The sequence below is a fragment of the Citrobacter sp. RHBSTW-00570 genome, from assembly GCF_013739755.1.
Lineage (GTDB): Bacteria > Pseudomonadota > Gammaproteobacteria > Enterobacterales > Enterobacteriaceae > Citrobacter > Citrobacter braakii.
The window spans coordinates 114,051-171,721 of record NZ_CP056400.1 but is presented as its reverse complement, the minus strand read 5'-3'; the positions used below and the strand labels follow the sequence as shown (position 1 = coordinate 171,721).

General features: G+C 52.1%; 55 protein-coding genes and 9 pseudogenes (1 of these 64 only partly in view). 12 read left to right on the top strand and 52 right to left on the bottom strand.

The features are described 5' to 3' along the window. The 26 genes from traI to traM form a co-directional block, all read right to left on the bottom strand. A protein-coding gene (gene traI / locus HV237_RS25080; protein ID WP_047715673.1) for a conjugative transfer relaxase/helicase TraI crosses the window boundary here: on the bottom strand, positions 1-718 show its 5' portion. It extends 4,586 nt beyond the left edge of the window; the window shows 718 of its 5,304 coding nt (coding positions 1-718); the start codon lies at positions 716-718; its stop codon lies beyond the left edge, outside the window. Continuing rightward, positions 718-2,952 carry a type IV conjugative transfer system coupling protein TraD gene (gene traD / locus HV237_RS25075; RefSeq protein ID WP_047715674.1) on the bottom strand — a complete coding sequence of 745 codons (2,235 nt, stop codon included), beginning with the start codon at positions 2,950-2,952 and terminating at the stop codon, positions 718-720. Before traD ends, traI begins: the two co-directional genes overlap by 1 nt. A 150-nt stretch (positions 2,953-3,102) precedes the next feature. After that, positions 3,103-3,840 carry a conjugal transfer complement resistance protein TraT gene (traT, locus tag HV237_RS25070; RefSeq protein WP_047715675.1) on the bottom strand — a complete coding sequence of 246 codons (738 nt, stop codon included), beginning with the start codon at positions 3,838-3,840 and terminating at the stop codon, positions 3,103-3,105. A 175-nt stretch (positions 3,841-4,015) separates the two neighbouring features. Then, positions 4,016-4,576 carry a hypothetical protein gene (locus HV237_RS25065; RefSeq protein WP_047715676.1) on the bottom strand — a complete coding sequence of 187 codons (561 nt, stop codon included), beginning with the start codon at positions 4,574-4,576 and terminating at the stop codon, positions 4,016-4,018. Positions 4,577-4,587: 11 nt separating this feature from the next. After that, complete coding sequence (gene traG / locus HV237_RS25060) at positions 4,588-7,485, bottom strand: conjugal transfer mating-pair stabilization protein TraG (RefSeq protein ID WP_047715678.1); 2,898 nt, start codon at positions 7,483-7,485, stop codon at positions 4,588-4,590. Between the two features lies 1 nt (position 7,486). Further along, positions 7,487-8,848 (bottom strand): conjugal transfer pilus assembly protein TraH, encoded by a 1,362-nt coding sequence (gene traH / locus HV237_RS25055; RefSeq protein WP_032430807.1) that lies wholly within the window; start codon positions 8,846-8,848, stop codon positions 7,487-7,489. Beyond that, a complete protein-coding gene (gene trbB, locus HV237_RS25050; RefSeq protein WP_032430808.1) occupies positions 8,848-9,459 on the bottom strand; it encodes a type-F conjugative transfer system pilin assembly thiol-disulfide isomerase TrbB in 612 nt (203 codons plus the stop codon). The genes traH and trbB overlap by 1 nt, the downstream gene beginning before the upstream one ends. A 25-nt stretch (positions 9,460-9,484) precedes the next feature. Continuing rightward, positions 9,485-10,264 carry a type-F conjugative transfer system pilin assembly protein TraF gene (traF, locus tag HV237_RS25045; protein ID WP_071446640.1) on the bottom strand — a complete coding sequence of 260 codons (780 nt, stop codon included), beginning with the start codon at positions 10,262-10,264 and terminating at the stop codon, positions 9,485-9,487. Next, positions 10,261-12,114, bottom strand: coding sequence for a type-F conjugative transfer system mating-pair stabilization protein TraN (gene traN, locus HV237_RS25040; RefSeq protein WP_032430810.1), 1,854 nt, complete (start codon positions 12,112-12,114; stop codon positions 10,261-10,263). The genes traF and traN overlap by 4 nt, the downstream gene beginning before the upstream one ends. After that, entirely contained in the window at positions 12,111-12,725 is a 615-nt protein-coding gene (trbC, locus tag HV237_RS25035) for a type-F conjugative transfer system pilin assembly protein TrbC (protein ID WP_032430811.1), read from the bottom strand. The genes traN and trbC overlap by 4 nt, the downstream gene beginning before the upstream one ends. After that, positions 12,722-13,090 carry a hypothetical protein gene (locus HV237_RS25030; RefSeq protein WP_032430812.1) on the bottom strand — a complete coding sequence of 123 codons (369 nt, stop codon included), beginning with the start codon at positions 13,088-13,090 and terminating at the stop codon, positions 12,722-12,724. Before HV237_RS25030 ends, trbC begins: the two co-directional genes overlap by 4 nt. Before the next feature lie 10 nt (positions 13,091-13,100). Next, a complete protein-coding gene (gene traU / locus HV237_RS25025) occupies positions 13,101-14,096 on the bottom strand; it encodes a conjugal transfer pilus assembly protein TraU (protein ID WP_032430813.1) in 996 nt (331 codons plus the stop codon). Further along, positions 14,093-14,728: a type-F conjugative transfer system protein TraW gene (gene traW / locus HV237_RS25020; RefSeq protein ID WP_032430814.1), complete on the bottom strand. Its 636-nt coding sequence runs from the start codon at positions 14,726-14,728 to the stop codon at positions 14,093-14,095. The genes traU and traW overlap by 4 nt, the downstream gene beginning before the upstream one ends. After that, positions 14,728-15,192: a type-F conjugative transfer system protein TrbI gene (gene trbI, locus HV237_RS25015; protein WP_032430815.1), complete on the bottom strand. Its 465-nt coding sequence runs from the start codon at positions 15,190-15,192 to the stop codon at positions 14,728-14,730. The genes traW and trbI overlap by 1 nt, the downstream gene beginning before the upstream one ends. Then, positions 15,189-17,780: a type IV secretion system protein TraC gene (traC, locus tag HV237_RS25010; protein WP_032430816.1), complete on the bottom strand. Its 2,592-nt coding sequence runs from the start codon at positions 17,778-17,780 to the stop codon at positions 15,189-15,191. The genes trbI and traC overlap by 4 nt, the downstream gene beginning before the upstream one ends. A 10-nt stretch (positions 17,781-17,790) precedes the next feature. Next, positions 17,791-18,390, bottom strand: coding sequence for a type IV conjugative transfer system lipoprotein TraV (gene traV / locus HV237_RS25005; RefSeq protein WP_047715683.1), 600 nt, complete (start codon positions 18,388-18,390; stop codon positions 17,791-17,793). A 17-nt stretch (positions 18,391-18,407) separates the two neighbouring features. Then, positions 18,408-18,860: a hypothetical protein gene (locus HV237_RS25000; protein WP_032430818.1), complete on the bottom strand. Its 453-nt coding sequence runs from the start codon at positions 18,858-18,860 to the stop codon at positions 18,408-18,410. Between the two features lie 12 nt (positions 18,861-18,872). Further along, positions 18,873-18,959 carry a hypothetical protein gene (locus tag HV237_RS26285; RefSeq protein ID WP_223290847.1) on the bottom strand — a complete coding sequence of 29 codons (87 nt, stop codon included), beginning with the start codon at positions 18,957-18,959 and terminating at the stop codon, positions 18,873-18,875. A 242-nt stretch (positions 18,960-19,201) separates the two neighbouring features. Next, complete coding sequence (gene traB, locus HV237_RS24990) at positions 19,202-20,563, bottom strand: F-type conjugal transfer pilus assembly protein TraB (RefSeq protein ID WP_032430819.1); 1,362 nt, start codon at positions 20,561-20,563, stop codon at positions 19,202-19,204. Then, on the bottom strand, positions 20,550-21,290 hold the full coding sequence (gene traK, locus HV237_RS24985) for a type-F conjugative transfer system secretin TraK (RefSeq protein ID WP_032430820.1): 741 nt from the start codon (positions 21,288-21,290) through the stop codon (positions 20,550-20,552). The genes traB and traK overlap by 14 nt, the downstream gene beginning before the upstream one ends. Further along, complete coding sequence (gene traE / locus HV237_RS24980) at positions 21,280-21,843, bottom strand: type IV conjugative transfer system protein TraE (RefSeq protein ID WP_032430821.1); 564 nt, start codon at positions 21,841-21,843, stop codon at positions 21,280-21,282. Before traE ends, traK begins: the two co-directional genes overlap by 11 nt. Before the next feature lie 19 nt (positions 21,844-21,862). Next, a complete protein-coding gene (gene traL, locus HV237_RS24975) occupies positions 21,863-22,168 on the bottom strand; it encodes a type IV conjugative transfer system protein TraL (protein WP_000398849.1) in 306 nt (101 codons plus the stop codon). Between the two features lies 1 nt (position 22,169). Next, positions 22,170-22,529 carry a type IV conjugative transfer system pilin TraA gene (gene traA, locus HV237_RS24970; protein ID WP_032430822.1) on the bottom strand — a complete coding sequence of 120 codons (360 nt, stop codon included), beginning with the start codon at positions 22,527-22,529 and terminating at the stop codon, positions 22,170-22,172. Between the two features lie 117 nt (positions 22,530-22,646). Beyond that, positions 22,647-22,880 (bottom strand): TraY domain-containing protein, encoded by a 234-nt coding sequence (locus tag HV237_RS24965; RefSeq protein WP_032430823.1) that lies wholly within the window; start codon positions 22,878-22,880, stop codon positions 22,647-22,649. Between the two features lie 205 nt (positions 22,881-23,085). Then, positions 23,086-23,535, bottom strand: coding sequence for a helix-turn-helix domain-containing protein (locus HV237_RS24960; protein WP_020833561.1), 450 nt, complete (start codon positions 23,533-23,535; stop codon positions 23,086-23,088). A 296-nt stretch (positions 23,536-23,831) separates the two neighbouring features. Continuing rightward, a complete protein-coding gene (gene traM, locus HV237_RS24955) occupies positions 23,832-24,215 on the bottom strand; it encodes a conjugal transfer relaxosome DNA-binding protein TraM (protein WP_015062650.1) in 384 nt (127 codons plus the stop codon). Between the two features lie 468 nt (positions 24,216-24,683). Here traM and HV237_RS24950 point away from each other — a divergent pair, with 468 nt between their 5' ends. After that, positions 24,684-25,139: a transglycosylase SLT domain-containing protein gene (locus HV237_RS24950; protein ID WP_032430824.1), complete on the top strand. Its 456-nt coding sequence runs from the start codon at positions 24,684-24,686 to the stop codon at positions 25,137-25,139. Between the two features lie 10 nt (positions 25,140-25,149). Here HV237_RS24950 and HV237_RS24945 read toward each other — a convergent pair. The 13 genes and pseudogenes from HV237_RS24945 to HV237_RS26380 form a co-directional block, all read right to left on the bottom strand. Further along, positions 25,150-25,736 (bottom strand): annotated as a pseudogene (locus tag HV237_RS24945) (antirestriction protein). A gap of 590 nt (positions 25,737-26,326) precedes the next feature. Continuing rightward, on the bottom strand, positions 26,327-27,160 hold the full coding sequence (locus tag HV237_RS24940) for an N-6 DNA methylase (protein WP_032430826.1): 834 nt from the start codon (positions 27,158-27,160) through the stop codon (positions 26,327-26,329). 46 nt (positions 27,161-27,206) lie between these two features. Then, positions 27,207-27,353, bottom strand: coding sequence for a hypothetical protein (locus HV237_RS24935; RefSeq protein WP_001159045.1), 147 nt, complete (start codon positions 27,351-27,353; stop codon positions 27,207-27,209). Between the two features lie 94 nt (positions 27,354-27,447). Then, the gene (locus HV237_RS24930; protein ID WP_032430827.1) at positions 27,448-27,795 is read right to left on the bottom strand and encodes a hypothetical protein; all 348 of its coding nucleotides are present in this window, start codon (positions 27,793-27,795) and stop codon (positions 27,448-27,450) included. Between the two features lie 56 nt (positions 27,796-27,851). Then, positions 27,852-28,259 carry an ammonia monooxygenase gene (locus HV237_RS24925; RefSeq protein WP_223290845.1) on the bottom strand — a complete coding sequence of 136 codons (408 nt, stop codon included), beginning with the start codon at positions 28,257-28,259 and terminating at the stop codon, positions 27,852-27,854. A gap of 722 nt (positions 28,260-28,981) precedes the next feature. Next, positions 28,982-29,356 carry a hypothetical protein gene (locus tag HV237_RS24920; RefSeq protein WP_020833566.1) on the bottom strand — a complete coding sequence of 125 codons (375 nt, stop codon included), beginning with the start codon at positions 29,354-29,356 and terminating at the stop codon, positions 28,982-28,984. Between the two features lie 353 nt (positions 29,357-29,709). Then, the gene (locus HV237_RS24915) at positions 29,710-30,063 is read right to left on the bottom strand and encodes a hypothetical protein (RefSeq protein ID WP_020833567.1); all 354 of its coding nucleotides are present in this window, start codon (positions 30,061-30,063) and stop codon (positions 29,710-29,712) included. Next, positions 30,060-30,788 carry a plasmid SOS inhibition protein A gene (locus HV237_RS24910; RefSeq protein ID WP_032430829.1) on the bottom strand — a complete coding sequence of 243 codons (729 nt, stop codon included), beginning with the start codon at positions 30,786-30,788 and terminating at the stop codon, positions 30,060-30,062. Before HV237_RS24910 ends, HV237_RS24915 begins: the two co-directional genes overlap by 4 nt. Next, entirely contained in the window at positions 30,785-31,219 is a 435-nt protein-coding gene (psiB, locus tag HV237_RS24905; protein ID WP_086538015.1) for a conjugation system SOS inhibitor PsiB, read from the bottom strand. The genes HV237_RS24910 and psiB overlap by 4 nt, the downstream gene beginning before the upstream one ends. Positions 31,220-31,259: 40 nt before the next feature. Next, positions 31,260-33,293 (bottom strand): annotated as a pseudogene (locus HV237_RS24900) (ParB/RepB/Spo0J family partition protein). Positions 33,294-33,363: 70 nt separating this feature from the next. Beyond that, complete coding sequence (locus HV237_RS24895; RefSeq protein WP_032430848.1) at positions 33,364-33,606, bottom strand: DUF905 domain-containing protein; 243 nt, start codon at positions 33,604-33,606, stop codon at positions 33,364-33,366. A gap of 52 nt (positions 33,607-33,658) precedes the next feature. Then, on the bottom strand, positions 33,659-34,213 hold the full coding sequence (locus HV237_RS24890; protein WP_020842505.1) for a single-stranded DNA-binding protein: 555 nt from the start codon (positions 34,211-34,213) through the stop codon (positions 33,659-33,661). Positions 34,214-34,241: 28 nt separating this feature from the next. Further along, positions 34,242-34,355, bottom strand: a complete 114-nt coding sequence (locus HV237_RS26380; RefSeq protein ID WP_113771583.1) for a single-stranded DNA-binding protein — start codon at positions 34,353-34,355, stop codon at positions 34,242-34,244. A gap of 139 nt (positions 34,356-34,494) precedes the next feature. On the opposite strand from HV237_RS26380, the pseudogene HV237_RS26375 reads away from it, so the two are divergent. Beyond that, positions 34,495-34,639 (top strand): annotated as a pseudogene (locus tag HV237_RS26375) (hypothetical protein); the annotation flags it as partial. Positions 34,640-34,887: 248 nt separating this feature from the next. On the opposite strand, the gene HV237_RS24880 reads toward HV237_RS26375, so the two are convergent. From HV237_RS24880 to HV237_RS24845, 8 genes are all read right to left on the bottom strand, one after another. After that, positions 34,888-35,205, bottom strand: a complete 318-nt coding sequence (locus tag HV237_RS24880) for a hypothetical protein (RefSeq protein ID WP_032430831.1) — start codon at positions 35,203-35,205, stop codon at positions 34,888-34,890. A 34-nt stretch (positions 35,206-35,239) separates the two neighbouring features. Next, entirely contained in the window at positions 35,240-35,494 is a 255-nt protein-coding gene (locus HV237_RS24875) for a DNA polymerase III subunit theta (protein ID WP_072200699.1), read from the bottom strand. A gap of 191 nt (positions 35,495-35,685) precedes the next feature. Continuing rightward, entirely contained in the window at positions 35,686-35,877 is a 192-nt protein-coding gene (locus HV237_RS24870; protein WP_022652248.1) for a hypothetical protein, read from the bottom strand. Positions 35,878-35,919: 42 nt separating this feature from the next. Continuing rightward, on the bottom strand, positions 35,920-36,426 hold the full coding sequence (locus HV237_RS24865; RefSeq protein ID WP_015062672.1) for an antirestriction protein ArdA: 507 nt from the start codon (positions 36,424-36,426) through the stop codon (positions 35,920-35,922). Between the two features lie 406 nt (positions 36,427-36,832). Then, the gene (locus tag HV237_RS24860) at positions 36,833-37,612 is read right to left on the bottom strand and encodes a hypothetical protein (RefSeq protein WP_032430832.1); all 780 of its coding nucleotides are present in this window, start codon (positions 37,610-37,612) and stop codon (positions 36,833-36,835) included. A gap of 53 nt (positions 37,613-37,665) precedes the next feature. Continuing rightward, positions 37,666-38,085 (bottom strand): DUF1380 family protein, encoded by a 420-nt coding sequence (locus HV237_RS24855; protein WP_094169336.1) that lies wholly within the window; start codon positions 38,083-38,085, stop codon positions 37,666-37,668. Positions 38,086-38,095: 10 nt separating this feature from the next. Continuing rightward, positions 38,096-38,317 (bottom strand): hypothetical protein, encoded by a 222-nt coding sequence (locus HV237_RS24850; protein WP_022652245.1) that lies wholly within the window; start codon positions 38,315-38,317, stop codon positions 38,096-38,098. Then, positions 38,317-38,994: a DNA methylase gene (locus HV237_RS24845; protein ID WP_022652244.1), complete on the bottom strand. Its 678-nt coding sequence runs from the start codon at positions 38,992-38,994 to the stop codon at positions 38,317-38,319. The genes HV237_RS24850 and HV237_RS24845 overlap by 1 nt, the downstream gene beginning before the upstream one ends. Positions 38,995-39,353: 359 nt before the next feature. On the opposite strand from HV237_RS24845, the gene HV237_RS24840 reads away from it, so the two are divergent. From HV237_RS24840 to HV237_RS24815, 6 genes and pseudogenes are all read left to right on the top strand, one after another. Next, positions 39,354-40,025, top strand: a complete 672-nt coding sequence (locus HV237_RS24840; RefSeq protein ID WP_022652243.1) for an SOS response-associated peptidase family protein — start codon at positions 39,354-39,356, stop codon at positions 40,023-40,025. A gap of 179 nt (positions 40,026-40,204) precedes the next feature. Beyond that, positions 40,205-40,627 carry a translesion error-prone DNA polymerase V autoproteolytic subunit gene (gene umuD, locus HV237_RS24835; RefSeq protein WP_022652242.1) on the top strand — a complete coding sequence of 141 codons (423 nt, stop codon included), beginning with the start codon at positions 40,205-40,207 and terminating at the stop codon, positions 40,625-40,627. After that, positions 40,627-40,854, top strand: a pseudogene (locus HV237_RS24830) (DNA polymerase V subunit UmuC); the annotation flags it as partial. The gene umuD and the pseudogene HV237_RS24830, both read left to right, overlap by 1 nt. A gap of 73 nt (positions 40,855-40,927) precedes the next feature. Then, positions 40,928-41,932, top strand: a pseudogene (locus HV237_RS24825) (tyrosine-type recombinase/integrase). Continuing rightward, positions 41,916-44,041 (top strand): annotated as a pseudogene (locus tag HV237_RS24820) (tyrosine-type recombinase/integrase). Before HV237_RS24825 ends, HV237_RS24820 begins: the two co-directional pseudogenes overlap by 17 nt. Positions 44,042-44,189: 148 nt before the next feature. Beyond that, complete coding sequence (locus HV237_RS24815) at positions 44,190-45,404, top strand: type II site-specific deoxyribonuclease (RefSeq protein WP_176443283.1); 1,215 nt, start codon at positions 44,190-44,192, stop codon at positions 45,402-45,404. 33 nt (positions 45,405-45,437) lie between these two features. On the opposite strand, the gene HV237_RS24810 is transcribed toward HV237_RS24815, so the two are convergent. After that, positions 45,438-46,871: a DNA cytosine methyltransferase gene (locus HV237_RS24810; protein ID WP_022652237.1), complete on the bottom strand. Its 1,434-nt coding sequence runs from the start codon at positions 46,869-46,871 to the stop codon at positions 45,438-45,440. 303 nt (positions 46,872-47,174) lie between these two features. Continuing rightward, positions 47,175-49,313: a hypothetical protein gene (locus tag HV237_RS24805; RefSeq protein ID WP_022652236.1), complete on the bottom strand. Its 2,139-nt coding sequence runs from the start codon at positions 49,311-49,313 to the stop codon at positions 47,175-47,177. 253 nt (positions 49,314-49,566) lie between these two features. Between HV237_RS24805 and umuC the strand changes: the two are divergent. Beyond that, a pseudogene (gene umuC, locus HV237_RS24800) lies at positions 49,567-50,609 on the top strand (translesion error-prone DNA polymerase V subunit UmuC); the annotation flags it as partial. Between the two features lie 732 nt (positions 50,610-51,341). On the opposite strand, the gene HV237_RS24795 reads toward umuC, so the two are convergent. Both HV237_RS24795 and sopA read right to left on the bottom strand, forming a co-directional pair. Then, on the bottom strand, positions 51,342-52,307 hold the full coding sequence (locus HV237_RS24795; protein WP_094169339.1) for a ParB/RepB/Spo0J family plasmid partition protein: 966 nt from the start codon (positions 52,305-52,307) through the stop codon (positions 51,342-51,344). Further along, positions 52,307-53,473 (bottom strand): plasmid-partitioning protein SopA, encoded by a 1,167-nt coding sequence (gene sopA, locus HV237_RS24790; protein ID WP_022652317.1) that lies wholly within the window; start codon positions 53,471-53,473, stop codon positions 52,307-52,309. The genes HV237_RS24795 and sopA overlap by 1 nt, the downstream gene beginning before the upstream one ends. Before the next feature lie 370 nt (positions 53,474-53,843). Between sopA and HV237_RS24785 the strand changes: the two are divergent. Next, positions 53,844-54,086, top strand: a pseudogene (locus HV237_RS24785) (transposase); the annotation flags it as partial. A 230-nt stretch (positions 54,087-54,316) separates the two neighbouring features. Beyond that, entirely contained in the window at positions 54,317-55,657 is a 1,341-nt protein-coding gene (locus HV237_RS24780) for an IS110 family transposase (RefSeq protein WP_008786676.1), read from the top strand. A 32-nt stretch (positions 55,658-55,689) separates the two neighbouring features. Here the strand turns inward: HV237_RS24780 and HV237_RS24775 are convergent, their stop codons facing one another. Next, a complete protein-coding gene (locus HV237_RS24775; protein WP_022652315.1) occupies positions 55,690-56,841 on the bottom strand; it encodes an IS30-like element IS30 family transposase in 1,152 nt (383 codons plus the stop codon). Between the two features lie 64 nt (positions 56,842-56,905). Here HV237_RS24775 and HV237_RS24770 point away from each other — a divergent pair. Then, positions 56,906-57,334, top strand: a pseudogene (locus tag HV237_RS24770) (IS3 family transposase); the annotation flags it as partial. Positions 57,335-57,671 lie beyond the last annotated feature (337 nt).

Genomic DNA, 57,671 nt, shown 5'->3' with positions numbered 1-57,671 from the left:
CCCGAATTGCCTGACTGCGCGAGGAAAAGATGTCCACCGGCACATCCTTCAGCTCCCACAGGCCATGTTTACCCGCCGCCACCGTTTCGAATCCCATCGACTCAATATCTTCACGTAAGGCAGAACGGTACAGGTTTCCCAGCGCTATCTTGGTGGCGTACAGATTCTCAGAAAAGCCAGTTTTCATCCGGGTATCGCTGGCCAGCGACCGCCATTTTTCATCGGCGAATGTCGCATTAAAGACCAGGGCGTGGGTGTGCACCTGCGGGTCCAGGTCCCGGGAGGTGTCATGGTTATACAACGCAGCCACCATACTGCCAGTCAGCACCGTTTCCGTTTTTCCCTCCTGCGTGATGCGGGCGCTGACCAGTTGCTCCACCTCCTTCATCACCACCGCCACGGCCCGGTTATGCGCCTCAATAAAACGTCGGTCTTCCCCGACCAGCGCCATGACGGACACACTTTTGGGGGCGGAGAACGTCAGGTCATAACCACTGCGGTGTTTGTTGACACCATCCACCATCCGGGACAGGTCACTGCCATCAGGCAGTCTGCCCTGGCGGACCGCATCCATATCGGCGCTGGCCACCTCCCCCTTCAGGCCCAGCTTCTCCGCGCCTTCCCCCATCCAGCGGGAATCCAGTGAACCGCTGGCATAGTAGTTGTCTTCGTGGCTGTAATAGCCCGCATCACCCTTGATGGAAGAAATGGAGAGCATCAGTATTCCCTCCCGTCATCCATCTCATGCGTTTTTACTGTCGCATGGTTGATATTGACTTCTTCCCTGCGGGTCATATCGCGAGTCTGGTGTGAGGTCTGAGCCCATGCCTCATACGCTGCGAAATCCACAACCTCACCGTCGCTGTTCAGGCCCGGGGGAATATCCTGTGGTAAATCCTGTTCGATATCACGCTCAGTCCCTCCGGTCGAGGCTGGGCCACCTTCAGCGGAAGCCGTGTTTTCGGTATCTGCATCGCCGGAAGCCCCCTCTGTCTGCAATGGCCACGTCGCAGGAGGCGTATTCGCTTCCGCGAGGACAGCAGCCACCAGGTCGGCGGAAGGGGGAGGGGTATTCGAAAGATTACCCTCCGGTATAAACGCACCGCCCGGAACAGCCTGAATTAACGACTCTCCCTCGAACAATCCGGCAAACTTGTGCCGTTCTTCTTCACTACGGCGCCGAATTTCATCCTCAAGCGTCTGATCAAGACTCGTCTGTACGTCACGCAGCAACAGGGCATCTGCCACTTTGGGTATTGCCTCATAGCTCATGGAGAGTTTTACAACGGGATAGTCACCGGGCAGGGTGACATAACACTGCAGATCGTTAAGTTTCTGGACGTCTGAATAGGTCACCACCGTGACACACTCTTCCTCCTTGCCGAAGGAAATCCCGTCACGGACCTGCTCATGGCCGAAGCTGGTCTGTTCATTGAATTTTTTACGCCGGGTTTCCCCCAGATCTTTTTCCACAAACTGCGCAATTTCCGCACTCGGGGAACGAAAGAAGAATTTGGTGTTCAGCAGGTCAAACAGCCCCGCAGCGGCTTTAGGACCATAGATTTCTTCCATCTGGGCGATGTTCTGAAAACCCAGCACAAAACAACCGCCAAATTTACGGGCTTCTGAAATAATCCTCGGTAATGAGGACAATTTATGCAGCGACGCCAGTTCGTCATAGAAGAACCAGACACGCCGCTGCCGGTTCGGCCCCATAGCGAGAAGACTGGTGGCGGCAATGCTGAGCCACAGTGAAATAAGCGGCTTGAGAGACTCATGGTTCTGTTCATCGGAGGTAATAAAAAGCCAGCCATTCTTCGATTTATCGGTCTGGCCTTTCATCCATTCCCGGATGGTAAACTTCTCCCGTCCCGGACGGTCGATGCCCTGCAGGTAGCGCAGCGCTTTAACGTAGTTTGTCAGCACGCTCCGGATAGAGATGGCTGTCTTCTCAATTTTTCCGTCAACCAGAGTGGAGGCTGGCGTACCGGCCAGGAAAGCCCGCAGCTGGTCCAGCTTTATGGCCAGCAGTGTGCGCAGGAATTTGTTGTAGCTGCGATCTTCGTCCTTACGCATGCGCTCAGCACCTTCCGCGAAGATGGTGCGCGCACTGCCCTGCCAGAAAGGATCTTCACCGCTACTGGCCGGGATCAGGGTCGTACTGGCATTCTCCAGTTCGGCGATAGAGCGGCATTCCTCCCACAAATCCCAGTTCGGGCAACGGGAATCCAGCGCATTAAGTACTTTATCCCGGGATTCGTCGTAGAAGTCCTCAACGAACGTACAGCCTTTGTCGTAGATAATGACCAGATCGCCCCTGTCACGAAGCTGTTTTAAAATCTTGCGCATCAGGGTGGATTTACCGGTTGATACCGTGCCATGCATAGCCATATTCTGAATCTCAGAATCCAGCTTTAGCGGCAGGTCATCGATACGAATATCGGATGCTTCCCCGCGTTTTTTCATCATCCGGGCAACTTCTTTTGGCGATTCGCAGAGTACCCGGCCCCCGATAATTTCATCCTCACTCTGTTTACGGCCAGCACGCCCGAGATACCAGTACACGGCCAGCGTGGCCAGAAAGGCGATCAGCAGCGCGGCACATCCTGCAATAACCAGTTCCTGTTTCAGCAGTTGGCCGCAGTACATGGTGTAACTGTCACTCAACACCTGCCTGGCGCTGTACTGCAGGTTATGTTCGTAATAACGGATGGTATAGACAGGCTGACTGACCATTTTTTCAGTAAAAGGCGACATTACCCGGACAAACCAATAAATAATGCCGTTGGTCAGATTCTGAATACTCATACGCATCAGCAGTACGGCAATACCAAATAATACCGTTCCCATAATAACGTAATAAGAAATCAGGTTATTTATTTGCAGGAACATTTTCAGGCGCATAAAAGCGACCTGACCGCCCTGCGTTAAGTCGCGAGGATTCAGGCTCATTATATTTTCCCGGAAGCAGGTAACCAGCAGACATGCCGGATACAGGTCTGTCTGCATGCGCTAACAGATTATTTAATGTAATTAAATAGTGTGATGTATTTCAGGAAATGAGATTTAAAACAGGGTGACCCGGCGGCCACCCTGAGTGTATTACAGAATATTGGCGACAGATTTCGCCAGCTGATCTTCGAGGACAGGTTTTGCTTCTTCGAATTTCAGGTTAACTTTATTGGCAGATGACACGATACGGGTCTGGTATTTATGCTGATTACCTGTCTGCCTGCTGGTCTGCACTTTATATCCGGAAGTACCCTGTTTCAGGGCGGCGACATTATCGGTCTGCACGCTTGCGGTGGTTTTTTCTGAAATCTGAATATCCGTCACCATCGTATAGTTGATATCTTCCACCATCGCGTCAGCGGCCATTCCCACCAGGCCCGCCGCCAGGCCAACACCTAATGTCGCGCCGGCAGAACTGGAGTTATAACCGGTGATCCCCGCACCTAATGCAGCGCCCGCTATCGCGCCTTCGTAGCCCTGGCTCAGGAACCCCTGGGCGGTACGCAGGTCCATTTTATCGGCTTTCAGGACATTGGCCTGAATCCAGTAGTGTGCGCTGTCCGGCGATGACGTGATGGTATAGCCCTTATCCTGAACAGCTTTGGTCACTTTCGCCTGCAGGCCGGACATGTCTTTGTCAGAGGTATTTTTTATCTGGAGATACACGGTTTTCTGTGAGGACGGCTCCAGCCAGATGGTTTCACTCATCTGAGTTTTGACTTCGGGGTTACGTTTCTTAATCGCTGTGCTCATCGCGCCACACCCAGAGAGCACGAGGACAGAGGATAAAACGGCAGTCATTGCCATCAGATTAACGTTATGTTTCATATAGTTTTTCTCATTTCCATATAAGTCGCATGTTATATGCAATACCCGGAGGTACTTATTGTTATTACTCCACACATTCAATGTGTGTATAGTTAATGTACAGGCAGAAGCACAACCACATCAACACTATGGTTGTACTTTGCGAATTTTCAGAATGCGTCACAAAATCAGACGCTTATTTTGGGGAGGCAGAAAGCAACTCTTTCACTTTTGACAAACTGCTAACCACCGCAGGAGTCATATATCTAGAAAGAGATGTTTGTAGCGTCAGCATGCTAATTAAATACGTTACAAACCATGAGAATCCCAGTCCAGCTACAAACCGCTCCCCCGATGACAGTAAAATACATCCAACAATAGCATTCACTGCCAGGAGAAATAGACTATAAGAGTTAATTTTTCGCTCAACCAATTTTAACAAAACCGATTGTTCTGTGATTTCGCTGCCTAAAGAAAGTTTTAGGCTAACAAGATTGTATGTTGACATTAAAAAAACAAGACTAAAAAAAGCATTAGACCCCAGAGACAGCACAAATGTATCAAAATAATGATACTCACTAACATTTGAATTTATAAAAATATCAGAAACAATAAACAGCAACTGAAATACATAAACAATCACCAACTTATAAAAAATAACCTTCAGAATTTGGCGGTTTGATGGAATCTCATAGTCTAGCTGTTTAAACTTATCCAGAATGTATGCAGCATCCTTTTCCAGTTCTGAACGTTTCATTATCCCTCCTGTCAATCCTGGTCAAACTTTTTTTGCAGGTTATCTTTGATATCATTCAATTCCTTTCTCTCTACACCATTATCACCGATCCAATCATTTTGCCTTTTTTCTTCAGCACTCTTGGCATCATTAAAGTTTTTATTACCCTGTTCATGCTCACTCTGCAAGCGATTGTATTCTTCCTTCGGTGTATTGCCGGATGAGATCACAGTATTTTTTTCACTATTTACCTGAGATTCAGCGTGACGGCGTCTGTCAGCCACATCACTGCTGACATCATCCTGCAGTCTCACGCCGCCAGCATTTGCCCGGTTTTCCATTTGTGTCTGTTGCGTATCATATTCACTCTGCAGATTACCGCCACCAGAGGAAGCTCCCACACTTCCCATCCCCTCACCGGTACGGCCCCTGTTCTGCTCAAACTCCTGCAGCAATTGCGGCTTCATGCGGTCTTCCACAAATGCCTGCGTCAGTCTGTCACGCTCGGCACGGACTTCCGGGCTGGCCGCGTCAGAAAGCAACTGGTCAGCTTCACCCGGACGCTTACTGGTGACATACCCGACAAACTCCTGCGAGTAGTTCTGGTTAATACTGGCACTGTTGTTCTCTGCATAGCTGGCCAGCTGTGAGTATTCATGGCTGCGGGTAACCGCATCATTATACTGCGATGCCTGGCTTTTCAGGCTGGAGAAGGTGGACGACAACTGGTTCGCCAACGAGGCCGAGGCATTGTCCGTATGGCTGCCGCTGTCGGTGACGCGGCTGGAGGTCACCACGTCCATTGCATCGCGGAAATCCTTAAGCTCCTGAGCACTGAACCCTTTGCTGGTCCCCCCCTGCTGGGTCAGATCGGAACTGGTGCCGTGGGAGGAACCGCTCCGCCCCGTATATTCTCCCTTCAGATGCGCCTCTGCACCGACGGAAACGCCTGTAGCAAATTCAGCGATTTTACCTGCAAACTGACGCTCAGAATTTAGTTTCCCGCTCACACTGGCCCCGGCGCCAAAACTCATATCCTGACTCTTCGTTGCCGCTGCCCGAATCCCTTCCGCCAGAGTAGTATTTTCATCCCGGGCATAGCGGGAACCAATAGATTGAATGGTGTTCAGCGCTTTGGTCAGATTGCTGCTGGCAGAGGCATCGCTGCCTGTCACCGTGGTGTCGCTGTTTCCCCTCTGCTGGCTCCACTGACTCATCTGCGAGGTGGCCAAGCTGGAGGTCTGTGACAGACTGTTGCTGAGGCTCTGCGCTTCGCTCAGGGCATCACGTTGCTGCTGCTGCCAGCTGCTGGATGCAGTTTTACCCAGCGCAATATCGACCGGTAATTTTGAAATTGCTTCCGTGGTGTTGTAGACCGACTGCCCGGATGACGTCAGGGTTTTCGTCGCCCCGCTCTCAAGCTGGTTAGTCATATGACCTTCACGATGGCTGTAGTTGGTATCCCACTTGTTACCCTGTACATTCCCGGTCGTCATATTGTTATACGACCAGTTGCCGTCAATGGCCTGCGAGGAAGACTGTGTGGAGGCAGACTGAAGGGTCTGTCCCAGATAGTTCCCCGCCTGCGACACTACCCTGCCCAGTCCCATCACCAGTCCGTAAGCAATAAACGGGATGGACAATGCCAGCCAGCCTGCTGTGGTCCCGATATCTGAGTAGGTATTCTGTACCTGGTCAAAGGTGGCCAGCGTCACCGGCGTGCCGTTGAGTTTTCCCTGCAGGTAGAAGTTCATCGCATGGTTCAGTATGGAGAACAGAATCGGCCACATCTGCAGATAGGCAATGGTGTAGATATAACCTTTGATAATGGTCCAGGACAGGGAACTCACCACAGCCAGAACAATCAGTACCGGGAACAGCGCCATCGTCATGCCCAGCAGAACGCTGTGCATCACCGGCAGCGTGTTGGCAGCGATGGACGCACTGGTCGCCTGAGACAGGCGCATTTTTGCCATCGATGTCTGCGTTGCGGTGTTCACCAGTCCTGCCGTATCGCCATTCTGCGCTGAAAAGCTCTCCAGACCACTGCGCAGGCCATTCATCACCACGTTCTTGCGGATGATTTCGGTGGAGGTCATGGAATTGCCGTGAAAATAGTTATAGCTGTCGCCCAGCATTTCGGTGAACAGTGCCGCACTGGCACCGTTTGTCGGCCCGAACACCTGGTTCGTGAAACCGTGCATCCGGTTAAGCACCTGCTGGAGAAACGGAAACATATTCCGGCCACTGATATCATTCGAATCAGTGTTTATTTTGGTTGAGGCCTGCTCACAGGTCAGAAAATTGCGGTTTTTGTCATACAGACCACGCAGCGGACTGGGTTTACTGAATATCAGCGCGTATGGGTCTGTAGAATTCATCAGGTCGCCAATGCTGTACTTGTTGTTCAGCATAATGTCACCCACCACGCAGTTGTGGACGTAATCAGAGAACATGCGCTGAATTTCCGGCTCAGAGAACCGGAAATCACTGCTCCCCGCCGCCAGCTGCGCGCCAAACAGCATCCCGGTTTTGCTGTACGTCAGCGCGTCCGGACGGGCAAACACAAAATCGTAAACCTGTGCCATTCCGGCACCAATACGGGTTATCAGGCTGGCAGGGGCTGCAAGGCCGGTAGGGACATTATCCACCTGATAGATGGCCGCTGGCTCAGACAGGTCAATAATCTGCACGTTCCGTTTGTCCCCGACCAGAACGGCAATCACCAGGACATAAAACCCGGCCCATTTGACCAGGTCCATAATATTGCGTGTCCGGATATAGGTTGCCGCCCCGACAATCACCGATACGGCGGTGGCCATAGCAATCAGTGAGTCTCCGGCCCTGCTGTTAAAAAATGCCGCCACGCCATTGAGCGAATCCTGAAACCATGCCCCGCCGGCAACGGTGTAAATCGTATCAACGGCCATATTAATTCACCCTGCTGAACTGGTAGTTACCCAGCACACGGTCGCTCATCTTTGAGGAGACCTGCTGGCGGATAAAGCGGATTTGCTGTTGTGCGGAGATAAGGGCATCTTCCTTAATCTGTACCTCCATACGCAGCGAGTTAAGTGCCTGTCTGGCATCGGACAGGCCATTTTTCAGCTCCTTCATATTGGCGCCAGGGTAATCTTTGGTGGCAAGCGATCCGTTTACCACCTTCATCACAGCTTCCAGATACTGCAGATAGATATCGACCGCGATGTAATCCGTCAGTTGAGCAAACAGGGACTGTGAGACGCTCAGTGACGACTGGTCCACAATCCAGGAAAGAATGGGGATGGAGGTACTGTTGATGAACTGCTTCTCTTTTTCCGTCAGTGGCGTGTCGGTGATGGCCTTGTTCTCGATGCTGGTCAGCATGTCCTGCACCATCTTAATAAGCGACTTGTCTGCGGAAATCGTCACGTTATTGAGGGTCGGGGACAGGCATTTATTCTGGTTATCGCAGACGTATACTTTCGCACTACCGCCGCTCATCATCGCTGTCAGCAGGCTCCTGTCGGATGCCATCGAAGACAGAATTCGCACTTCCCCGGAACTGCCGAAAATCACCGAGCCACTGATGCTCATGGCAAACTGACGCAACTCTGCATTGCTGCTGAGCGAGCTGTTGCCGAGCGCATCCCACATCAGGTTAATATCCTTCAGGACCTGGTCCTTTTCCGCGCCGGTGGCTTTGTCTGCGACGGAGCCGTATTTCCCGCCGGAGGTGCAGCCCTGACGGGATGCCACCCAGTCCGAGAATACGCTTTTCTGCCCACCAACAGACTGGCAGACGTTCTGCTGACTCTCACCCCACAGCGATGCCACGCTGTCGACCATCGCCTTTGCCGCCTGACAGCTGGACATATTGAACCGGTTAATATCAGCGGCCATCTTCTGCAGGAAGTCTTTCGCGGCCTTCAGTTCCGGTACGGTGGTTTCCAGCGCAAGGTCAAAGAAGTAGCCCGCCGCGTTGGCCATCGTCTGTTTCACAAACGCCATAATCTGGTCGGAGTTTATGAAAGAGAACGCGCCCAGATATACATCGATCCCGCCACACCCTGCGTTAATGGACGGCAGACTGATGGAAACCAGTTGAATGTTCTTGTTACCAGTACGCGCATAAAACGAGCCTCCGGAGACATAACGTGCAGCCTGCCCCTGCCAGGCTTTTGCCGAGGTGGTATTGCTGGCATAACTCATGTCATTAAAGAATGAATTCATGTCATCCTGCAGCCCGGCATGCGCCGTTCCTGCACTGTACAGGCCCAGCGCAAAGGCCAGGCAGAGCGGTTTCAGTCGCATTATTTTTGTCCCTGCGCGTTGAGTGGAATGCTTTTCCGTGACTGCCGATCCAGTGCCATACGCAGCACCTCATCGAGCCGGCTGCGAAACTCACCAGTCTCTGCGGCCCCCTGCAGCAGCGGCCAGGTTTCCATCGTGTTGACGTTGGTCAGAAAGGTGGTTGGCGTGGCCACCGGCAGGCCACTCTGGAAATATTCCACCATCACATCCGGCGTTGCTGGCAGAACATCGGGGAATTCGGCATCCCCCTTCCCGTCAAGGCTGATGGGAAAAACGTCAAGACCGGTTTGCTGAGAAAAGGCTTTAAGGACCGGCGCAAACTGGCGGCAGTACTGGCAGGTCGACTGCATGAACAGCACCACCTTCCAGTCCTGCAGGTTAACTTTCCGCCCGTCACTCAGCGTATACCAGACAGGTGACGTATCCTGAGCGGCACGGTCTGTTGTCGGTGTAGCCCTGTTCTCCGGCAGTCTGAGAGCGTCCATCGCAGGGGCGCTGTGGCCCGTTTTTCCGGCTTCAAGAGCACGAATATCATCCAGTGTTCCGGCCTGCAGACAGCCGGCAAGCATCGCCGCCATCAGGATGGCGGTCCGCAATGCAGTAATAAGCATGGGTTACCTCAAAAGACAGGTGTTATCAGTAGTCAGGTGCAAAGTGGGTAAGGACGCTGACCATCTGGCGATCCAGGTCGTCGTGGCTCATAAACCCCCACGCAAGGGGTTGCCACTGGTGAGTTTTCGGGTCGACCAGAAACGTGGCCGGGAAGTGGGTGACACGCATTTTTTCGGCCTGTCCGCTGTCAGGGCTACTTTGCGGAAGCTGGTCGCTGAGTTTACCGTCCACGCTGACGGCCATCAGGCTGATCCCCCGCTCTTCACAGAAAGCCCGTATCACCCCGGCCATCAGGTTGTCGACGGCATTGTTGCCCCGGTAGAAAAAGAACAGGCCATAACGCTGCGCCACCTGGTTGATAACCGCATTCTGGACTTTCTTCTCTTCAGTCAGGCGGGCTTCCACCGTGCCGTTGTAATGGCTGCGCTTCACGTTGTAATCCAGCTCCGGATACTTCAGCCGGGCCAGTTTCGCCGTCTGGGTGAAGTCCGTTGCCCGGTCAGTCCAGAAGTTCTGCAGTGTCATAAAGCGGCGGAAGTTCTCCGCAGATGGATACAGAATGGCGGTGTCCAGCGCTTCACGGGTAGCCTGCTGGAGCACCTTTTTCTGCTCTGATGGTGTCATGCTGGCCAGACGTTCCCGTAGTGTCGGCGGCGACGCCGGTTCGGGTTCGGCCTCTTCAGCATTGGGGTTGTACCACTGCCATCCCTCTTCCCGGGCATACTCAGGTGCCAATACATCCTCGGGAGCAGCATGCAGTGATGCTGCCATCATCAGGGCAAGCGCACCGGCAATACATCTCATGGCGCGTTCTCCTGCATTTTTTCGGCAATGATGTCCTGCGCCTTTTTCAGTAATGCCTGGTCTTCCGGGATTTCACTACCGGCATTAAGATCATCATAGAAATCGCTGAAGTTCATCACGCCAAAGTCGAGTCGCTGCAGTTCATCCACCGTGATACTCCGGCAGTCCGGTGACTTGCCTTTACCGAACCCCACGCCCAGCTGGTCACGACGCCCCTGCTCCTGGACGATACGCGCCAGTTTGGAATCAAACACGCAGTAACCACGTTTTTTCTCGAGACACACGCCCAGCACTTTCTTGCTGCAGTATTCCCCGACATACACCGTCAGCTTTTTATCCTTCGCTTTGCCGAGCGCCTTTTCCTCGCTGCTGCAGCTCGACAGGCCCACATCCTGGCCCCAGCCGGAGTCCTTGCAACAGTTATTGAAGCCCACCGCCATCTTCTTGCAATGCTGCGCTTCGCCGGTAAAGGCGCGGACGTCCACACCATTTAGCGCGGCCACATCCTCGCCAGCGGCGGCCACTGCCGCGAGCGCCGAGACGGCCTGACCGAACATGTTGCTGGTTCCTGTCTGCGCCTGGGCGCAGCTGCCGTCCTTGCAGAAAAATTCCCCGCCGCAAATCTGGCCGTTACCCTCCTTTTTACGTTCACAGGAGTAGGTAACCTGCTGGCTGACGCAGAAGCCGTCGACCGTATCGGCACACTCGCTGCGGGTCACCGTGCAGGCCGAATTCTTTATGAACTCCCCACAGGTGCCTTCCGTCTCCGTCTGGGTCAGGTATGTGTCCTGCCATTTCCAGCAGTCCTGATGAATACTGTAGGTTTTACAGTCTACAACGACAGTCCGTGTTTCCCCCGGTTCCACACACTGTGAGCCGGTCATGGCCCCTTCGGTCTTACTAAACGGGCAGCTTTCAGACCACTCTACCCGTGGCACCCACTCTTTCTCGCTGACTTTGACATACAGAGTCAGCGTGAACGTCGACTTCCCACTGGCCAGCGATTGATAAACCTGCCAGTCCCCGTTACCACCGCCGATACAGTTGCCGTTAGCTGTGCAGCCGGAGCCCGTCAGCACCTGACCTTCAGTAATGTTCAAACCGGGAGCACCACTTAATGTGAAAGTATCTGTCTTGCCCGGCAGCGTCATAACGTTAAAAACAGAGTTCATGAACGTATAGCGGGAGTTAAGGAAATAAAAACTGGCATACACTTTCAGTTGTGCATTCATCACTACGCCCGTAACCGGAGAGGTCACGCTGAATACCAGTTGCTTTCCGTTCTGGCTGTAGCGGAACTGCCCCGGAGAAATCGTCACATACCGGTAAACCTCGGTGTTTTTCCAGTCCCCGGTAATGGTCGCAGTGCGTGTACAGTACTGCTCAATTTTCGTATCCCGCAGGCACTGGTGAGTGGTGATTTCCGTAAAACTCGCTGGCTGGTCTACGCAACCATCAAACCCGCCGCCGGTGATGGTCTCCGCCTTGTCTTTCATCGCCAGTCCCTCTGAGATAAACGGCGCATCCATTGAGGGCTTGTTATCCGGCGGCGTGTTCAGAATGGATTCGGTGATGGTTTTCCCGGCCTCAGTCGTATTCAGCGCCGTAGAACCGGGAGAGGTCATATCCACACCGGACGACGTGACGCCCCCGTAATAGCCGCTTTCAGCTGGCGAGTCGGTATAGCCGGGGATCACTTCCCCCGGCTTAAACCCCTGTATGGCGCTGGCCCCCTGCCCTTTGCTGGCGTTACCCTGCTGCATGCCCTGATTAAACTGGTCATTGGCGACAAGCGGCGCGACCAGACAGAACGATGTCATCGCCATCAGTAAAGGAAGATAGTGTTTCATTGCACCTCCCCACCCAGCAGGTTCCGGGCCGTGTCAGCACAGTCCCCCTCCTCCGCCACCCGCTTCAGGGCCTGATGTAAGGTCAGGTCCCCCTGAAGCCGGTCAACTGTATCGCCCTGGTTGCCGCAGGCGACAATCAGTACCGGTACGGCGGTAATGTTGTACTTACGAAAGGTGGTCGGGTCTATCTGCACGCCTCCGGTATTGCTCTCTTTTACCAGACCAGCTACAGCATTCGCCGTGGCCCGCATGTCGCCGTTCACCATCCCCCGGATAACCACCGGAATATTGAGTTCCGCCGCATCCTTCACGCGCTGCTTCAGTTCATCTGGTGGCATCGAGAAGGACACAAACACCAGGGCCACATCCACCGGGCGTTCCCCGGGTTGCATAGCCTGACGGAACTGTGAAGCCTGTGAGTCCAGAAAAGCCTGATCCTGTGGTGCCACCGGGCGTGGCTGTTGAAGAAACTCCGGCGTCTGCAGGGCACGAAAACGCTGGCGGTCCAGCTGCAACTGGTCGTGAATAAACTGGCGGTTCTCAGTATGATCGCTGGCCATCCCGGCCCCGCAGGTCAGAAGCAGGGCTAGCGATATCAGTACGCGTTTCATTGTTTTTCTCCCTGTGACTTGCCGCGCACCATTCCATAAGCATGATCTGCAGAGCGAGTTTTCAGCATCTCCTCCCACATCAGCCGCTCCCGGTCGGGCATCCGTCGTGTCAGGAACGGCAGCAGGGCACTTACCCACCGGTCAATAAACGCCAGGCGCTCCAGCGTCAGCCACACCTCTTCACTACCCGGCGTGGATACCGCCATCGCCGCTTCACGACACTCCAGAATGCACTTGTACGGTGTGCCATGTTTCTCCATCGCCCCGTTCAGCTCTGCAAGTTGCCGCTCCAGCAGGTCCGCCCGGGAGTCGGCCTGTTCGTAGCGGTCGAGCAGAAAGTCATACTTTTTTTTACTCACGATCATGCTTTGCTCCTTACAGGAATACGCAATTACGTTTGCGCCAGAAGAGGTAGCCGAAGTTACGCCGGTCATTGGGCATGTTTTTGCCGGTTTCCCAGCGGGTCACGCTGCGGCCCAGCGGATGACACTGGCCTGCATCGGGGTATTTATTAACCAGGTGATACCGCCAGCGGCTTTTAGGGATGATCGGGGACGGATATTCAAAACACACGGAGGTGTTTTCACCGATACTGTTCATCACCATGCCCTGACGGTGCAGTTTGAACGCCATACGCTCACTGAGCAGTAAAGAGGTCTGCAGCGGGCTGAATTCGTTAGAGACATAGCCGTTAAACGGATACATGCTGCCCTGGCTACCGGCACACCAGAACAGGGCATCAATGGGTTTCCCCACCAGACTCGCCACGGCGTCTGCCGCACAGGCCCCCTGCGCAATAACGTTGCCAAAGAGAATGGCTTCGGGCTGGATGATCATGCTCAGCGAACTGCTGTCCCACATCGGGTCCAGCTCGGACAGATAGCCAATATCCAGGTCGCCGCCCTGAAGGCAGCCCATCGAGGTGATAATGTTGAGCCAGTAGGTGAGCGGATATTTGTACCAGTGGACATGGTAGAACGCGCCGGGATTTGCGCGGTTTTCCTGTCCTCCGGTCCCGCTGCCGACGTTACCGATATTGATATTGAACCCGCCCAGATTCACCATGCAGTACGGTGAACGCGTCACGTCCGTCAGCGCCATCGGCTCCCAGTAGCCAATGGCCAGCCCCACCCGATACAGAATGCCCATCGGGCAGAACTGGATGGGCATCGACGGGTTCGGCGTGTCCGGCTGGCGACCTTTGACTACCGGCACATTGCCGATGGTCACCGGAAAGATGCACTCCCAGCAGACATCGGTGATCGGGTTAACAAAATTCCCCTCACATTCTGCTGAAGCCGCCTGTGCCGTGCCGCTCATCCCGGTCAGACACAGCAACATCAGCCCCAGCCCGGCCAGATAACGTTTCATGGCTTCACCTCCGGCGCATCCAGGGCGAACGTGTCCACGCGCAGACGGCGGCGATCTTCTGCCAGCGTAACCCGGGCCGGGATAGCTTTCAGCTTAAACTTCCGGCAGAGTGAGCCGTCCTGATCAAAATAGATACGGGTATTGAGGGCGTTCGTGGCCTCACGGACATCCCCGTTAACCAGAATGACGCGGTACGTCAGTGTCCCGGGCTTCTGTGCCTTCATCCATGCCAGCTGCTGCGGGTTATCTGCATCAATAAAATAGAGCGTATCGGTGAACGGCACCGTATCCAGCGGGTTAATCACCTGTCCTTTACGGGCGAACACCCGCCCCTGATGGTCTTTCAGATCTTCACTGACCGTCAGGGACGGATCGATATAGTGCGTGGTGTTCTCCTGCGCCAGTGTCAGTCCTTCAACCGGCCTGGGACGTAGCGTGTTTTCAATGACACGCTGTTTGAATGCTTCCTGCTCACGGGCCATCTCTCCACTGGCCTCCATTGCCTTCAGGCGTGTCTGGATGGTAGTGAGCATGTCCTGCTCAGCAATGGGATACATTTCCCCCCATGTCCCCAGATTTTTTGCCTGTGCTACGCCGGAAATCAGCAACAGTGCCAGCAGCCCCTTTTTCATCAGTTGCCGCCTCCCGCCGCCATTCGGTGTGCCACCCCGGTCTGAATCTCATCAGTGATGTCGCCCGCCCCGCTGACCACAGCTGGCGTCACCAGGATGAGTGCATCATGGCGACGCTGCCAGTCCTGCAGCTCCGCATTGAGGCTGGTCATAAATCGTTCGGTAAGAGCCTTAGTCTGAGCCTCATCCAGTGACTGAGCGCTGGCCTGTTCAGTGAACTGATCCAGCGTTTTTTTCATATCAAAGGACACCACCGTCGGCGTACGCCAGCTAATCAGCAGCGTCGTTACTGCCGCGTTGATACACACAATGGTGGCAGCGACCAGTAACAGATTGAGCAGGCAACGACGGCGACGTTGCTCCCGCCTGTGTCCTCCCGTTGTGATGTTTATCCCCTTCCTGACGTTATCGGAAGTGAGAGTGGATTCAGACTGAGCAGGGGTAAGTTTTTGAACAGTGGTCATGCAGCCTCCGCGAGCGCTTCCAGTTCGCGCATCTCATCAGGAAAGTTACGTTGTGCCAGCTGGTATACAGCGTCATGGATATCCATGTCCTGTTCCCGGCACTGGCGGATAAACTCGAAGTCATCACCCTTTGAACTGAACATCGCGCGACTGAGCGGATCGACAAAGAGACGATGGAAACTGCAGGTATCGTTGATGCGCAGCATAAAGGAGGAGAACCACTGGTCTTTGGCATCACCGAACTTGCCGATAACACTGCGCTCCAGCTCGCTGAACTGGTTGGGACGGTTCTGGTTATACTGCTTAAACTCAGAGGCATCCTGTTTGAGGATCACCTTGAAGGCAGAGTTACCCCAGGCCGCTTTTGCAGCTCCGGAAGCATCATCGGCGTCAAAGTCTTTGATGTTCTGGCTGATGGTGATGAACGCGCCACGGTGGCGGCGTACAGTACGGTAGCCGGTTTCAATGAACTGACCGACCTTCTCATTTTTAAAGTTGAGCAGCTTCCAGCCTTCGTCGATGGTGCAGCATTTCTTCAGGCTGCGCGGCGTGCGGTACATTTTGTCTTCGATGTAGATGATGAGGGAAAACATCACCGCAACCAGCAGATCAGGCTTATCCTGCAGGCCACCCAGCTCCAGGACGATAAAGCGGGCATCATCAGTCAGTGACGGCTCGTCGCTGTTGAAGTATTCGCCGTAAATTCCCCAGGAGCAGTACTTACCGAGCAGTTCGATAATTTCATCCAGTCGGTTGGTGATACCCGGCGAGTTCTGGTATTTATCATCCTCACGGATGGCCGTCAGCTTCTGGACGACGTGGTCAATTCGGGCTTTTTCCTTGTGTGCTTCCCAGGCTTCCTGTACCCCGCGCAGCAGCAGGCTGTGATGGACTTCATCCAGCGTACCGTTAGGGCTTGCCAGCACAGCCAACTGGTCACGAATCCGTTCCCCTGATTCATTGATACTGGATATGTTGGCAAACGGATTGAATTTGAGTGACTTACCGTCAAGGTACGTGCCACCCACGTTCTCACAGAACGATTTGTAGCCGTCTCCCATGTCAAACACCCAGGCAATACCGCCGGAGTCCAGCACGCTGCGCAGGATAGGCTGTACCAGACCGGTCTTGCCTGCCCCCGAGGTGCCGGTGACCGCCATGTTGTAGTTGGTGTTACCCATTCCGTCCCCGTAGATATCGAGGAACGCCAGCTGGTTGCGGTAGGACGGCGTCAACAATCCTCCCTGACACAGCCTGTTGTCGGCTACCACAGGCAGCAGATTCACGGCCTGGATACTTTCGGCCCGGCACGTGGCCCCGCCCATTTTGATGTCTTCCCAGAGCCCTTCCGCATGAATGAAGGGGATCATCGCTATCCAGTTACGGAACTGCATATAGGTCGGGGAAAACAGATCGATGCCATTCTTCTTGAAGGTATTAATGACCTGCTGTTCGCAGACCAGCGCATCCTCATCCGTATCCGGACAGAACGTGGTGACGTTATAGTAATAGCGGACAATACAGGTCTGGTTGCTGTTAAGATGCTCGCGGATTTCCTTCCATTCTTTAGCCTGTTTTGCCACGCCGGGAAACAGGGTCGCATAGGGAGAGTTTGCTTTTTTATCCCGGTCGAGATATTTGCGCGTGGCTTCCCCCTGCGTCGCCACCTGGTCTTCGGCCTCCATCACCATCGTGATGACGAACGGGCTGGCGATGGTCAGGTCCGGGCTGAGCAGGTTGGATAGGTTATCCCCCCCCATCCACAGCATGAACATATCCGGGTTGTTCTCCAGCATGAAGTTCATAGCCCGCGTGGAGGTTACGCTGCCCTGACGGTCGGCAAGACTAATGAGAACATCATCCGGACGCACATCGATACCGATACGCTGGTCAACACAGCGCTGATGCAGCTCATCAAATTTGCCGACACGAACCTCATCCGGGTACAACTGATCATGACGGGCATTCAGCATCCCGTGAACCAGCGTAGCCAGCTCCTGGTCATCGGCCGCCTGCGTGTAAATTTTTGCCGCGTCCAGAGAGGAACGCAGCACTTTCAGGGTATGAGCGACTTCCGTCATCACGGCCGCCGTCCGCTTCTTCGCCTTCACGCAGTAAGAAATATACAGACGATAATCACGCAGGGTCAGCGGCAGGCCGGTCGGGCTGTTGAACTGCTGCTGCGCAGCGCGCTGATAATATGCCCGGGTGATACGGTTAAATTTGTCAGCATGCCTCCCCTGCCAGCGGAACTCAGACAGGCCTCGGTCAAGCTGATCACCGATCAGCTTGCTGGATACCAGGTGGAATGATATCGGCGTCTTACGCGGTAGCTTGCTTTTGATGAGATCTTCCAGCACATACACAATTTGTTCGTTAGCGCCGATAAGGGGCTCTGCACGTAGCAGAAAACCCACCGTACTGCGGTTCACAAACAGCCCACTGTCACGGTCATAATCACGGTATGGCAGGACGCTGGTAAGCTGCGGAAAGTCCAGACTGGCTAGGTTGCGCGTCATCTCCGACGCGCCATCCGGCATCCGGAAAGCGTTCTGCAGATTTTCCAGTACGTTCAGAAATTTTTTCACCCGAAACTCCTTAATTTACCCGGGCCGGAAGAACCCAGTCGGCAGGACTGACCACAAAGGACACCCGACCGGGCTGATGGAAGGCGTTATCGCTATCCACCCAGGGCGCAATCCAGACCGTGGCTATCTGGTCCTGGCTGCGTTGTGGGTGCACGGAGCCTGGATTGTCACAACGCACGCTCTGGCATGAGGGTGCCGGAGTGACTGCGGACACATTTGTGCGTGAAACAGGTGTTATCGGCGTTACGGCAACCGGACGGGGTGTCAGTGTTGACGCTGCGGCGTTCGTGCTTATACCTGTTGCGGTGCTAGCTGATACAGCGGGTCTGTTGCTGGTTACCCGCGCGCCGGAAGGGACACTGACGACGGAACGGGATGCAGACGGAACCGCCGCCGTAGAGGTGGACGGAAGATTAACCAGGGAAGGCAGTCCGCCCGCAGCCGGCTTTCCCGCCTGTTTTGCCGCCTTGTCCCGGGCCAGTTGATTAGCCTTCGTCATAGTCATACAGGTATCAGACGTTGTGGCATCACAGTCGAAACTGCTTTTGACACCGGCACAACCGGATAACAGCAGGGCGCTGCCTGCCAGCAAAAGTGTGATTTTTTTCATTGATATTTCCTGAAAAATTATGCGCTGAAGGGTCTGGCTGGCTGCGAAAGCGCGGAGTAAATAAGCTGGATTTCAGCAGCCAGACAATAAGAGGCGTAATGCCAGTCATAATGGGCATCCGCTTCATCCATCTGACGAAGCGGAGAACTTCGAAGACTCTCGAACCGGGAGATACCATCTTTTAGCTGTGTGTGCCATGTCATGGGTAACCGGGAATAATGCAGTACCCCGATGATTGTTATCAGACTGGCAACGCTACTGAAAAGGATGGATTCCGTTAACACGTAGCTCATGAACAACATCAGAGTGGCCAGGACAAAAGCCCTTAGCTGCCGGGGAGAAAAATTGTCATGGGTATACGCCACCCGGGCCCGGAGGATATCCAGCTGTTTAGCCCGGGCAATTAACTCCGGCCTGGTCAGGTCGCTGAAATCACGCAAAAGTAATAAATTGGCTTTTCGGCTTCCCATCGTTCACCTCTGTTAATTTTTTTCCCGAATTTCCAGTACCCGTTGACACTCAGTGCAGGTACGCACGCCAGATATCGCTTTTTGACGCCGTTCCTGAATACGGTTTCCACAACATTCACACCGGGTAAGGCTGTCACCTTTAACACTTAACTGTTTGTTGTCTGACCGCCTGAATGTGCAGCCTGTGAATCAGGTCTTCCTGCTCCTGCAACTGGTCCAGTACGTCTGCCATCACTCTTTCCTGTGTATGTGCCCGGACACGCTACCGCCCATCCCTTTTTCGTCGTCCAGGGCACTAACTATTCCGGATTGTGTCGTTGTGGCCGGTTTCCCGGCCCCGTTTACTGTGTGACGACCTGTCCAGTCGTCGGATCAACGGTGTCCCCTACCCTGAAGTCCTGCAGCTGCTTCAGCATGTCCGGCGTGTTACCCGGCATGGCAGCTGGCGTGGATGAGGCAGAAGGTTGATTTTGTTTCTTACGTGCAGCCGCTTTCGCACGCACTTCTTCCAGTGTTTCGAGCTGGAAGCCGTCCTGGAAAACCAGCGTGACTTCGTTGCCAGCACCAATCGGAATAACCGGGTGGTACTGCTCGGCACGTTTGATGTAGTAATCGGAGAGTGTTTTGGCCGCAGAACTGGCTCCGCCGCCAAATCCTGCCTGGCCGATTTCGCCGGCGCTCATGCTGGCAGTTGCGCCGACGCCTACGGCAGTGGATGAGGCTTTTTCAATGCCCTTGCCGATCCCGTCCAGGAAGCCAGAGCCGCCTGCATACAGCAGGATCTGGCCGTTACGCATAACCACTTCGCCCTTAATGCCGTTCTTGCCCATAAAGGACACATGACCGGCAATCTTCTGGTCGATGTCGTCATCACCCAGCTTGCAACTGATTGAGCGACTACGAACGATGGCTCGTTCACTGGAAACATCCCCCCATGCCTCCAGGGTCACAAAGCAACCAGTCAGATCGAACTCTTCATCATTAGGCATCTGAACTTTGCCGGTGAGACGCAGCTGCATCGGGGCGGTGTTTTTATCACCGGTAACGGACGCATTGGCATCAGCCCCTTCCACCACGATCGCTTCAGCAAAACTGCCTGAAGAAATCCACGGGAAACGGGGCTTTTTCGGCCCGGTATCCGGCAGACTGAATTCCTGACTGTCCATCATTCCCGGACGCTGAATGGGGGTCATCACCGGTGCAGCCGGGGCCTGTCCGCCGCCTGCTGGCCAGAAACTGGTCGGGGGTGGAACATTACCCGCGGGTGCAGGTTTCCCCTGAGATGCCAGCGCCCCCGGCAGAGGTTCGGCACTGAGAGAGTCAAAATTCTTCCCGGCCTCAAGCTGTGTTTGTAGCAACTGGTTCTGGTCTTCCAGTTCACGAATGCGATCCTGACTACCTTTAAGGTCGCGGCTGACAAGCCCCATTTCAGTACGCAGCTTTTTAATCTCTGTCTGCGTTTCCTTGTTAAGCCGCTGTGCTTCCGCAATGGCGGAACGCTGGACTTTGTTATCGAAGGACTGATTGACCACTCCCGTCATATCTGGCGCGGGTTCTCCTTTTGGCACTTTGGCGGGGGGCGCTTTCTTCAGGTTCATCTCTGAGACCATCCAGGTCCCGGCACCGCCAGCACCAATCCCGAGAACAAGAGCTATAAGCAGGGCAACCTGACGACGGCGGACGACTTTATTAACGTTGGCCATCTTCACCCTCCCCGTTTTCACGGATAACGGTGACGGTCATTCTTCCTCCGCCCATCAAAGTCTGTGCGTTGTTATCGAACATCACGGCACGAACGCCGGGCTTCCAGAAGTCCTGCTCCCGCAGCGCCACTCCCCAGGAATTGGCATTGCGCAGTTCATAACGATCGGCACGCAACTGGTCGCCTGCCCAGGCTTTCAGGGGGGTAACAGAAAAACCACCGGGGAAACGAATACCGTCAGAAAGAGGTTTTACTTCGCCGTATCCATCAGGTATGTCGCCCGTCAGCACGGCACGGTTAAGGCTGATAAGCAGCTTTTCGTAAGCCTGAGCGGTTTCCCATTTACGGGTTTTAGGCCGTGAGGGAGGTTCTGCGCTCATCAGTCGATAGACGCGACCTTCACCTTTCACCGGCGTGGCCACGACAGAGAAGGTCTGGCCCAGCGCAGTTTCTACAAAAATCGTGAACGTACGTGTGGCTACTGAGGTGAACAGCACACCTCCGGCCGTCGTCAGTCGCTTGTCTGCCAGCATTCCCCCAGGTGCTGTGATGGCGGTGACTTTGTCACCAGGGATAAAAATCATGTTGGGATCGGTATTGCTGATACTCAGCCGGAACTGCCCGCCCTGTGGGAGGCTGATCGTGGCAGGTGACTGTGCCTGCGCAGCCGGGGGCACAACGACCATCATGGCTGTACCAAACAATAACGCCGGAAGGTTATTTTTCATTGGTCACCTCATAGAACCGGCCGATACGGGTAAAGCCTCCTATGTACTTCAGACGAAGCCGGTAGGTTTTTATTTCCGTGGAAGGCTTAGAGTTACCAATCCACATTTTCAGCACACCACGAACATCGATGCGGCCGTCAACGGGATAGACATTGATTTCTGTGGTGTAGAACGTGGAATTCACATCATTGGCTTTAATCTGTGCAGCCTCTTCCTGGAGGACTTTTTTAAATTCCTCCCGGGCTTCTGGTTCGACAAAAGACATCAGAAAAGCGTGGTTGGAATCGACCGTTTCAGGCGAGACATTGAGACGCAGGGCCAGGAAGGACAGCGTCATCATCCGGAAATACTCGGTATCGGCTTTCGTTTCGGATACCACAAAAGGCGCGTTGTAGGTCATCGGTGTGACGACTGTACGTTGCTCGTGGATGAGTGCTCTGTTGGTCACAGCCAGCCATGCCACGGCAAAGCCCAGAATAAAGACCAGTGTCGTGAGCGACAGAATAATAACGGCAATAATTTTGGTGGATGAATTACGAGCGCTAATTTCCATAATATGGCCCTGCGATAATTTATTTTATCCATTTCCTGAAACTGGAATCGGGAATAACGCGGTAGACAACCCGGAATAATTCAGTGGGCAGATACCAGTAACACCAGTTGTATAACCAGCGGGAGCTTTTTCCGCGTTTCGCCGCCCTGATCAGTTGCCAGATAACTGCCGCAATAATCAGACTGAATAAATATTTCTTGGTGAAAAATCCCCACAGCAAAACAACCGCTGCGGGGATAGCTTCATCAAGGGGCAGTCCAATAATGCGATTCTGCTCTGACAGGGTTTTCGGGAAACGGTATTTGTCTAAATCGTTTCCCTCCATATCAGTTGATGAAGGTAAGACCGACGGTAGTGAAGACGATAACCACAACCAGGCCCAGCAGAATCAACAGGTTCTTGGTGCGGATATACATCGCCACACCGACAATCAGTTCGGCGATGATGATACACATCATGACGAATGAGTCGGCACCGAAGGTGGCTTTCACATCATCCTTACCCCCGGCCAGCAGGTCTGTTGCATTAGCCATCTGTCCCACACCGAGTAACAGCAACGGAGACAGCGCAGCCAGACGGGACAGCGCTTTTTTACTGGCCACACGACGCCATGCCATCTGGCAGTACTGCCATGCATGGTTTATGACAGGCGTGGGGAGGCCGCCTTTTGCAAAGGATAAATTCATAAAAGCTCCATTTAAGTTATTTCAATAAAACACCCAGAACGGTATTGACTGGTTAAGTCAATCCGGCACAGAACCATCAGACAGGGCTAATGATTCTGAAACAGAAGACTTAACGTATTAATCCACTTTTTTTTCAATATACTGTTCTTCAGTAGGCACGAGAGAAAATCTGCGTAAATGATCCTCCAGTCTTAATTCAGCTTCTCTTTTTTTAGTTCTTCCACTCCTAAGTGCACTCTCCATTAATAGTTCATCAATGGCTTCATCCAGACTACAGCTAATATTCACTTTCTTGCCAATTAACCCACCAATGTTAATTAGCTTTCTGATATTAGATTTTGGCTCCTTCATCACTCGCTACCTGTTTTAATTTGCGATAGGGATATTAGATAGAGTCAATTTCCTCCATTCAAGGGTTTGGGACAAATTTATTTTTCACCGAAAAAACAACATATTATTTTCCAAAAGGTGATTTAATTCACAAAATCAACGGAATAAAGATTGAGCCAAATCAAAAAAACAGGCACCAATAAGCACTCAGATAGACACTTAAAATTTACAAAAAAACTGTAATCTTCATGAAAAAAAGCATCCTGAGAGACTCCAAATCTTCAATGCCGAGGTTGTTCCTGATTTTAATTAGCTCATCATATATATCACACCGATATATATCAAAACGCCGGGCAATTGTTGACCTTTTTGGATAGAAGGAAAATGCAGCCAGAATATTTATCTGTTCTGATGTTAACTCTGGAAAAACTCTCTCAAAGTTAACAAACTTATTTATTACTATGAAGTAAAGCTCAAAGTCGCTCTCAACACCAATTTTTTGTCTGCAACTCTTCAAATGCTTAATGATTACATCAGGCTTACGATTCTGATAATCAGCAACCATCTGAACATTCATCATCTGACAGTATAAAACTAACGTTTCAAACTCTTTATCTGTCAAGGATGGAAAATGATTACGTTCATACATAAAACGTGCTGGGTCAACAACAGGCATCCAGGCCTCCTGAAAAAAGACAAAAGAATCCCACAAGCAATGAACAGGTCTATTGCAATTGTTAATACATGGTGGAGTTATTCATCATTGCTGGCTTTTAAATTTTTTACACCCTCATTTGGCTTAGATAAATTAATAATAGCGACCAGACGTTTCAAATCCACCAGAACATTCAAAGAGCCAGATTTATGTGACGTGAGTCGCTAACGCGAATGTAAAGATTCCATATTTTTAAAGAGACCAAAAAAAAGCCGGAATCAGGGAAATGATTCCGGCTTTTAGAAATGAAACCAGGTTCACTCCTGATCATCCTCATCATCAGGGAAAAATATACTGACCTGCTCTCTGGCAAACTTATCAATAGCGGGTTTGATAACGGCGTAATCAAAATTACCGCTGGCAATCGACTCCTGGTTTAAGACGCTCATTTTAAGAATTTCTGTACACATAGCTCGTACCCGCGAAACATTTTCCAGCATGAGTTTGTTGTACTCCATCTGATTAAAGCCCCCCTCTCTCTTTTCCTGCTGAATCATATAGACGCGCAGGCCCAGTTCCAGCAGCATAGAAGATACATTGGAAAGCGATGCTTCTTCTATGCCTTCCTGTTTCCTGATGGTAACGAGATCGGTGATCTGTTCATAAACATTATTGTTCACATAAGTCTGTATTTTTGGCATTTCAAAAACCTTATTAGAAATTTAAATTTATATGATTATCAAGAGTCACATGTGAATCGGTCATTTATTTTATTAGAGTCAGTCTGGATTCACCAACTTCATACAGGCGAATCTGTTATACCGAATTTAAGGATTCGAATCCAGATTCGAATCCTTAAATTTGTCTTAATTTAGTGGTCTGATTCGTAGATGAATCTGGATTCGACTCCTTTACGATTCACTAAAGATTTGCATGTGAATATAGTATATATATCGGACATAGAATAACGATAACAATATTACCCTAACACACTGAAAACAAAGGATAATCACGCAAGATTAAATCTTGCGACGGGTGTGGGTTTTTGATGTTAAGGAGCAGGCATACAGAAATATGTCAGCCAGGAAGAATTCAGTATTTCCGGGCATTGCCGTTTTTTATGAAAAATGGCACTCTGGCTAAAAAGAAGGTAATAAGGAATAGCTGACGTGAGGAAAACTCTGATTACTGGGCTACTGGCGATAACGTTTTCTGTTAATGCGCAGGACTGTTTTGAAATGGCGGGCAGGGATTATAGGATCGAGCCGGATCTGTTACGGGCGATTTCGTTCCGTGAGTCGTCCTGGCGTGATAATGCGCTCAACGTTGTATCACAGAGCGAATATGCTGTCGGCAAGATGCAAATACACTCACAAAATTTTTCGCATCTGGCTCAGTTCGGGATCACTCCCCAACAACTTTATACTGACAGTTGCCTGAACATTTACACTGGCGCTTACTACCTTGCCATTGCTTTTAAACGCTGGGGATACTCATGGCGGGCTGTAGGGGCTTATAATGCAGGATTTCGTGAAACGGAAGTACAGGAGAAAAAGCGCCTGCAATATGCAAAAGAAATTCAGGCAATTTATGTCGCCATCAAAAAAAATGCGTCACCAGAGTGACGCACCTCTTTTAATCGATAGCCCGCCATATCAATCCACGTTCCGGATGTTGAATAAGACTGACATAATCCTTCAGGGCATCCTGACGGGCGACAAGATATTTACAGACTTTCGCATATTCAGTCCCCATATCGGCTGCTTGCCAGGACAGCCAGTTCATTATCATCAACGTTGCAATAATTCCGGCAGCATCGGCACTGACCTCTGATTCAAAATAATTACCAGGAATGCACATGTTATATCGTCGTTCTCCTGCAGGTGCGATATATCCGGTTTGTGTAGTAGTGAAGATAATTTTGTTCGGTGCCACATTTCCACCAACACCCTGCGGAATGATCCAGTAGTTCCAGAAACCGCCATCATAATCTGAATGCTGGCGTAACCAGCTGGCGATCATATTGTCTGCGGTTGGTGTAAAAAAGAGGGCAGGGATGAAATCAAGTCGTTCATTATCATCGATTACACAATAGCGCTGGAATTTATCTGTTTTAAATTGTTCGGCTGATTCACGAGTGGCGGTTTTGACGTTAATTGTGTGCATTCTGGTTTTCTCCTTATGGATTTATTAAATCGTTCGACTTCATCACTGAGCGGCAAAGGGCGATGAGCAGCTGCCAGGAATAAATAAAAGGGCGCGCAGCGTTTATACACCCTTTTATTTATTCCTGGCTGATGCTAAAAGCAGCCCTCCGCGAATTGATGAAATCTGGCGATATATACTCAGGGAGAATGCACACAACCCGGAACGGAAAATCGGCGCGAGACGAATTACCGTTCCGGCCATTAAAGTGGTGGGAATTTATTACCGCCACGGTTCATGCGGCGCATCCTTAAAGGATGCAGCAAGCGGGATTTTGATGTTGCGACAGCCTGGGATGGAAACCCGCTGCCCCGGAGGGGCCGGGCAGAGACAGCGCAGCTGGCTCGGTGCGAAGCATGACAGCCCCGGTTCCCGTCAGGGAAGTCGCCCGGTTTGATATTTATTATTTTAAATACAATAAATAAATACCAAAAAAGACAAACAGAAGAATGCCGGATGAGAGGTTACAGGCGGGAATAAATAATAATATGACAATTACGCGCCTGAGTAATATGTGCGGCGTGTAGCGCAGCAGGTATTACCCTGCGCCGCAGGCGCGCGGCCTTTGACAGCAGTCGGGCAGGTTATCCCCTGCCCTTCTGGTTACTTACGTGGCATCCGATAGTCCACGCATAAATGCCAGCATAACCCTGTGTCGGTTCAGGTCCGACAGACGTTTTTCAAAGTCGTTGAAGTAATACACTGGCGTATACCGCACCCGGTTAAACTGCATAGTGAGTGTGTTACCCGTCACCACTTCCGCAGCAATACCCAGCAGTGACAACTGGATAAAAGCCATATCAGCCGCCACAGGATCAATATCGATGCAACTGCCGAACATGTGCCAGGAAGGATTGATATCTGCTTCAAGCAGACACTCCGCATAAGCAATCAGCATTCCCGCCGCACCACTGGCGGGGTCACTGACTGTCACTATTCCTTCCCGCCGGATGGTGTCCTGAATTCCTGGCATCAGCAGGCGCGCCATCAGGCACTGTACGGAATAGGGAGTAAAATACTGCCCGCGAAAATTATCTCCGAGTTCAAGCTCCATGAAAATCGCGCCGAGAAAATCATGAAATTTTGCCTCCAGCGCACACACCATCAGGCTGAACATTTCGTTCATGTTCTCAATATCGGCGGTGGTGTAGCGATCGCAAATTTTCCGACAGTGCGCCATACTCTCCGGCGTTCTTATCCGGGCCATATCCAGCTCACTGGCTGCCAGCGCCAGAAAATCGCTGAACACTTCCCAGCGCCGAAGATGGCAGCCTGTGGACCTGAACACGCTGATAAAGCGGCTCCGGCTGTGCTGTGCACTCATCAGCCTGTGAACAGACGGGAAATACCCGTTACCAGCCTCCGCATCCTGAGTGACACAACAACCGCCTGCGCTCTCTCTGGCCATATCAAAGACATCGACAAAACTCAGTTGTGACATGAAAATCTCCTGTAATGCCGTCCCCGAAGGGACGGCAGGTTTCACATCACGCGAGGCCGAGGCCAGCGTATACCACTGTCATGAACTGCTGCCAGTGCTCCAGTTTTAAGGCCGGAACACGGGCGCGTTTACCACTGCGCAGGGCATTTACAAATGCGTTCGCCTGTGCGACGATTTGCGGGTCAAATTGCATGGTTTAATCTCCATGTTGATTTTGCGTATGCCGGATGCAAACTTTTGCGGGTGTGTCATCCGGCGTGGAATGAGCAGGCTTATGCCTGCTTTTTTCATTTCTGGCTCTTGTCTGATACCTCCTTAACGCGGGCCAGAATTTCCGCGTGGTCAAGGTTGCTGTAGTCACGCATCCGGTAATAACGGATACCGATTCGTGCATAAATTTCGGTCACGTTGCCGCAGATCATTTCTGCCAGCATGAAGGTTTCGCACTCACCGTTCTCACTGCTTCGCCAGTTCATCGGGTACATCAGCCCCAGCGCATCATGGAAAGCGTGTACGTCGATTTCAGCAGGGGCTTTCACCGCCGCCTGTTCACGGTTCAGCCAGTAGGTCCGCTCAGCCTCAGCGGTGATCTGCATCCCCGGCACAGCGGAAGATTCAGTCAGGTGTAAATGCATGGTGTTCTCCTTCTTTTGTTGATGGCAACATACCCTGCCGCCGTGAATGATGCCGATTAACGTTCTTCCAGGCGCATCATGGCCTGAGCAAAATTAATGTTGTTGCAAAGGTCTTTTCGCGCGACTTCCCACGCCTCACGTCCGATAACGCCGTATAAGCAGATGGCATGATCTTTAGCCTGCAACCACGGCTGTACGACATAGAACGAAACCAGCGGATATGAACGTTCCCAGCACAACACGCCTTCCTTGTGAACGTTGTCACTCATCAGACTGAGAAGGCGCAGGACTTGCTCGGCCTCGTCTTTCTGGCTCAACTGAAGATTCCAGACCTGGCACAGCTGAGCCAGGTACGAACGCTGTTCTGCGATAACACAGTCCAGACGCGCTTTTGGGTCTGAACCCCATCGTTCGGATGATTTTTGAGCGGCGATTTTGATGCTGACGTTTTGTGTGTTCATCATTGCTTCCCTCTGTTTTGTTTTTTTAACCATCACCCGTTGAGTTTCGGGAGCCGCGGTTTTGACGTTTCGCGGGGACCTGCTGCTCTGTTCCCCTGGTTGTTACCTTCACCCGTTTGAGAACCTTCGCCGCAAGGGCGTAAACGAGCGCGGGCGGCGGCAGCTGTCCAGGGCGCGGTTTACCGCGTGCCATTTACCTTGGACAGATGATGACGACTGTGCTTGTCTCAGCCCCGGCGAAAGGGACTTAAACGGGGGAAACGCACCGGGGCAAAGCTGAGCAGGGCTCCGCTGCAACGACGTAAAGCGCTGGCGCGAAACGGCGTTGCCCCTCAGAGTGACGGCAGTCTTATCGCCGGCATGGTGAAAAGCGGCGCATCCGTTTACGGATGCTGTAAGCGTGATGTTGAAGTTGCGACAGCCTGGGATGGAAACCCGCTGCCCCGCAGGGGCCGGGCAGAGACAGCGCAGCTGGCTCGGTGCGAAGCATGACAGCCCCGGTTCCCGAAGGGAAGTCGCCCTCAGTTATGGCCTGTAACCCCATCCGACAGCAGGTAAATTTGAAAAAGTAATACAGACAACAACCATCACAATTGGAAGAGTCCGTTCTTCCGGGGAGATACTCACCCGGGTATGACAAAGAATGAAGGTTAAAAAAAAGAGCAGTCGTGCCGCAGGCACCACTGCTCTTTTACTTTCCTGCCCTCATTCTGGCGAATTATTTGTTACCTTTGCCTCCAGGATATCCAGGCACTAACCAGAATCACAATACCGCTCAGCAATGCCAGATTTGGCAGAAGGATGTCAAAAGCGCTGGTGAAAACTTCATCGGGGTTATGATTTCCCCAGAATTCCAGCTTGTATCCGATACCCCAGAAAAAAAACGCCAGACCTGAAGCCACAATTCCCCACTTAAAGAGAAATAAGAGCACGTTGTCCAGCATCCCTGGAGGATCTCGCCAGGTAATAACTATCGCTATCAGAGCACAGATCCCAGCGCCGACATAATGCTCAGTACTTCCGAACAATTCCGGCGCGGCAAAGTGAATGACCAGCGCAAACAATCCATTTAGCAGAACAACCAGTATCCAGTATCTCATATAAAAATTGCCTCTTTTAAATTCCCTCTTGTCCCCTGCTGACCGTATATCGTGAAGGAAAAATATCGATCATTCATGTGATATTACGGATTAACAGGCTTATCAGTCTTTACCTCAACACAGCGAACCAGGCTTGCCCGGGGGAAATTAAGGTCAAATCCCGGGGTTTAGTGATACTTTCGCTGAACTGATTGCAAACATCCATATTAGGCATAGGGGTTACGTTCCAGCTGCTGCCACCATGTACAGATGAAGCGATAACGAGATAAACAAATAAGTGAGTCATAGTTTTTCCTTACCAAAAGTGTTTTAACAGATGTAAATCCGTTGTCTGACCATACGGCTCATAACCTTCAGCATGACTCCCCTCCTTTGGGAGGCATATTCATGGTTTTTCCCTGAAAATACGCCGGGCGAGCATCCAGTTCACGCCTGATAAATTCATCAGCAAACAATGGCGCAATCCGGTTCACGCGACGTTCCAGATTTCGCCTGCGGGCAGCCGCTTTTCGTTCATCACTCCAGCGTCTTATCTGCCTTTCATCCAGAAAATCGACACATACCGCATACCCTGCTCCCGCCACCCAGCGGGCCATCACCGATTCAGGAGCAGGCTTCCCGGCCTCCACCACTTCTGACACCAGTTCCTGCGGGCCGGGACATGGTGTCCGGGGCAGTCTCCAGCGCAACGAGTAACGCCACTTCATGCATGGCTCCGGTGTATCAGCTTGTTGGGTACCATCCATCGCTCCAGTTGTCTGACCGGTTCCGGGCTTTCTTTAGCGAGAGCATCAGACTCCACCATCACACTCCAGAATGGCTGATTCGCCATCATCCAGCGTTCCATCGATGCCAGTGACGGAAAACGCTCACTCCAGCGCCAGAACATTTCCTCCAGGTCGTACTGGCGCAGTTCAGTACCCGACCAGCGTGCGCTCCAGCTGCTGACCGTTTCCGGGGTATGAAAAGCCAGCTCAATTTCCGCCTGCCCCGCCAGCGCCTGATACGCCATTTCGCGCTGGCACGCCTCTTTTCGGCGCTGGCGGGTGTATTTTTCAGCGCCCTGTTCACTGTGCCTTCGGGTACGCTCCTGCATCTGAAACTTCGTTTCCGGGAACAGTCGCCAGCCATCAGAAAGCGACAGGGGTAACCAGCAACATGCGCCACGACTTTCAATCAGCCGGTCGATCGCCGCCAGCCAGTCCTGTTTATTTCCCCGCAGCGACTGAGCCGTCAGCCCTGGAGAGAACCAGCCGATATCCTTTACGGTGACACGCTTACTGCCGTTCAGGATGCGGAAAAAGGTGCGGGCATAGGGAAATTCAGCGACACCGATACCGCGCTCGTATTTTGCTTCCACCTCTGCGATGGCCTGCATTATCGCACGACGCTCATGACTCAGAGGGACCAGTGACAGGTTTGCCGGGATCATAATGTACCCTCCATCGCCAGAACGCTGATGATACTGGCCTGACTGTAACCATCGGCATCGAGGCGGGCGACAAGACTCAACGTGTGGCTGATAACCTCCGGCGACCAGGCTGGCAGCGTGCAGATGACAGAGAAAGGGCGACCACTGGCAGGAATAAACACCACCATCCAGGACGGGCTGATATCACCGGGACTGCACACTGCCAGGCTGAAATTGCCGTGGGATGGCGTGAAACGGATCTGCACCGGGAAAAAACCGCCGAACTCACTGCGGTACTCGCCGTTCAGGTCCCAGTGAGCCGGACAGTCAAGGTCACGCATCACGGCATGGGTCAGTTCGCGGCGTAAATCTTCGCCACCTTCCCGCCAGTCCTCATATTCCCGGGGGATCATGGTTTTCAGCACATCAGGGGTAATAATGTTACGCATCATGTTCTCCTTACTGCCGCCCCCGAAGGGGCGGCCTCCGTTATCAGGCTGCATCTGGAATGTTGTTGTGAGCCACAGGCGGGACGTCAGTGGCGGTAGCATCAGAAGCGTTATTTTCTGCTTCAGCATCCGGCGTTTTTGCATCAGGGGCGCGCATCCAGACTGGCACCCACTGAGGACAGTGACGGGCCATCATGGTTTCAGCCAGGTCCGCTGCGTCAGATTTCTTCATTTTCAGCGCATCGCTGGCGGCCCCGCTCAAACCGTTCTCACTGAGGATTTGAACAATCTGTGTTTTTTTCAGGTAGTCGAAGAAATTGTTCTTCGTCGGCTGCCACCATTCATGCAGATTGAAATCAACAGCACGTTCAACACCATCAAGATCACTGCGTGTGGTATGTCCCATCGTTCTGGTCTGCACACCATCGACAGAACAGGCCGTACAGAAGACCATCAGGGACATCAGCGTCTTTCCGTCAAGGGTAAAAAAGGTGGTGAAATCCTTTTTCCAGCCTTCCTGCAACAGCGCCTCCAGACGGGCTTTTTCCTGCATAAGGGACTACCACGCTTTTCCCTCTTCACCGGACGGGGCTTCACTGACCAGACGGTTGTGATGCACCTCAAGACGCATCACGAACGGATGACGGGTCGTGGTGCAGTTATCGAAAACGCAGGTACACAGACGCCAGACCATCAGAGCTACCGTTTTCTCTGGCTTCTGTACCAGCGCAGCCTGAAGGGCCAGCGTACGTTCAGAGGACATCTTCGTCAGCAGAGGCAGACTGATTTCGTCAACGGGTTCGGACTGGCGCTCATATACAGGAACCTGAGCAGGTTCGTCTTCCGTTTCAGACTGCTCACGCAGGATCACCCCGCGCTGGACACAGATGTCACCCTGATGCCATGCCACCACCACGCCGGACTGTGCGCGCATTTCCGGCGTCCATGCCCGGAGCTGTGCCGCGCATTCGATGGCCTCCATCTCTGACTCCATCGCGTCGGTGTCATCGCTGGCGGTCTGATTCTCGTCATACTCGCTCTGCAATTCATCCATGCGCTGCTGTTCCTGCTCCGTGTAAACTGCGTCAGGCTCATCCTGAATCCGATAGACCGCGCTGTCCTCGCCGTGAGAACTGACCGCGTCCAGGCGTCCGGTGGCCCATGCCCAGCCTTCGGCCTCTTTCAGGCACTCCGCAACCACCTGGAGTTTTTCCAGCAGGGCAGTATCCAGCGCCAGTTTGTCCACAAAACACCCCTGTTCGTCACTGAACAAGTCAGCGCGGATTTCATCGCCGGAGAATGCCTTTTCCCCTACAAATGCGTACTTGCTGTTGTTGAGGGTGGAAACCTGGCTGTCGGTGATCAGATTACGTATCACACGCACTTCCGGTTTATTGTTCCAACTCTGACGACACGCAGCCTCATACACCTGCACCTGACGGTCGGGATTATCTTCCAGCGCCAGCGCCTGACAGTGTTCGGTGGTTATTTTGTCCTCTGCCAGTGCCTGAAGAAGAACCGGAGCCAGTCCTGCGAGCCTGAGCATGCGCTGGACGTGCTTCACACCGTAGCCCAGCAGGTCCCCGATTTGCGCTGGTGTTTTCCCTTCTTCTGCCAGAGAACGGAATCCGGCGATCTGCTCGGCAGGGTGCATTGTCTTGTGTCTGCCGTTTTCAGTCAGGGAGATAGCCCTCGCCAGTTCGCGGGGAACCACTTTGCAGGAGATCCATTCGTGATCGGGGTCGACCTTCCCTTCTTCAACCAGCAAACCGATGGCTTTGGTACGCCCACCGCCGCATACCACTTCCAGCCGACCATCATCACATTCCACGACCACGATGTTATGGATTTGCCCGACCGCGAAAATACTGTCGGCATAACCCCTGATTTCTTCCGGCGTGTGCGGGATAAGACGGCAGTTGAGATCCCCGATAAACAGGCGGGACCATGCGGTGTAACTGACAGGGGCACTGTCCAGTACGGCAACCAGGACGTCTGACTGAGCATCAGCTTTACGCGTTGACGCTTTGGGGCTGGCTTTTTTAACCTTTTTTGCTTTAGACTCGGTTACTGACATAGTTGATACTCCTCACAGATATTGATTACTGTCCGGCCCTGCGGAGTTGCTGCTCCGGCAGGGCACCTTTTTACTGCTGTTTACGGATGCCGTAGTCCCGGATATAACGGTTCATCAGGTACTCACCACCCGGCTCAAAATTCCATACCCGCCACACCATTTCGCCGTTCTGACGAACCACCAGGCGAAAGTGCGTTCCCTGATCGTCTTCAATCGCGACATTCTGATACTGCGCTACGACCGCTTTAGCCTGTTCGCGAGTGAATGTGCCATCTGGCAGTGACTGAAGGGGCGGTATAACGTTGCTGGTCATGTCTTTCTCCTTTTCCTGCCCCGCAGGTTGCGGGGCATTTTCATCATGCGGGTCAAAACGGGGCATCATCATCCATAGGCGGATAATCGTCCGGTAACGGCTGCGGCACCTGCTGAGACGGTGCGGCGCTCTGACGGCCTTTTCTGCCGCCTTTTTTCGGGGATTTTTCAGGGGAGCCAGCAGGTTGTGCCGGAGCGGCAGGACTCTGCGGTTGTGCGGGTTGCTGCGGAGCAGTGTTCTGTGGCTGACCGCCGTCACGACGACCGCCCAGCATCTGCATAGTGCCGTTCTGTCCGACAACGATTTCAGTGACATAGCGCGTTACGCCGCTGTCGTCCTGCCAGTTGCGGGTACGTAACTGCCCTTCGACGTACACCTGAGCGCCCTTGCGCAGATACTCGCTGGCCACTTCCGCGAGCTTGCCAAACAGCACCACGCGATGCCATTCGGTGTTTTCGCGCATCTCTCCGGTCTGTTTATCGCGCCAGGACTCCGAAGTGGCGAGGCTGAGATTAGCGACCGCGCCGCCATTGGGCATATAACGGACTTCCGGGTCCTGGCCCAGATTACCCACGATGATGACTTTGTTGATGCCGCGTACTGTCATGATGAATCTCCTTCCGTTTGTTTTGCTTTTAAAAACCATCACCCGTTGAGTTGCCGGGGCCGCGGTTTTGACGTTTTGCGGGGACCTGCTGAACGCGCCCGCTGGTTGTTACCTTCACCCGTTTGAGAGCCGTTCGCCGCAAGGGCGTAAACCAGCGCGGGCGATGGCGGATGTCCAGGGCGCGGTTTACCGCGTGCCATTTACCCTGGACAGCTGACAGCGACTGTGCTTGTCTCAGCCCCGGCGAAAGGACTCAAAAGGGTGAAAAAACCAGGCAAGGAATGAGCAGGAACCCGCCGCAACGACGGAAAGCGCGGGCGCGAAACGGCGTTGCGCCTTACAGCCCGGCGTCAGTTTGCCGGGGTGCAGAAAGCGCAGGATACGGCGCGTAAAAAGGGCGGCGTGACCGGAACGGTCGCAGCAAGCCTGCCGTTGACGTTGCGACAGCCTGGGATGGAAACCCGCTGCCCCGAAGGGGCCGGGCAGAGACAGCGCAGCTGGCTCGGTGCGAAGCATGACAGCCCCGGTTCCCGTCAGGGAAGTCGCCCGTAGTGAAAACGGGAACGGGAGGATAAGAATGGATTACATGCGGCTTAGTGGGAAACCTCGCCAACAGGGCGGGGAGCAGTCACGAGATGGCTGACAATTATCCGGCTTAATACCTGCCGGGAACATCAGGAGCGAAAATGCTTTTCTTTTCTGTACTGCACAACGCTGTACCAGGCCGAAGCCAGGAAAGCAAAAACGGTGATCAGCACTCTGAATTCGTCACCCGGCTCCTTCCCCTTCAGCATCAACGTTATGATGATGCCGGCAACGATAATCCATGCAACGCCACTCCAGAGACGCAGTTTATCCGCCACGACATTCATCAGGATAAAAGCAATGGACAGGCCAGCTCCCCACAGAGCCGGTACAGGCTGAAACGGAATAAACAACAGGTTAATACCGGTTAAAAGAGTCACGGCTGCAAACATCAGAGAAATACGCATAAAATATCCTCCCTGGACACACTGATGATAAGAATCACTTCTGCTGCTCATCTCCGGGTTTATGATATTCGGGCGCATTTGCGCGCGGCAGCTGCTGACTGTTCTGCCGATGAACGTCAAGCCGTTCACGGAAATACTGGCGAAGATGTTCAGGCTGTTCCCGTTCAGCCAGCTCCGGCACCACGGGCCTGTTCATCCTTTCCTGCCAGGCAACGGCAGCGGCGGCTTTATCGACCGAGACCTTATCCTGATCTTCTTTTGAGAAAGAGGCGATATTCCACTTCGACATATGCATCACCGGTCTGCTTTACAGGAAGATATCCCTGATAATACGCACATTCCCGGGCAACAGCGACTGACAATGGAGAGGAGAGTGCGCGGCGCCGCAGGCGCGGCGAAGTTTCTCTCCGGCAGGCGCAGCCTGCCCGGGTTTTCGCGCGGGCTGACAGGCGCCCTCCGGCCGGACGCCTGCCATCATGTTTACTGGCCGTATCCGTCCTGTCGTATAAACTGGCCGCAAAGGTAAACAGCGCTCTGACAGGTCATGTAGTAACATATTTCGTCGATCACCTGTTCTGTCCGAAGCGCCGACTGCCCATTCTCGCGGCGGCGGGCATTAATAAGCGCTTTGTACTGTCGCAGGATCTCGCGGGTTTCCGTTGCAAGTTTCATACGTTTTATCCTTAACCGGCGGGTTTCCCCGCCGGACATTAATCAGTTGCTGAAGACATAGCCGTCATGGAACACATAGCCGCTGCTGAACAGGTCACGCGCCCAGGCTTCAAAATCGAAATAGCTGCGCAACGGCTCCGGCACCTCATTTAACAGGCCGTTGTCCTCCACCATCTCCCGCGCAAAGTCCTCCTCGCTTTCCGCCTCGCCCCGGTACGCATCATCAAACGCGTCATAATCACACTCGCCAGTATACTCCGCCCAGGCGATAAAAGCGGCTTCCCTGCCCTCTTCTTCGGCGCGTTTGTAAGCGGCGATAAAATCCCAGTCAATGGAGCATTCAGAGACGAACTGCGACGGGATACCTTCCCAGTCCTGAAACATAAACTCGGCATCCCATTCATCGGCATGCAGCGCCTGACAGGCCTCGTAAAAATCCTCCCTGCCGTCAAATTCCGTCAGATCAAACCATTTGCCGAAAATGCTGCCGCAGTTGTATTTGTGATACGTGCCCACGTAAACAGCGGGTGTGGTGGTCGTAGTGCTCATAAAAAATCCTCCCTAGTCGATGTCGTCTGAGTTCCGGCTTACGCCGTGCCGACACGACAGCCGGGCGAAAAGCGGAGGATGCAAGGGCGTCACCGAAGCCGCAGCGCAGTAAAAAAGCAGGAGCAGGCTGGACGGTTTGACGGCGAAAACTGAGCCGGAAAACGACGGGAAGACGGCGGATAATGCCTTTGAAATAAACTGCGACCGGGTGAAGGTGACGGCGTTTACGCTTCCCTTGCATCAGCCGCGGCCCGGCTACAGTAGAGGCACGGCGTTTGCCGCAGGCCGCACGGGACGTTACTCAACGCGAAGCCGGAACAACGTGGAGGAAGAGCCGTAAAAGCGGAGCCGGCGACATCCTTATCCTTCGTGCCAGATTCAGGGGGCCGCCGCCCCCTGCTGTTCGCTAAACTGGCCGGATTGCTGACAGGGCATTGCGGACAAGACTGATTTCTGCACGCGCTTCTGCCATGACCTCATGTAACAGGGTTAAATCCATCCACCGGCGCGGAGGCTCGCCCGGAATACGCAGCACATCGCACATCTGGCCACATGCCAGGATTTGATCCACTTTGTCGCTGATAACAAAGAACTCGACGCTACTGTAGCGTGCCCCTTTGTTCAGGATGGCATCGAGCACCACCGGCAAATTGTCATCATCGTCCAGCCAGCAGGGCATATCATTTTCCTTCACAACCAGACGGAAGTTTCGGGTCTGGCGATAAAACAGCGTTTCCCCGCGCGTGTTCAGTGCCGCCTTTATCCGGCGCGCATCCTCCCATACCTGCCGGGATACATCCCGCACGGCGCGGGACAGGCAATCCGTTACAGCCTGAATCTCCGGCTCCGTCAGCCATTCCCCGGCCCAGGGGAAAGCTATCTGTGTTCCGTCCTCCGGAAGCTGCGGCGCGTCGGCATAGCGGCTGCCGGATAAAATAATCTGCGCTGGCGTCCCGGATATTTTTGTCATGGCACTTTGCAGCTCTGCGGGTACGTCACCGGTACAAAGCAAAGGCAGCAGATGAACAATATTTGCCGCATCCAGACGGACATAAATGCTTATCCAGCCCGGTTTATTGACCGGATCACGCTGATCAACATCGGTATGGTCAGGCCATCCATAATCAGCAATCAAATCGCGCGCACGGCGCATAACAAGGGCGTTTAACGTGGTGGTTTCCTGCATAATGGGTTCCTCTGAACGGGGTCAGTACACGCCGCCCGGGCGGCGTGTTGATTTCATTTTTTCAGTAAGGCGCGAACTTTCGCCGCATCAGCCAGGCGACGGGTAACGCTTTCCGGGACCGGATGATTGCAGTCACGGGCGGTCCATTCTCTGTGCCATAACGCCTGTTCGGCAGTGGTCAGCAGGGTTTCAAGCAGGTCCGCCGGCACCATCACCGCCGGAACGGACTCTTTCACCTGTTCAATCAGATCCATCACCGCACCGGCAGACACGCCCGACTCAAGCCGTTGTTCCTCCGGAATGGCGTCCATACGCGCCAGTACCGCCCTTGTGTCCTGCTCCGAAACGGCATATTCCATTCCGTCGGCCAGTGCTTCGATATCCGCCGGGGACCAGATAATGAGGTTCAGCGGGGTTTCTGCGGGATACTGCTCACGCAACAACCGGCAGAGGGTTTCACAGGTTCCGTACATGTTTTTCTCCTTAGTCCTTAAAGCAGGCATCCAGCTCAAGAATTTCGTTGTACGCCGCCATAAACAGGGCATTGATGCGAAAAAGGGTCTGACGGGTCAGGCGTTCGGCCAGCACATCGGAATCAAAGCGATAGCGGTGCTCCATCCCGTTCAGCGTCGCCCGCAGGTCACACATGCTGTTGGCGACTTCCGTCACTTCTGCGCGGAGTTTTTCGTGTCCTGCATAGTTCATTACGCAGCCTCCGGGAACTCGTCGTTAGCGGCCGGGTACTGCATGGCGCGCCGGACGGCGGCCAGACGTTGCTGTCCGGCCCGGTGATACTGCTCCAGCAGTTCAATACCGATGTAGCGACGGCCAGACTGGAGCGCGGCCACGCAGGTAGAGCCACTGCCCGCAAAGGGGTCGAGCACAATCGCGCCGGGATGTGTGAAGGACTCAATCAGCGGTTGCAGGCTGGTTACGGGTTTTTCGGTAGGGTGGTGCCGGTTGCCGCTGTATTTCCAGCCCAGCACGTCCGGCAGCGGGTTTTGTGGCAGACGTGGACGGCCTTTTGCAAGGATGTAGGCGCATTCGTGGCGATAGCCCACGTATGCGGCCTTCGATGTGTAGGTTTTGGTAAACACCAGGTGGCCGACAACGCTGAATCCCGCATTTTTCCAGGCAGCCATAAAGCGATCGACGCGGTTCCAGCCATAGAAGCTCACCATCAGCGTGTCTTTTTTCAGCACGCGATACATCTCATGGCAGGCGGGTTGCAGCCATTCATCGGTTTTATCGCCGGCGATGGTACGCCCCTGACGGTCACGAAAACCGACGAGATATGGCGGGTCGGTGAGAATGAAATCGACAGCATTATCCGGAAAGCCGGACATGATATGGACGCAATTACCCTGGATAAATCGGGACATGGTAGTTCTCCTTTCTCAAATGCGGCGCCAGTTACGCCGTGCCGATACGACAGCCAAGCGAAAAGCGGAGAATGCAGGGGCGGTGCCGCAAGCCGCAGCGCAGTGAAAAAGCCCACGCTGGCTGGACGGTTTGACGGCGAAAATTGAGACGGAAAACGACGGGAAGACAGCGGGTAATGCCTTTGAAATTAACTGCGACCGGGTGAGGACACCGGCAGAGCGAACCCTTGCATTCGAAGTGGCCCGGCTACAGTAGCGGCACGGCGGCCACACGATGGCAGGAACCTGAAATACAACCTATGTTCTGAACTGAAGAAAACACAGATTTCGCATGCGAAATCTTCACCGGAGAAACGATAATGTGCGGTCGGTTTACGCAGTACAACTCCCGCGAGGAGTACATGGCCTTTCTCGGAGAAGAAGCAGAACGGGATATTCCGTATGATCCGGAGCCCGTCGGCCGCTACAACGTTGCGCCCGGAACCCGGGTGTTGCTGCTGAGTGAACGCCGCTCGCAGCTGCAGCTTGATCCAGTTCACTGGGGTTATGCCCCGGAGTGGTGGAACAAGCCCGCTCTTATCAACGCCCGAAGTGAAACTGCGGCCAACAGCCGGATGTTCAGACCACTCTGGGAGCACGGACGGGCCATTGTTTTTGCCGACGGCTGGTTCGAGTGGAAACAGCAAAACGGCGTGAAACAGCCGTTTTTCATTTACCGTAAGGACGGAAATCCGCTCCTGCTCGCAGCCATCGGGAAACCACCTTTTGAGAACGGCAATGACCAAAAAGGATTCCTGATCGTCACAGCAACTGCGGATGAGGGACTGCTGGACATTCACGATCGACGACCGCTCGTGTACTCACCGGCTGCCGCACGTAAATGGCTCAGCGAAAACACAACCAGTAAAGAGGCGGAAGACATTGCCCGTGAGGGCAGTCTTTGCTCCGAAGATTTCACATGGCACCCCGTCAGCCGGGCTGTTGGCAATCCCCGGAACCAGGGCCGGGAACTGATAGAGCCACAGGCTTAGCAGACGGTGAGATACCCGGTATCCACTCACAGGGTTATGCACCGTTTCTGTGGATAACCCTGAGCCTGTTTTATCCGCCAGAACAATGACCTGGCAGGAGCAGGTAAAATTCTTCTTGCAGGACGGGAAATATCTTAAATAATACTGTATATAAAAACAGGTATTTTAAGAGGTATGCCATGTTACTTTTTGTCGCCCCCGAACAGGAGCCGGTGCCGTCCACTGCCCCGCTGTTCACCGAACGTTGCCCGGCGGGTTTTCCGTCACCGGCCGCCGATTACACGGAGGAGGAACTGGACCTGAATGCCTATTGCATCCGGCGTCCGGCTGCAACGTTCTTCGTCAGGGCTATCGGGGATTCGATGAAAGAGATGGGCCTGCATTCCGGCGACCTGATGGTGGTCGACAAAGCCGAAAAGCCGCTGCAGGGTGACATTGTCATCGCGGAGACTGATGGCGAATTCACGGTTAAACGCCTGCAGCTGACACCCCGTATCGCCCTGCTGCCGATGAACCCGGCCTATCCCACTCTCTATCCGGAAGACCTGCAGATTTTTGGGGTGGTGACAGCCTTCATACACAAAACACGGGGCATGGACTGATGTACGCGCTTGCTGACGTGAATTCGTTCTATGCCAGCTGCGAAAAGGTTTTTCGCCCTGACCTGCGAAACAAACCCGTCGTCGTTCTCTCAAATAACGATGGCTGTGTCATTGCGAGAAGTCCTGAAGCGAAGCGGCTGGGTATCAAAATGGGGGTACCGTGGTTTCAGCTGAAGTCGATGAAATTTCCGGAGCCGGTTATCGCGTTCTCCAGTAATTACGCCCTCTAGTAAGTTAAGTGGAATGCAACATTTTCTGTGTAAACTTTGAACAGGATTCCTGATTACGAAGGAGAACACAATGCTCACCACTTTATTCTGTACTCCTGCCAGTTCACAGGCAGAACGATGGTTGGGGTTATTATCCGATCTCGGCAGGTCACCGGCGACAATTCATGCCTACCGCGGCGCACTTACTCACTTCTTTCACTTCTGCTGCCAGCGGGAATTGCCCCCCGAGCAGGCAAGCTTTGAAGATATCGCTGCGTACATTCGCCCCCAGTTACCCGGCATGCCTCAGCCTGCAGCCAGTGCAACGCTTCAGCTTCGCCTTTCTGCTATACGTCTGTGGTTTGACTATCTGATTTACATGGGGGTAATTAGCCGGAACCCTTTACCGCGAGCAGGCACACCCCACATGCCTTCAGCAGGACGCGGTATGGTCCAGCGAATAACACGACTGCCACAAATTCCGGATGACGGCCAGTGGTATCATCTCTTGGGTTATATATCAGACTGTTCATTGCGCGATCGCCTGATGCTAGCGCTGGCGTATCATGGTGCGCTAAGACGCACTGAGGTGACAACAATAACCATAGAGGATATCGATCCTGCCCACAGGCTTATACGGATTCGCGCCGAAAACACTAAAGGCAAACGCGAACGGGTGGTCTGCTACGGCCCGGCGATTACGCCGGTACTGGCAGCACATCTCAGGAACCTGAGGCAAGCGGGTATTACTGGTGGAGCACTGTTCCGTTCGTTTTCTGACAGAAATTATGGCTCACCGCTTTCATACTGGAGCTGGAGTAAAACGGTTCGCTAGTGGTCAGACAGGACCAGCATGCCATTTCTGACCACGCACACCTTTCGTCACCTGCGACTGACACATCTTGCCCGGGCGGGATGGAAGCTGCATGAGATAGCAACCTATGCTGGTCATCGTGATCTACGCACCACGCAGATATATATCCATCTTTCAGGCACTGATCTTGCGGCCAGAATGGCGATGACTGTTGCGGAGACTGACCGGAAAATCGCAGCTATCATGTTTGGCCCGGAGAGAGAGAATGACAGGCAAGCGTGATAAAGGTTTCATATACGCGCATTTTTGCCGTGCAGATTATGACCTGCACGCTGGCTTTAGTCCTGAGCAGAAAGAAGCGCTAAGTACAAGCCATAAACGCTCCCGTAACTATGGCAGGTCCGGTTCCCTCTCTTCCCTGATCACCCCCCTGCTGGATATCGCCAACACCAGTGGCACCGGCTGTAGACTTACCCGCACTGTAATTATGGCGATGCTGACTGAAATGCAAAATGTAGGGCAACCTTGCTGGAACTGGCGGAAAGACCAGTGGATCTCCCTGTTTGATAAATATCGTCGCGGTAAACCACTTATGATGGCATTTGCATATCATCTCGGTTCATTCACGTCGCCGCTTCAGATCCCTCATGAAAACACTCTGTCGCTTTACGCCAGTGCCATCTACGGCAACGCGATTTTCCGGGACCAGCTGAACCGGCTCTCGGAAGCACTGATATCACTGGGCTATTCCCCTCAGCACCTGCGGCATGCCGTTTCCTCCCCCCTGGGTCTGCTGATGCTACTCAATGATAATCCCAGGCTTGAAGAGATGACCACAGAGCTTCTCTGGCAAGCTCAGCAGTACCACGATAAGCGCGTATCAAGACACGTAGGGAAAATTTCTCATGGGCTTGCCGCACTTGGCATTATTGCAAAGCCGGTACGAATGCGTAACTACACCGAATGGCATGAGAAGCCGGTCGAAAATATCAGCCCTGAATGGGTCGCATGGTGCAGACGCTGGCGTGAGACATCTGTGCTTCGTCCCAGAACCCGTGAAAACCAGTACAGCTTTATTCTTCGCTGCGGCCTCTGGCTGGCAAAGGAGCATCCCGAGGTGAAGGTCCCGACAGACTGGTCTATTGAGACATGTGCCAGTTTTATCGCTGCTGTGGGGCGAATGAAAGTGGATGAGCTGTCTCTGGGGACTGAACATGGACTGCGGAAGTCCAAACGCTCCGGAGAGCCCATGATGCCACATTCACGTGCACATTTTATCTATTCGCTGCGACGATTTATGAGCGATTTCGAACTCTGGGGCTGGGGACGCCTTAATTTCAGCCCCGCCCGTCACCTTTTCACGCCGGATACCCCACTTTTTCGCCGTGGTGTAAATCCGAGAGTGATAGATGATCCCGTCTGGCTCAAACTCATCTGGGCCAGTCTGAACCTGCGCCACGAAGACCTGCTCAGTGAAATTCACTATCCCCTTTCCATGCTTCAGGCAATGGCTGTTATCTGGACCCATGCAGGTTTACGACAGAATGAACTCCTGCGCCTGACTACGGAATGCGTCACGCCTAGTCAGAAGACATTATCAGGGAGGATGGTAGTGTCGTTCCTGCCGGAACACTATGTTATCTAAACGTCCCGGCAGGAAAGACATCGAAAGCATTTGTTAAACCCGTCTCTGTCATTGTAAAAAAATATGTAGACATATGGTTGAACATCCGCCCCGTGGATCAGGCAAAACTGAATGATGATCGCACCGGAGAAAAAGTCCGTTATCTCTTCCAGTATCGCGGCAAGCCGGCAGGCAGCGATGTGATTAACCGGACGGTCATCCCAGTCCTCTGCGCCAGAGCGGGGCTGCCGGTTGAAGACAGCGGAGGCGCCATAACCAGCCACCGTGGACGGGTTTCAGCCCTGACTGCGCTTGCCAGCGTACCACAGGGCATGTCGCTGTATGAACTGATGCAGTGGTCAGGTCATTCATCACCACAGTCAACCCTGCATTACATTCGCATCCGCCCTACACAGCTGGCAGCGTCATTTGTGAAGGCCGATCGGATAGCCCATATGATAAGCGTACTGGTCGATCACGATCCGGAAGCGGTCTCGCCCACTGATCCGGCGACCTATTATGACCTTGGTGAGTCCTTCTGCATGAATCCATTCTGGAGCAGTTGCCCGCACAGAATGGCCTGCATTGGTTGCGATTTTAATCTGCTGAAAGACAGTGCGCGCGGACTGATGCTGGAGAGTAAAACATCTATCAGGCGTTATCTCGAAGAGGTCCCGCTCACGCCTGATGAGAAAGCCATTGTAGAGCAGGATATTAAAAAAGTAGAACAGGCTCTTGCAAAATTAACCGGTAAATCCGGAGGATAAAATGAACCAATATGAGCAAAAAACGAAGATTGCGCACATCAGAGCATATTAACCAATAGGTTGCAGATCAAATCGCCTGTAACAGCCTTTCTGGCTGTTTGTATATAATTATGAAAAAATGGTGAGTAGAGTTTCAGGGTAACAGGGGATGCTTATGTCGGTTTTCCACAACTGGCTACTTGAGATCGCATGTGAGAATTACTTCGTCTACATCAAACGCCTTTCCGCCAACGATACCGGCGCAACAGGTGGTCACCAGGTAGGGCTTTATATCCCTTCAGGTATCGTTGAAAAACTGTTTCCGTCTATCAACCATACCCGTGAACTGAACCCTTCGGTTTTTCTCACCGCACATGTGTCATCGCATGATTGCCCAGACAGCGAAGCCCGGGCAATTTATTATAACAGCCGTCATTTTGGTAAAACCCGGAATGAAAAAAGGATTACCCGCTGGGGTAGAGGCAGCCCACTTCAGGATCCTGAAAATACAGGGGCTCTGACGCTCCTGGCTTTCAAGCTTGATGAGCAAGGGGGGGACTGTAAGGAAGTAAATATTTGGGTATGCGCCAGCACTGATGAAGAGGACGTCATTGAGACCGCTATTGGTGAAGTTATACCCGGAGCGCTTATATCCGGCCCCGCAGGACAGATTCTTGGCGGACTATCTCTACAGCAAGCGCCAGTAAATCATAAATATATTCTACCTGAAGACTGGCACCTGCGCTTTCCGTCGGGAAGTGAAATTATTCAGTATGCAGCCAGCCATTATGTGAAAAATTCCCTTGATCCGGATGAGCAACTTCTTGACCGCCGGCGCGTGGAGTACGACATATTTCTGTTGGTTGAGGAACTGCATGTTCTGGATATCATCCGAAAAGGATTTGGCTCTGTGGATGAATTTATTGCGCTGGCCAATTCTGTCAGCAATCGCCGTAAATCCAGAGCCGGGAAGTCGCTGGAACTGCACCTGGAGCATCTATTCATTGAGCACGGCCTGCGACACTTTGCGACGCAGGCCGTCACAGAAGGTAATAAAAAGCCCGATTTCCTTTTCCCTTCCGCAGGGGCTTACCACGATACTGAGTTTCCCGTAGAAAATCTGCGCATGCTGGCAGTCAAGACTACCTGTAAGGATCGCTGGCGTCAGATACTGAATGAGGCCGATAAAATTCATCAGGTGCATCTGTTTACACTCCAGGAGGGAGTTTCTCTGGCTCAATATCGGGAGATGCGGGAGTCGGGTGTCAGACTGGTCGTGCCATCATCTCTGCACAAAAAATACCCGGAGGCGGTGAGAGCTGAGCTAATGACGCTAGGCGCGTTTATTGCTGAGCTGACAGGGCTTTACGCAGATATTTCATAGATAATCTCCCGGCATAAATACCGGGAGGAGCGTTCAGATTCGTTCAACCTTGCACGAATCGGCATAAACCGCTTTCAGGATATAAGGTTCAAGCAGTTTGGCTACGGCTTCAAACACGGGCACCACTACGGAGTTACCGAACTGCCTGTACGACTGAGTGTCTGACACAGGAATGCGAAAAGGCCTGCCATCTACTTTTTCAAAACCCATAAGGCGCGCGCACTCTCGTGGAGTCAGCCTGCGGGGCCGATGCGCCTGATTTTCTTCGTTCGCGAAGTCTGTTTCACCTGTGACCATATCCCAGCCACGGTCTATCAGAATTTCAGACCCGTCTTTGTGATAGCGAGCAGAAAGCGTACGGGCAATGCTTTCTTTATTTTCAGGATTAACGAGGCCAAAACCGAATCCGTTACCCTTAGCTGCGTGCTTTTTGGCGTAGTTATAGAGATACTCCCAGAGTTTCGGCGTCAGTATATATTTGCTGTCAACCACGGGTTCCAGCAGTTCGCCAAATGACGGACGCTGTTCCGGATAAAAACGACTAATATCGCGCAGGGTAAAACCCTGGTGAATATTCAGATCACGACGGAAACCGACCAAAACGATACGTTCTCGGTGCTGAGGTAAAAAGTGCTTTCCGTCGATAACTTTAGGATCGTTTTTGCCCATCTCAGCTGCATCCGCAACTTCATAGCCCAGTTCGTCGAGGGTATCCATGATGACTTTAAAGGTTTTACCCTTGTCATGGCTCTTCAGGTTTTTAACGTTTTCAAGAACAAAGATGGCAGGTTTTTTTGCGCGGATAATACGCGCCACATCGAAGAAGAGCGTTCCCTGAGCCTCACATTCGAAACCATGCGCGCGCCCGAGCGAGTTTTTCTTGCTTACACCCGCAAGGCTGAACGGTTGACAGGGGAAACCTGCCAGAAGTACATCATGATCCGGCACATGCTCATTAATGTAAGCATAGGCATCGTTTTCAGGTACTTCAGGTTTATCACTGAGCGTGACTTCCCGAATATCGAGATTGAAAGTGTGTTCCTGAGCATCGTTAAACCAGTTAGCTTTATATGTGCGCACAGCCTCTTTATTCCATTCACTGGTAAAAACGCACTGGCCACCGATGGTTTCGAAGCCCTTCCGTATACCTCCAATGCCAGCAAACAGGTCAATAAACCGGAAGGCATAGTCAGGGTGATGAGCAGGCGCTTCCGGAAGCATTTTTCGTAGAAGTTCCTCTTCGGCTAACGTCAGCGACTTAGGTGAGCACTTACCATTAATCCAGCGATTAAGAGTCTCGCGACTCCACTCATTTTTACCAACTTTTCTAAGCAGTTCAGCCACGTACTTCTGGTCATAGATTTCCAGCACCTGCCCGAGCAGCTTTTTATCATTTTCCTGTCGCAGTTGTTCTTCCGCCTCTGCTTTCTCAAGCAGATCCTGCGCCAGTAATTCAAATTCAGACATATTGCCTCCATTGGGTCTTATGGGTGAAACTGTATCACTCATTTGACCCAGAGGAAATGTTTTTATCTGGATATTTAAACAGGGTTATTGTTAACGAAAATCAGCTTTTTGTCATTACAGGGCCAGAAAGATACTATCTGGCGGCATAAAAAGCGCCATGTCTCGCATGTCCCAACTTTAGAGGCTTCTGTTTCTCGCCAAAAAGGCGTGCTTATCAGCAGGCTCAATTGAATTGGAGATCCAAGTAGGTGAGTATTACTACTCACCTTCACTGCTAAGAAGAGTTACATCTAGACCATACGCTCAGGCCGTTTCCAGTTCAGCATCATCGTTCGACGCCCCGATATTAAGGAGCAGCCTGTCACATTCAACAATAACGTATTCCGGGATAAGATCGAATCGTGTGGGGTCTAGTTGGCAGATAAACTCGTTTTCAATATGATAGGTTTCATTCACAAACTTGCGAATGACACGGTTATCGGCCTCAGGTTCCAGTAGTCGGAACACCTGAAGTTTTTCATAGCCATTCGTGCAGCTTCGATATAACGACAGAATTTTGTCAGGATCATTCAGCAAGCTCAGCATATGGGGGTAATCAAAACCAAAAATATTTTTAGTGATTAAACTGCATCCATTAAGGAAGCTCTCCGGGTCCATCATCGGGTACCCTGTTCCTTCAATCAGAGGTAGGCGTGTGTCGATTGGTTCCTCTCGGCGGTGAAATAAGTTAGAAAGTACCTGATAAACATCACCTCGATTGTCCATGATTTCATAATGCCTGCGAAGATAAATGAGCTTGATCAGGTCATCACAGTCGGATTCGAGAACCACTTTGCAGATTTGGGCAAACGTCAGAATATCGCTTTCGCGGATAGGTAATTCAGTTATCGTGCCAGTGCTATAACGTAAATAGGATGCAGTAACCTGGTTACTAAACAACTTCTTCACCGACTTCAGAGTATCGATGATTGGCTCAACGTCATGTGTAAGCATCAGTACCGTCTGGTTTTTCAAACACTCAGATGAGTCACGGCGGAACAACATTTCCAGGATGGCAAATTTTTTGTTTTTATCAAACGAAGAGATAGGATCATCGAGAATAATCAGGTTGGGCTTACGAGCCAGGCATTCGTACATAAAAAGAACGATCGAAAAGGCATTACGCTCGCCGTAGCTCAAATGTTGGCTACCTCCACTGAGATAGTCGGTATAGTCGACATGGCGAAGCTTAAGACGGCACTGTTCTCCATCGCCAGATATATCTACCTGATAGCGGTAACCCGCATATGCCAGAAAAGTGTTGATATCCTTCTTGTGTTTCTGAATGAGCCGCTGCATGCCAGCGCGCTGCTTGTTGATTTGCCCCTGCAGCAAACCAGCCTGGGAAATGAGGCTATCTAACGAGGCGTTCAGTCTCCCAATTGTTGCAAGAGTTTTATCAGATTGCAGCTCGGAAAAATACTTCACATCCAAACGAAAAGAGGCTAAAGAGGCACGAATATTTCCGGCGTCGTTAAAAGTAAAACTGTTCAGGGTTTTTAATGTTAAGAGCATGGCCAGAAGATTTTCTGTCTGCTGCTTTACGGTAACAAGGTAGTCTTCATGCTTCTTCTCCAATCCTCCCTGTAACGTCGTTATTTCCCTCAGACGGGAGCGTGCGGCTTCGGAAAAATACTCGCCTAATTTATCAAGTACTGTGATGATACCAACCAGATTTTTGATCACTGCTTTGTCATATTCAGCGCTTACTTTGCTAATTTGTTCTGCTTTTTCGTGAGAATCACCTGTGCAGAAAGGACAGCATCCCTCAGAGAGTGAGCAGAAATTTTCATACCCTTTGGTCTGCCACTCGATCCACTCTACATTACGATGACTCTGAATAAATGGCTGATAAGGCTCTAGCCCGGAGGGAATATGCTGAAGCTTGTTACCCCCTGCCAACCCCTTCATCCCCGTAGAGGCTTTAGATAAGCCCTTGCTTGTCAGCTTGAACGCACCACTAAGCTCCTGAAGATGTGTAATAAATAGCTCAAGCTCATCATTACCACTGAATTCCTGCCGGATTGCCATTACCATCGAGTCGATCTCTCGCTCCGTTTGGTTGTAGGCTTCTGTTTTGATAAAGATGTCAAAGCTGTTACTAATCAGTTCATCAGGCTGAAATGTGAACTGAGACACGTACTTTTCATCAAAGCACATTACATCCTGAATTTGCTCTGTACCCGTTACACTGGGCTGAAAATCGTCGGGATTCACTGCTCGAAACTTAAAAGGTAGCAGACTGTTAAGACCAGCGGCATCACGAGAAACACTGTGCAAAATGGCACGTGATATGGTGCTTTTACCCGTGCCATTTGGAGCGAACTTAATGTTAAGTTTATTTTCAGAGAGTGTAATGCAAGCGTTATCTATGTTATTGCAGTATTTGATTTCAACATCCATTGAAAAATCCTTCTAACATGCTGAGCTGGAGAAGACTGCATCTTTTTATTAAACCCATAACGGTGGTCTTTTCATTTTACCATCGCATCAGGGAAGCCAAACAGATAGCTGACTACCTGCCTTGGAGGATTAATATACGAAATTATTAGTTGTGAATCTTGATATGTGGTAACAATTTCGGACGTATGCTTTTAGTTCATAGTAATCTTTTAAAGCATGCATTATTTATATTGATTTTCTATTCCACATAAATGCCTCGATGTCGGCGCGCGTGATGAACTGCCTGGAGGAGCTGGCCCCCAGGGTGGAACAGTATTCGATCGACGAGATGTTCCTTGACTTGACCGGTGTGGAGCACTGCATGGACCTGGAGGATTTCGGCCGGCAGCTGCGCCAGCACGTGTATGACTGTACCCGTCTGACCATCGACGTGGGTGCCGGACCGACGAAAACCCTCGCTAAATCAGCCCAGTGGGCCTCTAAAGAGTGGAAACAGTTTCGTGGTGTGCTCGCCCTGACCCGGGGGAATCCACAGCGAACGCGGAAACTGCTTTCACTGCAGCCGGTCGAAGAGATCTGGGGCGTGGGAAACCGTATTGCACGCAAGCTCAATGTCCTTGGCATCAGGACCGCGCTCGATCTGGCCCAGGCGAACCCGGCCTTCATCCGGAAAATTTCTCCGTCGTTCTCGAGCGAACAGTATGCGAACTGAACGGGGAAAGCTGCATGTCGCTTGAGGAAGCCCCGCCAGTGAAACAGCAGATTGTCTGCAGCCGCAGTTTTGGAGAGAAAATCACGGAGTACGATTCGCTGCGGCAGGCTGTCTGTCAGTACGCAGAGCGGGCCTCAGAAAAGCTGCGTAAAGAGCGCCAGTATTGTCGGCATATTTCCGTATTCATCAAAACGTCTCCGTTCGCCGTTAAAGAGCCTTACTACGGCAACGTGGCCACTGAGAAACTGCTTACCCCCACTCAGGACACCCGGGACATCATTGCGGCCGCCACAACGGCTCTGGAGCGCATCTGGAAGGACGGGCACCGGTATGCCAAAGCCGGTGTGATGCTGAATGACTTCACCGGCTCCGGCGTTTCGCAGCTGCAGCTGTTTGACGAACGTTCGCCACGTCCTCACCGCGCTGAGCTAATGAAGGTTCTCGATGATATTAATCATTCCGGTCTGGGACAGGTCTGGTTTACCAGCCGAGGGATTGCGCCTTCCTGGCAGATGAAACGCGATATGCTCTCCCCTGCTTACACCACCCGTTGGAAAGATATCCCCATTGCTAGGTTCAGTTAAATTCCCCTTTCAGAGAGAATCAGTAGTGCTCGCCGCAGCCGAACGACAGGGCGAAGCCCGCGAGTGAGCGAGGAAGCACCAGGGAACAAAACGAACATAATCTTCTTACGCACCGAATACAGGAATCACTGTAACAATCTTAAAATCGGTATTGTGATAAAAACAGCTGAACAGAGTGGAACCATAGTTCCAGTGAATCCGGCGTGTGGAATCGATATTCCCGGTTGGGGTTGACGGGTGAGTTCTGCCACGCAAGTAGAAGGTGGGACCGTGGTCCCAGTTATTCTGGTGTGTGGAATCCGTATTCCGGGCGGGATTAACGGGTGAGTTCTGACACGTAAGTAGGAGGTGGGACCGTGGTCCCATTAATCTGGTGTGTGGAATCCGTATTCCGGGCGGGATTAGCGGGTGAGTTTTGCCACGCAAGTAGGAGGTGGGACCGTGGTCCCAGTTAATCTGGTGTGTGGAATCAGTATTCCGGGATGGGTTACCGTCTGAGTTCTGATATGCAGGCTGAGGGGTGAACCGTGGAACTAGTTAAGAAAAAGTAGCAGAAACTAGATCTTAGATTATGGTAACAATCAGGTTGAGATAAGAAAACAGACCTTTTTAACACCACTGGTGTTATAGTGCAGAGAATAGCTGCTTCGGATGTATATATTCCGAAGCAGCATGTAACGCATTAAGGATATTTGAAATTAATGATAACGCTCGCTTGTAACATTAAACAGGCTAATTTTTTTGTAAGTCACGCAGTATGCTTTCTATCTTCTCGATACATTCGGCAGGTAAACGAGATTTATCGAGATTAAAAATCACCTTATCGCCTTTGTATAGGGCTGTCGCACCAGGTACAAATTGATGACGGGTATTAAGGTTAACTTTTTTACCTGATGGCTCTTTCAGAACATCTGTCAGTAAACCAATAACTTCCTCGGATTCAAAGATAACTCCCGCTTTCTTTTGCTCATGAAGCTGTTGTGTCCGTTGCAACAATAAAGCTTCTTTTCCCGAAAATGCTTTATACAGCGCCTCCCCAGAGCGGGCGGAAAGTTCACCAGGGTGAGTAAACAGGGCAACCACTGATTTTGGCAAATGGGCCGTGTTGATGCAACGCGTGATGATTTTACGGGAAATATTCTCAGCTTCAGCCAGAGCAGAGATATTGCCGTTAAAATCATTTTCCAACCGCTTTGCATAGCGGTTGCCCCGTTCATAAGCACTGACAGGGCGGTAATCATTACCCAGCCGTGATAAAGCCATCATCTGTTCGTCATCGAGATCCCCGACGAGAACACGATAATCCGATGATGTCAGAATGGCGGCTTTACGACGGCGACTACCATCTGCAATCTCAATGACACCTTCTACCCGTCGTCCGAACGCAGGCGTCTGCTGACCACTCAGGATGAAAGAGGGGATTAGATCATCAAGCGCGTCTTCGGTCAGTAGTTCCTGGTCTCGTTCATTACCTGACCAGACTCTCGATGCCGTTTCAACACTCTCGCCCGGGATGGCTTCCAGAATAAATTTCACTTCCCGGCCGCAAACTGGAAGCAGTATGGCATTTCCACGAGCCATGGCTCCTACACGTGCGATTAATGAATCAACCATCGGTGCAGCGGGTGCCGCTGACGGCTCAGTTTCGGGGCGAATATCTTTTATGGTATGTTTTGGAATAACTGGAGCACGTTTCATTATCTGATCTCCCAGCGAGGTTTAATCAGGCGATCAAAAATTTCATTACAAACAGGCTCCCAGATAGCCAGCGCATTTCGCCAGGCTCCTGTAGACGAGCGTTGATCGATAGCCTGCTCAAACACTGTTCTCATACGGATCTGACCTTTACCGACCTCGTCGGTCTCGCGTACAACGTTTTTCAGTACCATGCTTCCCCAGGCATCGCGGATCTGTTCTTCCATCCAGGGTGACTGCGAGCCATTGTTATTGCTGTACTTGGTCAGAAGAATTCTGACGTCAGGCTCAAAACCCTGCAGATCCACGTTTTTTAACAGATCGCGCAGCATGTCAAAAAACTGAAGGGCAGAGGTGTAATCGAATAACTCAGCTGGCGTTGGCACAATGAGTACATCCGCAGCACAAACAACATTGATGGTACCAATACCGAGGTTCGGTGCACTGTCGATAACAATGACATCATAATCATGAGCCACCGTTTCGATGGCCAGGCGAAGCATCATGTGGGGTTCTGTCGGGAGTTTTCCGTCGTCAAACCTTCCCATGAGCTCTGTTTCAATGCGGTGCAGAGCCAAGCATGACGGAATGATGTCGAGACCCGGCCAGCAGGTGGATTTGACGGCATAGGCTGCATCATCGCGCTCACCGAGATAAAAAGGCAACAGTGTGTCTTCGGCATGGATATGCAAATCAGGAACCCAACCGTGGTACATGGAGGCTGTGCCCTGAGGATCATTCCCTTCGACAAGTAGTACCCTCAGCCCTTTCAGCGCCAGATCCTGTGCCAGGTGGACAGATACCGATGTCTTATAAACCCCCCCTTTATGTGCTGCCACCGCAATAACGGGCGGAACGCTGTCATCAGGACGGCGCAAACGGGTGCCAAATACATCCCGCATATGATTGATTTGTTCAATGGTGTAGCCCACCCGCTGCTCCACCCGTCCACGCATTTCCATATCAGGATGTGGAAGGCGTCCTGCTTTTTCGGCATCACGGATTGCCTGAGAAGAAACACCAATCAGATCGGCGGCCTCACCCACACGCCAGCGACGGGTAATTTTCCTAGCTTCCGGACTATCATCGTTAAACTGTGCAATCGCGATAGCTTTCGTCATTTCATGACCAGCATTAATGCACTGGTCAAGCGTTTCCATCAGTCCCATTCTCTGTTCCTTGTTATCATCTTTGCATTAATCTATTAAATCTTGATAAAAATCGCAAAGCAACATTAAAATTGCAAACCACCTTAAAAATTGCAAAGCCGATCAAAATGTAGCCGTTTTCAGTTCAGCATCCAACTGAAAGTCTGCTGCATGCTTCAGTCAATATCATCCGCTCGCCGCAGAAAGCGTGCGCACGCAGGCGCATGCGTCGAGGAAGAGGAATTACTGCGTACTAACAAGGTGTGGCAGACGCTCTGAAGCTAACGAAGATCCAGCGGATGGTTTTGAATGGTGAGGAATTGACTACTGAATCGCCATGGGTTTAACAGACACCTCAGAGTCATTTAAGATGGCTTAAAGAGAGGTGCCCATGAGCGGTAAGCGTTATCCCGAAGAGTTTAAAACTGAAGCAGTCAAACAGGTTGTTGATCGCGGTTATTCTGTTGCCAGCGTTGCAACACGTCTCGATATCACCACCCACAGCCTTTACGCCTGGATAAAGAAGTACGGTCCGGATTCTTCCACTAATAAAGAACAGTCAGATGCTCAGGCCGAGATCCGCCGTCTCCAGAAAGAGCTGAAACGGGTTACCGACGAACGGGACATATTAAAAAACTGTCCATGGGTGAAACCCCGTCCTGAGTCTCAGAAACTCCCCGGAAAAGTTGGCAGGCTAATTTAGCGAAGGAAGCAGCCGTCGGCCTTTTGGTGGTATGACCCCGTAAAAAAACATGGTTCAGGGACTGTGGCGGATCCGCCAGTGGTGACTTTGATCCCGTTCAGGAAGGTGATTTCTCCGTCGTCCCCTCCTTCGTTCATCGAAAAATGAGCAAGGAGATTTCCATGAAAAAATCCTCCCGAATGTCTGTTATCCATCCTCATGCTGCGGGCGTTGATATTGGCGCTGAATTCCACGTAGTCGCCGTTCCACCGGATGCTGACGCCGAGCCGGTCAGAACTTTTCAAAGTTTCACTGGCGACCTTCATCGGATGTCCGACTGGCTCAAAACCTGTCACATTACGACCATTGCCATGGAGTCCACTGGCGTTTACTGGTTGCCTGCTTTTGAGATCCTTGAGGCTGCGGGTTTCAATGTGATCCTTGTTAATGCCAGAGACGCAAAAAATGTTCCCGGTCGCAAGACTGATGTCAATGACGCACAGTGGCTGCAGAAGCTGCATTCATTTGGCCTTCTTCGGGCCAGTTTCAGACCTGAACACGACATTTCCGTACTCAGGTCTTATTTGAGACAACGGGAACGCCTGACTGAATACCGGGCTGCTCATATCCAACATATGCAGAAGGCGTTGATGCAGATGAATGTTCAATTGCATCATGCCGTATCGGATATTACTGGCGTTACCGGTCTTTCAATCGTCAGAGCTATTGTCAGTGGTGAGCGCGATCCTTCAGTATTGATCCAGTATCGTGATGTCAGATGTAAAAAGACGCCAGAGGTTCTTCAACAGGCACTGACAGGGAACTGGCAGCCTGAACATCTTTTTGCACTTGAACAGTCGGTGGCATTTTTCGATTTTTACCAGGAAAAAATCCGTGAGTGTGATGATCAAATCGAAACTTCATTATTGCAGCTCAGCACCGGAACTGAAGAGCCTGAAGGAGTATTGCCCTCCGCCAGACATCGTACAAAACAGCCCAATCAGCTTTCCTTTGATGTCAGGCCATTACTCTGGAAAATTACCGGAGCAGACCTGACACAGATACATGGGTTCGGACCTTATCTGGCACTAAAATTCGTTGCCGAATGCGGTACTGACATGAATCGCTGGCCGGATGCGAGCCATTTTACCTCGTGGCTGTGTTTGTCCCCGGGGAATAAGATCTCCGGTGGAAAAGTACTGTCCTCGAAAACACGGCGTTCATCCAGTCGAATTGCTGCTGCACTAAGACTGGCAGCCACAACAATTGGCCGGAGCGATACAGCGCTGGGTGCTTTTTATCGTCGATTATCATCCCGTATCGGGAAAGCAAAAGCAGTCACTGCAACGGCAAGAAAACTGGCAATACTGTTCTACAATGCCCTTAAATACGGTCAGAAATATGTCGATCCTGGCGCGGATTATTATGAAGAGCGCTACCGTAATCGCGTACTCGACGGGCTTAAACGAAGGGCAAAATCACTGGGTTACTCTCTCCAGCAAGATCCCGAGTTATGCGTGTGAACCGGGAGTTTCTCAGGAAAGCCGCTGTAGATTCAATCTGTCAATGCAACACCCCTTTCAATTATCTCTTTCGGTGTTTTGAACTTCAGTGTCTTTCTCGGTCTGTTGTTTAGCTGAGCAGCAACCAGATCTAGTTCATGTTGAGTATATTGGGCAAGACATGTCTTTTTAGGAAAGTACTGCCGAATTAGCCCATTTGTGTTCTCATTTGTTCCCCGCTGCCAAGGACTCTGAGGATCGCAGAGGTAAACTTTAACGCCGGTGCTGACAGTAAATTCCAGATGTCTGGCCAGTTCCATTCCTCTGTCCCATGTCAGTGATTTTCTGAGTTCTGACGGTAAACTCAGGAATTTGTCGGTAAGAGCCTGATTTACTGAGACAGAATCTTTGCCCCTGAGTCTAAGGATGATCGTATAACGTGATTTTCGGTCTACAAGTGTGGCTATATGAGAGTTTTTTGTACCTGAGACTAAATCGCCCTCCCAATGCCCCAGAGAGCGTCTGTTATCGATATTTCGGGAACGTTCGTGAATTGGTGTTCCGTTCACTATGTTAATCGTACCTCTTTCGCCTTTGCGGGTATGACGCCTGCCATGGCGAAGGCTATGCGACCGTCGCAGATGCTGTATATTCAGGTGGTGTAGCGCTTCACGGCTACGAAAGTACAGCGTTTTATAAATTGTCTCAGGTGATATTCGCAGCGTTTTTTGACGTGGTTTTGTTCGCCTTAACCATCCTGATATTTGCTCTGGAGACCATTTCATCTCCAGCTTTTCCAGAACAAGCTTTCGCAATGGTAAATTTTGATCCAGTAAGCACGGTTTTGGCCTTTTCGCCATTCTGTTGGCTCGGTTATTAGCATCAACAGCTTTGTAATAGCGTCTGCCCCGATTACGCTGAACTTCACGTGAGATCGTCGAAGGACTGCGATTCAGCGCAGTAGCTATCGCACGAATGCTCATTTTGGCTGACAAACCAGCTCGTATCTCCTCGCGCTCAGACAGTGTCAGGTGAGCTACAGCCCGCTTACGCTCATGGGGTTTTATGCCGCCAGTATCCCTTAACATAGTGAAGATCGTTCCGGGTTTTGAACCCAGGATATTCGCTATTTCACTGAAGCCTGTTCCGTTCTTCCATAGTTCAAAAACAGAGGCTTTTTCCTCTGCTGTAAATGTTCGTCTCATTCAAAAAACCTCCGCAACCCCATGTTTTCACATAACTGTTGCGTTGACCAATTGAATCTACAGCGGCGTACTTCGCAAAGCTGTCCGACTGAGGTACGCCTTTATCCGTGACAACTCCTGTTGCTGGCGTGTTCGCCTGCTCTGTCGGGTGCTGGATGTTCATCCCAGTGGTTTTTACGCCTGGCTTCAGCAGCCGCATTCACAACGCCATCAGGCAGACCTGAGACTGACAGGACAGATTAAACAGTTCTGGCTGGAATCGGGATGCGTCTATGGTTATCGCAAAATCCATCTGGATCTGCGGGACAGCGGGCAACAGTGCGGAGTGAACCGGGTCTGGCGACTGATGAAACGTGTCGGGATAAAGGCTCAGGTCGGATACCGGAGCCCGCGGGCACGTAAAGGCGAGGCCAGTATCGTGTCGCCCAACAGGCTCCAGCGACAGTTCAATCCGGATGCTCCGGATGAGCGTTGGGTAACGGACATAACCTACAGTGTGCCCGGAGTTCAGGGCGGGCATGGATGCTTAAATGAACCGCGAGTCTGTCTGGAATATTGAACCGGTAACTCACGATGAGAAACCCAACAATCCCACCGGGTGTGACGGTGGAGAACCTGAGCGGCAGTGACCTGCGGCATGCCCGCAGGGTGATGTAACCCGCTGACAACGGGGATTGAGGCGAGATCACTAAGCCGAGATGATCCTCAAGGTTAAGTACTGAAAGGCTGAAGAACATGAACCCGTTAATCCGCCTCTGTGGGTTGAAAACGTCACCACGGCCTACGTGATCTGACAGGCCGTGCAGGAGGAACTGGCAGTGATACGTAAG

Coding starts and splice junctions, on each gene's coding strand:
- HV237_RS25030 (WP_032430812.1), bottom strand. CDS start 13,090: ATGATCGTGAGTAAAAAAAAGTATGACTTTCTGCTCGACCGCTACGAA.
- HV237_RS24815 (WP_176443283.1), top strand. CDS start 44,190: ATGCTTATGTCGGTTTTCCACAACTGGCTACTTGAGATCGCATGTGAG.
- HV237_RS25000 (WP_032430818.1), bottom strand. CDS start 18,860: ATGGGAAGCCGAAAAGCCAATTTATTACTTTTGCGTGATTTCAGCGAC.
- traN (WP_032430810.1), bottom strand. CDS start 12,114: ATGAAACACTATCTTCCTTTACTGATGGCGATGACATCGTTCTGTCTG.
- HV237_RS24860 (WP_032430832.1), bottom strand. CDS start 37,612: ATGCAGGAAACCACCACGTTAAACGCCCTTGTTATGCGCCGTGCGCGC.
- HV237_RS24870 (WP_022652248.1), bottom strand. CDS start 35,877: ATGAAACTTGCAACGGAAACCCGCGAGATCCTGCGACAGTACAAAGCG.
- HV237_RS24810 (WP_022652237.1), bottom strand. CDS start 46,871: ATGTCTGAATTTGAATTACTGGCGCAGGATCTGCTTGAGAAAGCAGAG.
- traK (WP_032430820.1), bottom strand. CDS start 21,290: ATGAAAAATAACCTTCCGGCGTTATTGTTTGGTACAGCCATGATGGTC.
- HV237_RS24850 (WP_022652245.1), bottom strand. CDS start 38,317: ATGAACTATGCAGGACACGAAAAACTCCGCGCAGAAGTGACGGAAGTC.
- traL (WP_000398849.1), bottom strand. CDS start 22,168: ATGGAGGGAAACGATTTAGACAAATACCGTTTCCCGAAAACCCTGTCA.
- traF (WP_071446640.1), bottom strand. CDS start 10,264: ATGAGATGTATTGCCGGTGCGCTTGCCCTGATGATGGCAGCATCACTG.
- traW (WP_032430814.1), bottom strand. CDS start 14,728: ATGAAAAAGGGGCTGCTGGCACTGTTGCTGATTTCCGGCGTAGCACAG.
- traT (WP_047715675.1), bottom strand. CDS start 3,840: ATGAAACATAACGTTAATCTGATGGCAATGACTGCCGTTTTATCCTCT.
- HV237_RS24840 (WP_022652243.1), top strand. CDS start 39,354: ATGTGCGGTCGGTTTACGCAGTACAACTCCCGCGAGGAGTACATGGCC.
- HV237_RS24930 (WP_032430827.1), bottom strand. CDS start 27,795: ATGCATTTACACCTGACTGAATCTTCCGCTGTGCCGGGGATGCAGATC.
- HV237_RS24855 (WP_094169336.1), bottom strand. CDS start 38,085: ATGTACGGAACCTGTGAAACCCTCTGCCGGTTGTTGCGTGAGCAGTAT.
- sopA (WP_022652317.1), bottom strand. CDS start 53,473: ATGGGACTGATGGAAACGCTTGACCAGTGCATTAATGCTGGTCATGAA.
- HV237_RS24965 (WP_032430823.1), bottom strand. CDS start 22,880: ATGAAGGAGCCAAAATCTAATATCAGAAAGCTAATTAACATTGGTGGG.
- traU (WP_032430813.1), bottom strand. CDS start 14,096: ATGAAACGTTATCTGGCCGGGCTGGGGCTGATGTTGCTGTGTCTGACC.
- HV237_RS24875 (WP_072200699.1), bottom strand. CDS start 35,494: ATGTCGAAGTGGAATATCGCCTCTTTCTCAAAAGAAGATCAGGATAAG.
- HV237_RS24795 (WP_094169339.1), bottom strand. CDS start 52,307: ATGAAACGTGCTCCAGTTATTCCAAAACATACCATAAAAGATATTCGC.
- trbC (WP_032430811.1), bottom strand. CDS start 12,725: ATGAAACGCGTACTGATATCGCTAGCCCTGCTTCTGACCTGCGGGGCC.
- HV237_RS24935 (WP_001159045.1), bottom strand. CDS start 27,353: ATGCAATTTGACCCGCAAATCGTCGCACAGGCGAACGCATTTGTAAAT.
- traD (WP_047715674.1), bottom strand. CDS start 2,952: ATGAGCCTGAATCCTCGCGACTTAACGCAGGGCGGTCAGGTCGCTTTT.
- HV237_RS24960 (WP_020833561.1), bottom strand. CDS start 23,535: ATGCCTGTTGTTGACCCAGCACGTTTTATGTATGAACGTAATCATTTT.
- HV237_RS24880 (WP_032430831.1), bottom strand. CDS start 35,205: ATGCGTATTTCTCTGATGTTTGCAGCCGTGACTCTTTTAACCGGTATT.
- trbB (WP_032430808.1), bottom strand. CDS start 9,459: ATGCTTATTACTGCATTGCGGACCGCCATCCTGATGGCGGCGATGCTT.
- traM (WP_015062650.1), bottom strand. CDS start 24,215: ATGCCAAAAATACAGACTTATGTGAACAATAATGTTTATGAACAGATC.
- HV237_RS24920 (WP_020833566.1), bottom strand. CDS start 29,356: ATGAGATACTGGATACTGGTTGTTCTGCTAAATGGATTGTTTGCGCTG.
- HV237_RS24805 (WP_022652236.1), bottom strand. CDS start 49,313: ATGGATGTTGAAATCAAATACTGCAATAACATAGATAACGCTTGCATT.
- umuD (WP_022652242.1), top strand. CDS start 40,205: ATGTTACTTTTTGTCGCCCCCGAACAGGAGCCGGTGCCGTCCACTGCC.
- HV237_RS24925 (WP_223290845.1), bottom strand. CDS start 28,259: ATGATGAACACACAAAACGTCAGCATCAAAATCGCCGCTCAAAAATCA.
- HV237_RS24775 (WP_022652315.1), bottom strand. CDS start 56,841: ATGAGACGAACATTTACAGCAGAGGAAAAAGCCTCTGTTTTTGAACTA.
- HV237_RS25065 (WP_047715676.1), bottom strand. CDS start 4,576: ATGAAACGTTCAGAACTGGAAAAGGATGCTGCATACATTCTGGATAAG.
- psiB (WP_086538015.1), bottom strand. CDS start 31,219: ATGATGCGTAACATTATTACCCCTGATGTGCTGAAAACCATGATCCCC.
- HV237_RS24910 (WP_032430829.1), bottom strand. CDS start 30,788: ATGATCCCGGCAAACCTGTCACTGGTCCCTCTGAGTCATGAGCGTCGT.
- traB (WP_032430819.1), bottom strand. CDS start 20,563: ATGGCCAACGTTAATAAAGTCGTCCGCCGTCGTCAGGTTGCCCTGCTT.
- trbI (WP_032430815.1), bottom strand. CDS start 15,192: ATGACCACTGTTCAAAAACTTACCCCTGCTCAGTCTGAATCCACTCTC.
- traH (WP_032430807.1), bottom strand. CDS start 8,848: ATGCGACTGAAACCGCTCTGCCTGGCCTTTGCGCTGGGCCTGTACAGT.
- HV237_RS24940 (WP_032430826.1), bottom strand. CDS start 27,160: ATGTCACAACTGAGTTTTGTCGATGTCTTTGATATGGCCAGAGAGAGC.
- HV237_RS24865 (WP_015062672.1), bottom strand. CDS start 36,426: ATGAGCACTACGACCACCACACCCGCTGTTTACGTGGGCACGTATCAC.
- traV (WP_047715683.1), bottom strand. CDS start 18,390: ATGAAAAAAATCACACTTTTGCTGGCAGGCAGCGCCCTGCTGTTATCC.
- HV237_RS24915 (WP_020833567.1), bottom strand. CDS start 30,063: ATGAAGTGGCGTTACTCGTTGCGCTGGAGACTGCCCCGGACACCATGT.
- traE (WP_032430821.1), bottom strand. CDS start 21,843: ATGGAAATTAGCGCTCGTAATTCATCCACCAAAATTATTGCCGTTATT.
- HV237_RS24890 (WP_020842505.1), bottom strand. CDS start 34,213: ATGACAGTACGCGGCATCAACAAAGTCATCATCGTGGGTAATCTGGGC.
- traA (WP_032430822.1), bottom strand. CDS start 22,529: ATGAATTTATCCTTTGCAAAAGGCGGCCTCCCCACGCCTGTCATAAAC.
- HV237_RS24895 (WP_032430848.1), bottom strand. CDS start 33,606: ATGACCAGCAACGTTATACCGCCCCTTCAGTCACTGCCAGATGGCACA.
- HV237_RS24845 (WP_022652244.1), bottom strand. CDS start 38,994: ATGTCCCGATTTATCCAGGGTAATTGCGTCCATATCATGTCCGGCTTT.
- HV237_RS24780 (WP_008786676.1), top strand. CDS start 54,317: ATGAAAAAATCCTCCCGAATGTCTGTTATCCATCCTCATGCTGCGGGC.
- traG (WP_047715678.1), bottom strand. CDS start 7,485: ATGGCCGTTGATACGATTTACACCGTTGCCGGCGGGGCATGGTTTCAG.